Origin of the sequence: Roseomonas fluvialis, from assembly GCF_022846615.1 — a bacterium.
GTDB classification, from domain to species: Bacteria; Pseudomonadota; Alphaproteobacteria; order Acetobacterales; family Acetobacteraceae; genus Neoroseomonas; species Neoroseomonas fluvialis.
This window is the reverse complement of the sequence record NZ_AP025637.1, coordinates 2,950,992-3,007,234: the sequence shown is the minus strand read 5'-3', so window position 1 is coordinate 3,007,234 and position 56,243 is coordinate 2,950,992. Positions and strand designations below refer to the sequence as shown.

Here is a 56,243-nt window from a genome sequence, read left to right as displayed (position 1 = left end):
ACCACGACGTGCAGCGCGCCATCGGCCGGGTCCTGGAAGCGGGGGGAGAGGGTGCGCGCAGCCTCGGGCGAGAGCTTCAGCGCCTGGCCGATGGTCGTGCCGAGCAGCGGTTCCAGTTCGAAGACACCCGAGATCGGCAGCGCGCCCGGCACGACCTGGCGCCCCAGCGGCTTGGCGAAGCGCGAATAATCCTGCCCGAGCAGCGAGGCGGCCAGGTGCCCGCCGGCGGAATGCCCGACCGCGAGCATGGCCTGGTGCGTCTTGGCACAGAGGATGGCGCAGAGCTGCTGCATCTGGTCGATGATCTTGGCCAGCGGCACGGTGGGGCACAGGTCGTAGGAGGGCACCGCCACCGCCACGCCCTGCAGCAGCATGCCGCGCGCGAAATGGCTGACCGCCTTGCGGTCCAGCGCCTGCCAGTAGCCGCCATGGATGAAGACGGCGAGCGGGGCCACGCCGTCCTGCTCGGGCAGGAACAGGTCGAAGCGTTCGCGCGCCGAGACCCCATAGGGCAGGTCGAGCTGGCTTCGCGCCCAGGTTGTGCGGAAGGCCTCGGCATCGCGCGACCACTGTTCGAGGATAGCGGCGGAGCCCGGCACGCGGGCGCGGTTGTCGTATTCGGCTTGCAGGTCCATGGCCGCCCTTTCACATGGCGCAGGCGCCGCGGGCAAGGCAGGATCGGGCGGATGCGCGTCTATCTCGCCGGCCCCGAAGTCTTCCTGCCCGATGCCCTGGAGGTCGCAGCGGCGAAGAAGCGCGTCTGCGCAGCACATGGGCTGGAGGGGGTGTTTCCGCTCGATCCGCCGCCCGCCGCCCCGCCGGCCGAGATGCCGTACTGGATGCGGATCTACCTGGGCAACGAGGCGCATATCCGGTCCTGCCAGGCGCTGATCGCGAACCTGACGCCGTTCCGCGGGCCATCGGCGGATGTGGGTACCGTCTACGAGCTCGGCTTCATGCGGGCGCTGGGGCGGCCGGTGGCGGGGTACAGCACTGCGGCGGCGGACTTCCTGGCCCGCACGCGCGGATTCCTGGGGGCTGCGGCACGTCCGCGCGCCGATGGCGGCTTCGAGGATGCCGAGTCCATGGGCCTCGAGGATTTCGGCTTGGGCGACAACCTGATGATCGATGGCGGCATCGCGGCTGCGGGCGGCGCGTTCGAACGCCACGACGCGGCGGGCGACCGTTGGCGCGACCTTGCGGCCTTCGAACGCTGCTGCGCGCGGATTGCGCGGGGCTGACAACCGGGCGGATCGTGCGCATGCACGATCCGGGAGCGCAAAGCGCGACCGCGCCGAGACCGTCCGTGGCGCTCGGCGCGACAGTGCGTGGCGCGAAGGCAAGGGCCGCGGACGCGGCCCGCCCGCCGTCCGAGGGCGCGCTAATGATCTTCCGAGTCGAGCGCATAGCCGGCCGACCGCACCGTGCGGATCAGGTCGGGTTCGTGGTCGGCGTTGATCGCCTTGCGCAGGCGGCGGATATGCACGTCCACCGTGCGCGGTTCGACGTGGATGTCGCGGCCCCAGACGGCATCGAGCAACTGTTCGCGCGTGAACACGCGCCCGGGGTGCTGCAGGAAGAATTCCATCAGCCGGTATTCGGTGGGCCCCAGGTGGAGCGCACGGCCGGCGCGCGCAACGCGGTGCGCGTCCTGGTCCATCGTCAGGTCGCGATAGGTCAGCGTGCCCTTGGTCGCGACGCCGCCCGACCGGCGCAGCAGGGCGCGGATGCGCGCGAGCAGCGCGTCCATCACGAAGGGCTTGGCGATGTAGTCGTCGGCGCCGGTGTCAAGCGCGCGCACCGCGTCCTGGTCCTCGGTGCGCGCGGTCACCATGATGATGGGCAGGTCGCGCGTGTTGGGGCGGCGGCGCAGTTGGCGGCAGACCTCGATGCCCGACAGCGCAGGCAGCATCCAGTCGAGCAGCACCAGGTCGGGCCGCGCCTCGGCCACGCGCAGCAGCGCTTCCTGGCCATCGGCGGCTTCCTCGACGCGGAAGCCCTGTTTCTCGAGGTTGTAGCGCAGCAGCGTGAGCAGCGGCGCCTCGTCCTCGACCACGAGGATGGTGGGCTTGGCGAGCGTGGCGTAGGCCTCGGCCATCGGGGCGGCTCCTATTCGCCGGCGGGGCGCACCACCGCGAAGGCCGACTGGTCGGCCTTGGGGCGTTCGTCCGGCAGTGTGTCGCCGCGCACGGCGTAGAAGATGCGTTCGGCGATGTTTGTGGTGTGGTCGCCGATGCGCTCCAGGTTCTTGGCGATGAACAGCATGTGGGTGGCCGCGGTGATGTTGCGCGGGTCCTCCATCATGAAGGTCAGCAATTCGCGGAAGATACCGTTGTAGATGGCATCCACCGGTTCGTCGGCCTCCCAGACGCGCTGGGCGGCCTCGGCGTCGTCGTTCACGAAGGCGTCCATCGCGGCCTTGAGGTTTTCCTGCACCATCTGCGCCATGCGCTCGAAGCCGTTGAGGCTGCCGATCGAGGGCAGGGAGGCCAGCACGATGGCGCGCTTGGCGGCGTTGCGCGCGTAGTCGCCGATGCGCTCGATGTCGTTCGATGCCTTCATGGCGGCGATCACCACGCGCAGGTCGGCGGCCATGGGCTGGCGCAGCGCGAGCAGGCGCACGCAGAAGGCCTCGACCTCACGCTCCAGCGCGTCGATCTGCGCGTCGCGGCTGACCACCTCGGCGGCCAGGGCGGTGTCGCGGCGCACCAGGGCACGGGTTGCGTCGGCCACCTGGCGTTCGGCCAGGCCGCCCATGCGGGCGGTCAGGTCGCGCAGCTTGCGCAGGTCCTCGTCGTAGGATCGCACGATGTGTTCGGTGGGCATGGTCGTGTCCTTGCCGGGCTCAGCCGAAGCGGCCGGTGATGTATTCCTGGGTCTTCGGGTGCTTGGGCGCGGTGAACATCTGCGCCGCCGGCGCCACCTCGATCAGTTCGCCGAGGTAGAAGAACGCCACCTGGTCGGCGCAGCGCGCCGCCTGCTGCATGTTGTGCGTGACGATCACGATGGTGAAGTCGCGCTTCAGCTCGTCGATCAGTTCCTCGATCTTCAGCGTGCTGATCGGGTCGAGCGCGCTGGTCGGTTCGTCGAACAGGATGACCTCGGGGCGCACCGCGATGGTGCGCGCGATGCACAGGCGCTGCTGCTGCCCGCCCGAGAGGCCGAGGGCCGAACTGTCCAGCCGGTCCTTCACCTCGTTCCAGATGGCTGCGCGCGTCAGCGCCCATTCCACCCGTTCGTCCATCTGCGCCTTGGACAGCTTTTCGTGCAGGCGAATGCCGAAGGCGATGTTGTCGAAGATGGTCATGGGGAAGGGCGTGGGCTTCTGGAACACCATGCCGATCTTGGCGCGCAGGGCGTTCAGGTCGGCATCGGGGGCGACGATATTCATGCCGTCGATCATCGCCTCGCCGGTTGCGCGCTGGTTCGGATACAGGCTGTACATCCGGTTCAGCACGCGCAGCAGGGTCGACTTCCCGCAGCCCGACGGGCCGATCATGCCGGTGACCTGGCGGTCGGGGATGTTGAAGTCGATCGACTTCAGGGCGCGGTTGTCGCCATAGAAGAAGTCGAGCCCCTTGATGGCGATGCGCGTCGCGTTGAGCTTCGCCTCGGAGCGGGCCTGCACGCCGCCGAAGCCCTGGGTGGCGGCCTCGGCCGTGCCGGTGTCTGTGGTGGTCGACATGGTGTCGTTCCTTCCGCTCACTTGCGGCCGCGCAGCACGGTGCGCGCCAGGATGTTGAGAAGCAGCACGCTCAGCGTGATCAGCAAGGCGCCGGCCCAGGCGAGCGCGATCCAGTCCTCGAAGGGGGAGCCTGCGAAGGCGTAGATCGCCAGTGGCAGGCTGGACATCGGCTTGGTCAGGTCGGTCGACCAGGCGTTGTTGCCCAGCGAGGTGAACAGCAGCGGCGCTGTTTCCCCGGCGACGCGCGCCACCGCCAGCAGGATGCCGGTGATGATGCCCGACATGGCCGACTTCCAGCAGACGAAGACGATCATCTTCCACTTGGGCGAACCGAGGCCGATCACAGCCTCGCGCAGGGTGTTCGGGATCAGCGTCAGCATGTCCTCGGTGGTGCGGACCACGACCGGGATGACGATGATCGCGAGTGCGGCGACACCCGCCCAGCCCGAGAAGCCGCCGAAGGGCAGCACCAGGATCTGGTAGACGAACAGCCCGATCAGGATCGACGGCGCCGAGAGCAGGATGTCCGAGACGAAGCGCACGATGTTGCCGAGCTTCGACTCGCGGGCGTATTCCGCCAGGTAGGTGCCGACCAGCATGCCGATCGGCGTGCCGATCGCGGTGCCGAGCGCGGCCTGGATCAGGCTGCCTACGATGGCGTTGAGCAGCCCGCCTTCGGACCCCGGCGGCGCCATAACATGGGTGAAGACACGCAGGTTCATCGCCTCGAACCCGCGATAGAACAGCGTGGTCAGGATCGAGGCGAGGAAGATCAGCCCGATCGCGGTCGCCAGCACGCACAGGATGCGGATGACCAGGTCGGCGCGCTTGCGACGGCGGCCGAGAGCGAGTGCGACCTCGGGGTCCTTGCGCGGGCCGGGGACCGTGCCGGCGGAGAGCGTCATGCTCATGGGATCAGGCCTTCAGTCGCGAGCGCAGCAGGTAGCGCGAGGTGGCGAGCACGATGAAGCTCAGCACGAACAGGATGAAGCCCAGTGCGAGCAGCGAGGCGAGCTTCAGGCTGCCCGTCTCGCTCTCGCCGAATTCGAGCGCGACCAGCGAGGCGATGGTGTTGCCCGGCCCGAACAGGGACCCGGTGATGCGGTTGGCGTTGCCGATCACGAAGGTGACCGCCATCGTCTCGCCGAGCGCGCGCCCCAGGCCCAGCATTATGCCGCCGACCACCGAGACGCGCGTGTAGGGAATGACCACGCCGCGCATCACTTCCCAGGTGGTGGCCCCGAGGCCGTAGGCGCTTTCCTTGTAGACCGGCGGCACCTGCTCGAACACGTCGCGCATGGTCGCCGCGATGAAGGGCAGGATCATGATCGCGAGGATGAAGGACGCGGTGAAGATGCCGGTGCCGAAGGGCGCGCCCTGGAACAGGAAGCCCACCAGCGGCAATTCGCCCAGCGTGTCGATCAGCGTGGGCTGGATGTAGGTCGCGAAGGCGGGGACGATGACGAAGAAGCCCCACATGCCGTAGATGATCGACGGCACGGCGGCGAGCAGTTCGACCGCGGTTCCGACCGGGCGGCGCAGCCAGACGGGCGCCAGTTCGGTCAGGTAGAAGGCGATCCCGAAGGCGACCGGAACCGCCAGCAGGATGGCCAGCACGGCAGTCACGACGGTGCCGTAGATCGACACGCCGGCGCCAAACACCTCCTGCACCGGGTCCCATTCGGTCGACCAGATGAAGCCGATGCCGAAGGCGCGGAAGGCCGGCAGGCCGGCGATGAACAATTCGACGATGATGGCGCCGAGCAGCAGCAGGACGAAGATGCCCGCGCCCCTGCACGCCCATTCGAAGATGATGTCGCCGAGGTTGCCGGCGCCGCGCGCCGTGCGCGCGGGGGCCGGGGGGGAGGCTGTCGCGGCCTGGCTCACTGTGTCTGCCCGTCAGGAGGAAGAAGAAGGGGCCCGGCGGCGTGCCGGGCCCCTGGGGGTCGCATCAGGCGCCGAACTGGCGGTTCCAGGCGGCGCGCACCGCGTCCTTGGCCGACTGCGGCAGCGGGATGTATTCGAGTTCCTGCGCCAGGCGGTCGCCATCCTTGAAGGCCCAGTCGAAGAAGCGGCGCACATTCGCGCTGCGCGCCGCGTCGGCCGGGTTGGTGGGCAGCAGGATGAAGGTCGGCGCCACGATCGGCCAGGACTGCGGGCCGGCCGTGTTGACCACGTTCGCGGCGAAGCCCGGCACGTTCCAGTCGGCGGCGCCGGCGGCCGCCATGAAGGTCTCGTGCTCCGGCTTCACGAAGTTGCCGTCGCGGTTCTGGATCTGCGTCGTCACCAGGCGGTTCGTGATGGCGTAGGCGTTCTCGACATAGCCGATGGCGCCGCGCACCTGGCGCACCGTGCCGGCCACGCCTTCATTGCCGCGCGCGCCGGTGCCCGCGGGGAAGCGGACCGAGGTGCCGACACCCACGCGGGTCTTGAATTCCTCGCTGACGTCCGAGAGGTAGGACACCCACACGAAGGTCGTGCCCGATCCGTCGGCGCGATAGGCCGGGGCGATCGCCAGGTTCGGCAGCGTCAGGCCGGCATTGATCGCGACGATTCGCGGGTCGTTCCAGCGGGTGATCTTGCCCAGGTAGATGTCGGCCAGGATCGGGCCGGTCAGCTTCAGCTGGTCGTTCTCGACGCCCGGGATGTTCACGATGGCGACCAGCGAGCCCATCACGGTCGGGAACTGCAGCAGGCTGCCTTCCGTGAGCTGCGTCGCGTTCAGCGGCGCGTCCGTCGCGCCGAAATCCACCGTCCGGTTGCGGATCTGGTTGATGCCCGCGCCCGAGCCGACCGACTGGTAGTTGACCTGGACATTGATGGCGCTGCGCGCTGCCTCGGCCCACTTCTGGTAGACGGGGTTGGGGAAGGACGCGCCGGCGCCGGTGATCTGGGCTGCCTGGGCCTGCGCGCCGATGGCGGGCAGGGTCATGGCCGCACCGGCACCGAGTAGAAGGGTCCGCCTGTTCACGTGCGTGTCTCCGTCGTTCTGTTGATCGGGTGTCCGCCCCGGCAGGGACGCCACTGGCGCGCTTCTAGGAGCCCCGGAAGACCTCCCGATTGCAGATTTATGAAGGTTCGATGACGGCCTGAGCGACAAGTCGTTAGGTTGTCGGCGCTCCGCGGCGCTTCCCGCAGGGGTTGTGTGGCGCCGGGACCGCCCGTGCCGGGTTGCGGCACCGGGCAGTCCTCGGCTCCGGCCGCATCGTGGCCCGACCGTCGGGACCCCGCCTACCGGTACCAGCCCGGCCGGCGCTTTTCCCGGAAAGCCGCCAGGCCCTCGCGCCCCTCGGCCGACGCGCGCTGCATCCAGGATTCATGCGCCAGCAGCGACATCTCCCGTGCCGAGAGTTTCAGCCCATTGGCGCCAAGGAAGGACCCCTTCGTCATGGCGATGGCGGATGGCGCGGACAGCATTGTCTGGTCGATGATCTCGGCGAGGCGCGCATCCGCGGCATCCGCCGCCACCACCTCGTGCACGAGGCCGATGCGCAGCGCTTCCTCCGCACCGAATCGTTCGCCGGTCAGGGCGTAGCGGCGCGTGTGGCGCAGGCCCATGGCGTGGACCATGTGCGTGCTGATGGGCGTGGGGGCGACGCCGACGCGCACTTCGGTCAGGCCGAAGATGGCGGCCGGCGTGGCGATCGCGACATCGACGCAGCACACCACGCCGCAGCCGCCCCCGAAGCAGGCGCCATGCACGAGGGCGAAGGTCGGCTTGGGGAATTCGTTGAGCTTCTGCATGGCCGTGGTGGTCGCCATCGATGCCGCATAGGCCTGTTCCGGCGTGTAGGTCGCCGCCCGCGCCAGCCAATCGAGATCGGCCCCCGCCTGGAAGTGCCGGCCGGCGCCACGGATGACCAGCGCACGCACCGCGTCGTCATCATGCAGGCGGTCGAGCCCCGCGATCAGCGCGGCGAGCAGGTCCTCGTCATAGGCATTGCCCTTGTCCGGGCGGTTGAGCGTGGCGGTGGCGATGCCGCGGGCATCGATGGCCAGCAGGACGGGGTCGGACATGGGCGGTACTCCCTTCGAAGGCGCGCATCCTCTGCCGTGTCCGTCCGGGCGCCAAGGTGTCGCGCCCCCCGGGCGCGCTCGATCAACGCTCACGCCTGGGCGCGCCCGGCCAACGCGCGCCGCGGGGCGCGCACGACCAAACCGTTGACGCAGGACGGCCGCACGCCGACGCTTCGGCCCCCGCAGGTCAGGACCCGCCCATGTTCGCCACCCGCCCCACGCTCTCCGGCCCGCGCCATGCGGTCTCGGCCGGCCATTACCTTGCCTCGACCGCCGCCATGGCGGTGCTGGAGGCCGGCGGCAACGCGATTGACGCGGGCTGCGCGGCGGGCATGGCGCTCGGCGTGCTGCTGCCGGACCTGGTGAACGTCGCGGGTGTGGCGCCGATCATGATCCGGCTGGCCGACGGCACGGTCGAGACCATTGCCGGGCTTGGCCACTGGCCGCGCGCGCTGCCGCCCGACGTGTTCATGCGCGAACATGGCGGGAAGATCCCGAATGGGGTGCGCCGCACCGTGGTGCCGGCCGCGCCCGACGCCTGGATCACCGCGCTCGAGCGGCACGGCACCATGGGGTTCGGCGACGTGGCACAATACGCCATCCGCTATGCGGGGGAGGGCTACGCAGTCTATCCGCTGCTCGCCGAGACGGTGGCGGCGCACCGCGACGAATACGCGCGCTGGCCCTCCAACGCCGCCATCTTCCTGCCCGGCGGCAAGCCGCCGGTGGTGGGTACGCGCTTCGTGCAGTCGGACCTGGCACGCACGCTGACCTTCATGGTCGATGCCGAGAAGGCGGCGGCGAAGGGTGGTCGCCTGGCGGGCCTGGCGGCCGCGCATGCCGCCTTTTACCGCGGCGACATCGCGCGCGAGATGGTTCGCTTCATCCAGGCCGAGGGCGGCTTCCTGTCCATGGAGGACCTGGCGGGGTTCCGGTCCCGCCTGGAACCCGCCGTGGCGCGGCGCTGGCGCGGGCATACGCTGCTGACCTGCGGACCTTGGTGCCAGGGGCCGGCCCTGGCGCAGGCGCTGTTGCTGATGGAGCGCGCCGGCTTCGACGACATGGCGCATAATTCGGTCGACTACCTGCACCTGCTGACCGAATGCGTGAAGGCAGCGATGGCCGACCGCGAATACCACTTCGGCGATCCGCTGTTCACGCAGGTGCCGATCGATGCGCTGCTGAGCACGCCGCACCTCGATGCCCGGCTGCGCCAGATCGACCCGCAGCGCGCGCATCCGTCGATGTACGAACCGCTGCTCGGCATGGGCACGCCGGCCGACGGCCCGGTGCGCGCGGACCTGCCGAAGGTCGAGGCGGACACGTCCTATGTCGCGGTGGTGGACCGCTGGGGCAATGCGTTCAGCGCGACGCCGTCCGATGGGTCGTGGAATTCGCCGGTGGTGCCGGGGCTCGGCATCATCCCGTCCAACCGCGGCAGCCAGTCGCGGCCGGACCCGGCGCACCCATCCGGCGTTGCGCCGGGCAAGCGGCCGCGCCTGACGCCCAACCCCGCCATGCTGGTCACGGAAGATGGCGGCGTGATGCCCTTCGGCACGCCGGGCGGCGACGTGCAGATCCAGGCCATGCTTCAGGTGATGCTTAACATCTTCCACTTCGGCATGGAGTTGCAGGAAGCGATCGAGGCGCCGCGCATCGCGTCCTATGCCTTCCCGTCCTCCTTCGCGCCCTTCGATTATTTCCCCGGGCGCGTCGCCGCCGAATCGCGCATCCCGCAGGCGGTGCGGGATGGGCTGACCGCGCGCGGCCACGAGGTGAAGGACTGGCCGGAGGTGACCTGGCTGGCCGGCTGCGTCGAGGCGGTGCTGTCCGACCCCAAGGCCGGGCTGGTGCGCGCCGGCGCCGATCCGCGACGCCCGGCCTACGCCATCGCGGGGTGAGCGACGCGGCGGCGCTTGCCCTGGCGCGTGACGCCACGGCGCGCCAGCAGGCCGGCGACCCGGGCACGGCCGCGGCGCTGTGGCGGCGCGCGATCGGCGCCGGGCTCGACGAACCGGAGGCGTGGAACAACCTCGGCGTCGCGCGCCGCGATGCGCAGGATGACACGGGTGCGGAAGACGCCTTCCGCACCGCGCTGGCGCGCCGGCCGGCCTATGGGCGGGCGGCGCGCAATCTTGCGGCGCTGCTGGCGGCGCGGGGGGACCCGGTGGGCGCCGCGCGCGTGCTCGAAGCCGCTCTTGCCGCGGGCGATGCGGCGCTGCGCATCGACGCCGCGCGCGCCTGGCTGGATGCCGCCCGCCCCGACCTCGCCGTGCCGTTGTTTGCCGCGGCGCAGGCCGCCGCACCGGATGACCCGCTGGTGCGCAGCGCGCTGGGCGAGGCGCTGCTCGGCCTCGGCCGCCCGCATGATGCCGTGCCGCATCTGGCTGAGGTGGCGCGCGTGCTCGCCGGGCGCGCCGATGCGAAGGTCAATCACGGCCTGGCGCTGCTGCAATCCGGCCGCGCGGCGGAGGCGGTGGCGGTGCAGCGCGCCGCCATCACGCAGGACCCCGCCTGCCGCCCGGCCTGGCACAACCTGCTGCTGGCGCTGAACTACCTGCCGGGCGTGAGCGCGGCCGAGGTCGCGGCCGACCATCGCGCCTATGGCGAGGCCTTCCCGCCGCTGCCGCCGCGCCCCTTCGCGAACCCGCGCGACCCCAGGAAGCGGCTGCGCATCGGCATCCTGTCGGGCGACCTACGGGCGCATCCGGTCGGCTTCTTCCTGGAAGCGGCGATCGCCGCGCATGACCGGCGCGATTTCGAATTGCTGGCCTATGCCAACCAGGCTGGCGGGGATGCGACGACCGCGCGCCTGCGCGGCCTGTTCGACGGCTGGCACCGCGTGCAGCACCTGCCGGATGCGGCGGTGGCGGCGCGCATGCGCGCCGATGGCGTCGACATCCTGGTCGAACTCTCGGGCCATACGCACGGCACGCGCCTGAGCGTGCTGGACCATCGCGCCGCCCCGGTGCAGGCAAGCTGGATCGGCTACGCCAACACCACCGGGTCGCGCGCGGTCGACTGGATCATCGCCGATGCCGTGACGGTGCCGCCGGACGAGGAAGCGCTGTATGCCGAGCGCGTGCTGCGCCTGCCCGGCTGCTATCTGTGCATCACGCCGCCGGGCTTCGCCCTGCCGCGCACACCGACACCGATGGTCGCGCGCGGGCACGCCACCTTCGGCTGCTTCAACGCGCCGATGAAATTGAACGATGGCGTCCTGGGCGCCTGGGCGCGCATCCTGGCGGCGGTGCCGGATGCGCGGCTGCTGCTGAAGGCGCGCGCGCTGGAGGATGCCGGCACGGCGGGCGCGATCCGCGCACGCTTCGCCGCGGCGGGCGGCGACCTGGCGCGGCTGGATATCGAGGGCCACAGCGCGCGCCCGGCCTATTTCACGCGCTATGCCGATGTGGATGTGATGCTCGACCCGTTTCCCTTCCCCGGCGGCACCACGACGGCGGAGGCGATCCTGGCGGGCGTGCCGACGCTCACGCTGCGCGGCCGTGGCGGGATGATGAGCCGGAACGGGGAGACGCTGCTGACCGCCGCCGGCCTGGCCGACTGGATCGCGCCGGACGTCGAGGCGTATGTGGCGCAGGCGGTGCGCCGCGTGAACGACCCGCGGGCGCTGGCGGCGGCGCGCGCGGGCATCGATGCCGGCGCGTTGAGCGATGGTGCGGGCATGGCGCGGCGGCTGGAGGCTGCCTGGCGGGCCATGTGGCACGATTGGTGCGCGCGCGACTGACGCCTTGCACGCGCGTCGCCGCGCGCCATGTCTGCGGCCATGGAACGACCCCCCATCCGTCGCCGTGCCATGCTGGGCGCGGGTGCTGCGCTGGCGCCGGGCATTCTGGCCGCGCAGGCCGCGCCCGTGCTGGACCTGCTGCTGGTGCTGGCGATGGACGCCTCGGGCTCCATCGACGCCGATGAATTCCGCCTGCAGCGCGAGGGGCTGGCCGAGGGGGTGACGCATCCGGCGGTGCTCGCAGCCATCGCGTCGAACCCGAACGGGGCGATCGGCGTGGCGATGGTGGAGTGGGGCAGCCCTGGCGGGGCGGCCACGGTGGTGGACTGGGTGGCGGTGCGCGATGGGGCCTCGGCGCGCGCGCTGGCCGAGGCGATCATGGCCGCGCCGCGGTCGCGCCAATCCTACAACGCGATCGGCGATGCCATCGCGCACAGCACCGCATTGATCGCCGCGGCACCCTTCCGCAGCGACGACCTGGTCATCGACGTGGCGGGCGACGGGCCGGACATGCGGTCCTTCACGCCCGCGACCGAGGCGCGCGACGCGGCGGTGGCGCGCGGCATCACGGTGAACGGGCTGGCCATCGAGGTCGCGCCGGTCACGCGCTTCGGCGAGCCGCTGCGCCGGACCTACGAACGCGACGTGATCGGCGGGCCCGGCGCCTTCGTCATCGCCGCCGAGACACGCATGGATTTCGCCCGCGCGATGCGCGCCAAGCTGATCCGGGAGATCGCATGAGGATTGCACGACGTTCGCTGCCCGCGCTGGTGCTGGCCGCGCCGGCGCTGGCCACTACACGGGGCTGGGTCACCACGCTGCGCGCCGGCGGCTTCGTGCTCTACATGCGCCACGCCATCACCGACCGCAGCCAGGTGGATACCGGGCGGCTGGGGGATCGCGCGGGGCAGCGCAACCTCTCGGCGGCGGGCGTGGCGCAGGCGCGCGCCCTGGCGGAGGCCATGGCGCGGCTTGCGATTCCGCTGCGGCCGATCCGCTCGTCCCCCGTGTTCCGCGCGGTGGACACGGCGCAGGCCATGGCGCGCGGCGGGCCGGTGGACGTGACGATGGAACTGGTGGCGGACGACTACACGACCGACGTGCCCGGGGCGATCGCCTCGGCCCGGCGCGCGATGGGCACGTCGCCGCCGGCGGGGTCGAACGCGCTGCTGGTGGGGCATATCCACGTGTTCGGCCCGGCGATCTTCGGGCGGATGCTGGCGCAGGCGGAATTTCCCGAAGGCGCCTTCGGCATGGTCGCGCCCGAAGCGGGCACGCCGCGCTTCGTGCAGGTGATCATGCCCGATGCGGTGATGGCGGCCGCGGCCTAGACGTAGCCTGGCCCCTCGATGGCCGGGTGGGCGGCTAGGAAGCCCTCATCGACCTCGACGCCGATCCCCGGCGTGGCGTTGGGCAGCACCGTGCCGTCGGCGCGGATGGTCCAGGGCGTGCTGCCCAGTTCGTCGCGGAACTTGTTGGCGCGGGAGATGTCGGCCTCGAAGTATCCGCCATTCTCGATCGCGGCGAGGAAGTGGATCGACGCCGCCTGGTTCACGCCGGTCATCGACGAATGCGGATGAATGGGGATCTTGAAGGCGGAGGCCATGGCCGCGATCCGCAGCGCTTCCGTGATGCCGCCGCACTTCGACAGGTCCGGCTGCCAGATGGTGATGACGCCGTCTTCCAGCACGCGCGTGAATTCGTAGCGGGTGAAGTGGTTCTCGCCAGCGGCGAGCGGTGTGGAGCCGTAGCCGCGCGCCTGGGAATAGGAATGGTGGTCGTGCGCGGGGAAGGGTTCCTCGAGCCAGCCGATGTTGAGGCGGTCCATCTCCGGCATCACCTGGCGCACCTGGTCGATGGAATAGCCGATATTGGCGTCGGTCAGGATCACCAGGTCGTGGCCGAAGGCGTCGCGCACCGCCTCCATGCGCGCGACGTCGTCGCGCACCGTGTCGCCCACGCGCAGCTTTATCGCCTTGTAGCCGGCGGCCATGTGCGGTGCGGCCTCGTCGATCAGTTCGGAGGGCGGCTGGTACCCCAGTGCCACGCCGCCGGCATAGGCCGGCACGGCGCGCGAAGCGCCGCCGAGCAGCTTGTAGAGCGGCAGGTTCAGTGCCTTCCCCTTGGCGTCCCACAGCGCCATGTCGAGGCCCGACATCGCCATCGCGCAGCCCGCGCCCATGCCGTGCGAGGCCAGCTGGTATTTGTAGATGCGCGCCGTGATGCCGGTGGTGTCGAAGGCATCCATGCCGAGCACGAGCTGCCGCAAGGTAGTCTCGATCAGCTTCGCGATGGCGGTATGCGCGCGGCCATGATGGCTTTCGCCCCAGCCGACGATGCCATCCTCCGTGGTGACCTTCACCATCACGGCATCGCGCTTCACCGCCTGGCCGATCCCGAGCTTCGGCCCACCGGGAGGGAGCGGGAAGGAGGTGGGGTAGGCGCGGATGTCCACGATCTTCATCTGGTCGTTTCCTCGGGTGTTGGCCGGAGGCTGCCAGCCGGGCATGGGGTTTGCAAACCTCCATGGCGGCGCAAGGATGACGCGCCGCCATCCAGGAGACGCCACCGCCATGAGCAACGACCCAAGCCCCGAGATGATGGCGGCGATCCGCCTGTGGTCCGGCGTGGACTGCCCGAATGCCGCCGCGGCGCGTGGGCTCGAGGACTTCCCCGCGCTGATGGCGGAATTCGAGGCGCTGCGCGGCACGCTGGTCTTCGAGGACGAGCCATCTTCCTTCGAGGCCGCGCTGCGCGCGGAGAAGGAACCTGGCGCATGAGCGACCTCGCGCTGCTGTCGGTCACCGAGGCCGCGGACGCCTTCGCGAAGGGCGAGGCCACCGCGGAAGCCATGGTGCTGGCCTGCCTCGCCCGCATCGATGCGCATGACGGGCAGGTGAATTCGGTCATCCGCCTGGACCGCGAGGCCGCGCTGGATGCCGCCGCCGCGCAGGACCGCGCGCGTGCCGCGGGGGCGACGCCCGGCCCGCTGAGTGGCGTGCCGATGATGCACAAGGACATGTACTACCGGGCCGGGCGCGTGAGCACCTGCGGGTCGAAGATCCGCGCCGACTTCAAGCCGGGCAAGACCGCGACCGTGCTGCAACGGCTCGACGCCGCGGGCGCGATCGACATGGGCACGCTGAACATGGCGGAGTTCGCGCAGAACCCGACCGGACACAACGCGCATTTCGGTGACTGCCACAACCCGTGGAGCCTGCCCTACTGTACGGGCGGATCGTCATCCGGTTCCGGCGCGGGTGTGGCCGCGCGCTTCTTCGCGGCTGCGCTGGGGTCTGATACGGGCGGGTCGATCCGCCTGCCGGCGAGCATCTGCGGCGTCACGGGCATCAAGGGGACGCAGACGCGCGTTTCGCGGTCCGGCGTGATGCCGTTGTCGTTTTCCATGGACAATGTCGGGCCACTGACGCGCACCGCGCGCGATGCGGCGCGGGTGATGACCGTGATCTCCGGCCATGACCCGCTGGATGCAACGAGCGCGCCGGAAGCCGTGCCGGACTACGAGGCCGCGCTGACCGGCGACCTGCGGGGGGTCAGCGTGGCCGTGCCGCGCGAATGGTTCTTCGATGGTGCCGACGATGTGGTGGTGCGCGGCTTCGAGGCGGCGCTGGACGTGCTGCGCGCGCGCGGCGCTTCGGTCACCTACGTCGCGTGCCCGTCGCTGCGCGCGATCGGCACCTATGTCGCGGTGGTCAGCCGCGTGGAGGCGGCGACCATCCACGCCAACTGGATGCGCGAGCACCCGGGCGACTACGCGATCCATCTGTCAGGCCGGATGTACGGCGGCTATGCGATTCCCGGCACGCACTACCTGGAGGCGCTGTCACGGCGCGGGCCGTTGCTGCGGCAGTTCTGCAAGGAAGCCTTCGCCGGCCACCACATCGTCGCGACCCCGACGCTGCGCATGCGCGTGCCGACCCTGGCCGAGACCAGCATCGACGCCAGCCCGGACAACTGGGCGCGGCACATGGCGATCTCGTCCAACACGCGGCCGTTCAACTACCTGGGTATTCCCACGGTCAGCATTCCCTGCGGCTTCGATGATCGCGGGCTGCCGATCGGGCTGCAGCTTTCGGCCAGGCCCTTCGCCGAGGGCCGCGCGCTGGCGGTGGCGGATGCCTACCAGCGGGAGACCGACTGGCACGCGCGGGTGCCGACTATCCCCTGAGCGCCTTGATCTGCGCGGGGTAGCCGGAGGGGTCCACCGCCGCGTCGATCAGCACCGGACCCGCTGCCGCGCAGGCTTCGGCCATCGCGGCGGCGAGCTCCGCCTCGGTATCGGCGCGCAGGCCGATGCCGCCCATCGCGCGCATCGCGCCGGCTAGGTCGGCGCGCGGCCAGCCCAGCGCGCCCGCCGGCAGATCGCGCGCATCCTTCTTGATGTCGATCAGCGACAGCGTCGCGTCGTTGAACGCCACCACCACGAGCTTCACGCCCAGCACCGCGGCGGTCGCCAATTCGCCGAGCCCCATCAGCAGCCCGCCATCGCCGGTGAAGGCCAGCGCGCCGCGCGCGGGATCGTGCAGCGCGGCCGCGATCGCCGCCGGCACCGCGAAGCCCATGGTCGCCAGGCCGTTCGAGATCAGCAGGTCGCCGGGGCGTTCGCACTGCCAGAAGGTGGTGGCGGGGAACATGTGCGCCCCGGCATCGACCGCGACGCGCGGGTCGAAGCCGGCGGCGCGGGCCGCGGCCTGCGTGATCTCGACCACGCGCTGGGGGCCGATGCCCGTGCCGCGCTGCGGGTCGTTGGTCAGCGCGCGCAGCCAGGCGGTGCGCAGCGCGGCGATGTCTTCGGCGCGCCAGTCGGCGCGTGACGCGTCTTCCGCCAGCGACGCCAGCGACGCGCCGATGCGCCCGGTCAGCGCCGCGGCCGCCGTGGCATAAGGCAGGGCGCGCGGGGAGGTCGCGACCTCGATCACCGGCACCGGCCAGCGCCAGGGCTTCGGGATGAATTCGACCGGGTCGGCGCCGACCATGATCACGGCGTCGGCGGCATCGAGCACCGCGCCCTCGGCCGCGCCGCAGGTGAAGATGCCGGCGAAATGCGGGTCGGCGTCGGGCACCACGCCCTTCGCCTTGTAGGTGACCAGCACGGGGCAACCGAGGGCGGCGACCAGGGCGCGCAGGGGTTCCGCGGCGTCCACGGCTTCAAGACCCGCGACGATCACCGGCCGCCGCGCGCCCGCCAGCACGCGCTGCGCGGCGGCGATCGCGTCGGCATCGGGCGCGGGCAGGGCAGGGCGCGGCTGCGCCGGCGCGAGCGCCGCGGGCTGCTTCGCGGCCGCACCTGATACTTCGATCAGCGCCGCCCCGCGCGGGGCCGCCATGACCGCGCCGATCGCCTGCGTTGCCGCATCGCCCGCCGCCATCTGCCCGACCGAAAGCTGCAGCTTTGTCACCGGCGCGAGCATCGCCGCGTGGTCGAAATACTGGTGCGTGGCGAAGGCGCGTTCCGCCGGCGCGAAGCCGTCCGCCAGCAGCACCACCGGCGCGCGGTCGAGTGCGGCATGCGCCATGCCGTTCGCCGCATTGCCCACGCCAGGCCCGCGCGTGCACAGCGCCGCACCTGGCGTGCCCGCGAGTTCCGCCTCGGTCGCGGCCATGATCACGGCGGAGGTCTCGTGTCGCGCGAGCACGAAGTCGATTCCGCGGGCCTTGGCGGCGGCGATCAGGTCGAGGCTCGAACCCCCGCCCGGCACGCCGTAGATGCGCCGTGTGCCGGCGCCGGCGAAGGCGGCGGCGATGGCGTCGGCGGCGGTGGTCGGCTCGGGCATGCGGGGTTCTCCTGGCGGGGCGCGAGACGATAGGGCGGGGTGCGGTGGCTGCCCATACCGGGGCACGCATCGCCCGCTTCCTGGGCAAAGGTCGCGCGGCCCGGGCCGGGGCGCACCATCGCGGGCTTGCGTTCGGCGGTCGTGAACGGCAAGGCTCGGGGACGGAGGACTTCGCGCCGGTGACCATGACCACACCCGCCTTCGACGAAATGACGGCCGATGGCCTCGTTCGCGGACCCTATGCCGAGATCGCGCGCTGGCTGGCCGCGACTCCACGTGCCGCGCTGGAACAGCGCCGGCACGAGGCCGAACTGCTGTTCAAACGCATCGGAATCACCTTTGCCGTCTATGGTGAGGGCGGGGATCCGGAACGGTTGATCCCCTTCGACATCATTCCGCGAATCCTTGCGCGCGCCGAATGGGATGCGCTGTCGCGCGGCCTGGTGCAGCGGGTGCGCGCGCTGAACATGTTCCTGGCGGATGTGTACGGGAAGCAGGAGATCCTGCGCGCCGGGCACATCCCCGCCGCACTGGTGCGCGACAACGAGGCCTTCCGCCCCGAGATGGCCGGCTTCACGCCGCCCGGCGGCGTCTACACGCATATCGCGGGCATCGACGTGGTGCGCACCAGCCCGCACGAGTTCTGGGTGCTCGAGGATAATTGCCGCACGCCATCGGGTGTCTCGTACATGCTGGAGGGGCGCGAGGCGATGCTCCGCCTGTTCCCAGGTATCTGCGCGGCGCACCGCATCGCCCCCGTCGGGCATTATCCCGAGGAACTGCTCGAGACGCTGAAGTCGGTCGCGCCACCCGGCTGCCGCGGCGCGCCGCGCGTGGCGATCCTGACGCCGGGGTCGTACAATTCCGCCTATTACGAACACTGCTTCCTGGCCGACGAGATGGGCGTGGAAGTCGTGGAAGGCCCTGACCTGTTCGTCGAGGATGACGTGGTGTTCATGCGCACCACGGCGGGCCCGCAGCGCGTGGACGTGATCTATCGCCGCATCGACGACGACTACCTCGATCCGCGCGTGTTCCGGCCCGAGAGCGTGCTGGGCGTGCCGGGGCTGATGGCGGCTTACAAGGCGGGCAATGTCGCGCTGGCCAATGCGCCCGGGGCCGGCATCGCCGACGACAAGGCGGTCTATCCCTACGTGCCGGAGATGATCCGCTTCTACCTGGCCGAGGAACCGCTGCTGCAGAACGTGCCGACCTACCTGTGCGAGCGCGAAGACCATCGCGCCTATGTGCTCGACAACCTGCACGAGCTGGTAGTGAAGCTGACCCACGGGTCGGGCGGCTACGGGATGCTGGTCGGGCCGCACAGCACGACCGACCAGCGCATGGAATTCGCAGCGCGCATCAAGGCGCGGCCGGGCGAATACATCGCGCAGCCGACGCTTGCGCTGTCCACCGTGCCGACGCTGGTGGAAAAGGGTATCGCGCCGCGGCATGTCGACCTGCGGCCCTTCATCCTGTCGGGCAAGGAGGTGCGCGTGGTGCCCGGCGGGCTGACCCGTGTCGCGCTGCGCGAGGGATCGCTGGTGGTGAATTCCTCCCAGGGCGGTGGCACCAAGGACACCTGGGTGCTGGAGGACGACCCCGCCGACATCGCGCGCCCGCTGCAGGGGCAGTCGCAGTCGCAGTCGCAATCCCAGTCACAGTCCGGGTCGCAATCACAGTCGCAATCGCAGTCGCAGGGCGGCTCGGGATGCTGAGCCGCACCGCATCCAGCCTGTACTGGCTCGGCCGCTATGTCGAGCGCGCGGGCAACAATGCGCGCGGTCTGCAGGTGGCGCTGCGCATGGCGTCGCTGACCGGCGCGGGGCAGCGCGACACGGCGTGGCACGCGCTGCTGGTGGCCACCGGCTGCGAGCCGGGATTCCGCGACAAGGGCGCGCCGCTCACGCAGGAAAACGTGGTCCGCTACCTCGCCGCCGATCCCGAGAATCCGTCCTCGATCATGTCCTGCATCGAGGCGGCGCGGCGCAACGGGCGTGCCGTGCGCACAGCGCTCACGGTCGACATGTGGGAGGCGGTGAACGAGACCTGGTCACAGGCACGCCGCAGCACCGAGGCAACCTTCGCGCCCGACAACCTGCCGGACTTCCTCGACTGGATGAAGCAGCGAACGGTGCTGTTCAACGGCGCCTATGCCGACACCATGCTGCGCGGCGAGGCCTGGCGCTTCGTGCGGCTGGGCACCATGCTGGAACGCGCCGACAACACCGCGCGCGTGCTCGACACGCACCACCATGCGCTGAGCGACGTGGAGGAGGGTGGCGCACTGGCCTACCTGCACTGGCAGGCGATCCTGCGGTCGGTGTCGGCACTGCGGGCCTATCACCACATCTATCGCGCACGGCTCGATCCGCGGCGGATCGCGGAGATGCTGCTGCTGCGCCACGAACTGCCGCGGTCGATGGTGGCGTGCTACGCGCGCATCGAGGAGACGCTGGACGGGCTGGCGGCCGCGCATGGCGGGCAGCGCGGGGAATGCCACCGCCTGGCGGGCGAGATCCATGCGCGTCTGAAATTCTCGCGCATCGAGGACATCATGGGCGAGGGGTTGCACCAGTTCCTGACGCGCAAGATCGACCGCAGCATCGACCTGGGTGCGGAGATCGGCGCCTTCTACCTCCATTCCTGAGAGGCGCGCATGACGTATTGCGTGGGCCTGTTCCTCGACCAGGGGCTGGTGCTGCTGTCCGACACGCGCACCAATGCGGGCGTCGATCACATCTCCACCTTTTCCAAGATGCAGGTCGAGGAAGTGCCGGGGGACCGCGTGCTGGCGCTGTTGTCCTCGGGCAACCTCGCAATCAGTCAGGCGGTGTGGAACCGGTTGCAGGAAGGGCTATGGCTGGACGGCGAGCAGCAGACGCTGCGAAGCGTGCCCACCATGTTCCGCGCGGCGCAGCTCGTTGGCGCGGCGGTGCGCGCGGTGTTCGACGCGGACGGGCCCGCGCTGCGCGCGCAGGGCGTGGGCTTCGATGTCGCGCTGCTGCTGGGCGGGCAGATCGCGGGGCAGGGGCATCGGCTGTTCATGATCTACGCCGCGGGCAATTTCATCGAGGCCACCGCCGACACGCCCTTCCTGCAGATCGGCGAGCACAAGTACGGCAAGCCCATTCTCGATCGCGCCGTGACGCCGCAGGTCTCGCTGGCCGATGGCGTGAAGCTCGCGCTCATCAGCATGGATGGCACGCTGCGGTCGAACCTGACGGTGGGCATGCCGCTCGACCTGCTGGTGGTGCGCGAAGGCACGCAGCGCGTCGCGCTGCACCGGCGCATCACGGAGGAGGATTCCTATTTCCGCCGGGTGCGCGAGGGCTGGGCGGCGGCGCTGCGCGACGCCTATGCGGCGATGCAGGTGCCCGACTGGGTGTGACACTTGCGCCCCCCTGGCGCGATGCCACAAATGCAGGATCGACCCGGGAGGAACAGGACATGATCGACCGCAGGACGGCCCTGGCGCTGAGCGCCGCATCGCTGCTGGGCGCGCGTGGCGCGGTGGCGCAAGCTTGGCCCGCGCGCCCCATCCGCATCGTCATTCCCTTCGGCCTCGGCGGGTCGGCCGATGTCGCGGGCCGCTTCCTCCAGGAGCCGCTGCAGCAGGCCTTCGGCCAGCCGGTGGTGATCGAGAACCGGCCGGGCGCGGGCGGGACGATCGGCGCCGATGCGGTGGCCAAGGCGCAGCCGGACGGACACACGCTGCTGCTGATGTCCAATACGCACACGGCGAACGAGACGCTGCTGCCCAACCGCCCCTATGTGCTGATGCGGGACCTCTCGGCGGTGGCCTTCATCAATGTCGCGCATCACGTGCTGGTGGTGCATCCGTCGCTGAACGTGAACTCGGTGCCGGAGCTGATCGCCTATGCGAAGGCCAATCCCGGCAAGCTCGACTACGCGTCCTCGGGGCCGGGCACGCCGTATCACGTGGCGGGCGAGATATTCCGCGCCATGGCCGGTATCGAGATCACCCACATCCCGTTCAGGGGATCGAACGAGGCGCGCACCGCGCTGATCGCCGGCCAGGTCCCGATGATGTTCGACGCGATTCCCACCATGACAGAGCAGGCGCGCGGTGGGCGTGTACGCGCGCTGGCCACCACCGGTCCCGCGCGCAGCCCGCTGCTGCCGGATGCGCCGACGGTGGCCGAGGTGCTGCCGGGCTACGAGGCCAGCATCTGGCTTGGCCTGATGGCGCCGGCGGCGACGCCGCTGCCGATCCGCGAACGCATCGCCGCCGAGGTCAACCGCATCATGGGCCTGCCCGCGACGCGCGAGGCGCAGCAGCGTGCCGGCGCCCTGGTCAACCCCATGAGCGTCGAGGCCTTCGACCGTTTCCTGCGCGAGGACATCACCCGCCAGGCCGAGGGCATTCGCATTGCCCGCATCACTGCGAACTGAGGAGCGGGCATGGTTGCCTTCACGCTGAACGGCGCAACGGTGCAGGTGGTGGCGGAGGGCACGCCGCTGCTGCATGTGCTGCGCGGGGAATGTGGCCTGTCCGGCCCGCGCTTCGGCTGCGGGGCCGAGCAGTGCGGCGCCTGCGTGGTGCTGGTGGATGGCGCACCAGCCTATGCCTGCACGATGGGCGTGGAGGCCGTGGCGGGGCGCAGCGTGACGACGGTGGAAGGGCTTGGGTCGGCCGCTGCGCCGCACCCGTTGCAGCGCGCCTTCCTGGCCGAACAGGCTGGGCAATGCGGCTTCTGCCTGTCAGGCATCCTGGTGGCGGCGGCGGCACTGCTCGCGCGCGATCCCGACCCGGATGATGGGGCGATCCGCGACGCGCTCGACCCCCATCTGTGCCGCTGCGGCAGCCACAACCGAATCATTCGCGCGGTGCAGCGCGCGGCGGCGGAGATGCGCGCATGAGTGACCTCGATCGCCGCGCCGCACCGCCGGGGAGGCTGCCGGGGAGCCTGGCGAACAACCCGCGCCTGGATCGATGGCTTGCCTTTGATGCAGCGGGTCATGTCACGGTTACGCCGGGCAAGGTCGAACTGGGGCAGGGAATCCTGACGGCGCTCGCGCAGATCGTGGCGGATGAGCTTGACGTGGCATTGACCCGCGTGCGCGTGACCGCAGCCAGCACGCCGGGCAGCCCGAATGAGGGTGTCACCTCCGGCAGCCTATCGGTGCAGGACAGCGGCATGGCGTTGCGCCACGCGGCCGCGGCCGCGCGCGCGATTCACTTGCAGGTGGCCGCGCAGCGCAGCGGCGTGCCGATGGATGCGCTGCGCGTCGACGACGGCGCGTTCCTGGCGCCGGATGGGCGAACCATCGCGTCGTACTGGTCGCAGGCGGATGCGGCGCTGCTGGCCTGCGATGCGCCGGAGGATGCGCGCGCCAAGCCGCCCGCGGCGCGGCGCGTGGCGGGCACATCGGCCGCGCGTGTCGACCTGCCGGACAAGGTATTCGGCGTGCCGCGCTTCGTGCATGACCTGCGCCTGCCGGGCATGCTGCACGCGCGCGTGGTGCGCCCGCCGGCGCGGCGCGCGCGGCTGATCGCACTGCGCGACGGCGCGCTGCCGGGCGATGCGGTGGTGGCGCGGGACGGGTCGTTCCTCGCGGTGGTCGCGGCGGACGAACATGATGCGGAGCGCGCGGCGGAGCGCTTGGCCGCGCGCTGCGACTGGACGGCGGAGGACACGCTGCCGCCGGAGCACGCACTGGTTGACTGGCTCCGCGCGGCACCCGGCGAGCACGCCGTCATCCTGGAACGCGACGATCCAGCCGCGGCGCCGGCGCGGACGCTGCGCGCGACGTTCCACCGCCCCTATGTCACACATGCGTCGGTCGGCACCTGCTGCGCCGTGGGGCGCTGGGATGGCGCAGTGCTCGAGGTCTGGACCCATTCGCAGGGCGTGTACAATTTGCGCGCCGACCTCGCGAAGGCCTTCGCGATGGGCGAGGATGCCATCCTGGTGCACCACGTCGAAGGCGCGGGCTGCTACGGGCACAATGGCGCGGATGATGTCGCGCTGGATGCGGCGCTGGCGGCGCGCGCGGTGCCGGGGCGGCCGGTCCGACTGCTGTGGTCACGCGCGGAGGAACTCGGGTGGGGACCGATGTCCTCGGCCATGGTGGTGGATGTCGAGGCGTCGCTCGACGCGCAGGGCAACATCGCGTCCTGGCAGGAGGAGGTGATCAGCCACGGCCATTCGTCCCGCCCCGGCCGCGGCGCGCTGCCGACGCTGCTCGCCGTGGAGTACATGGACCCGGCGCGCACCATCCCGAATGCGTTGAACTCGCCGCTGGCCTCGGGCGGCGGGGCGCAGCGGAATGCGGTGCCGGCCTATCGCATCCCGAAGTTGCGCATCGGCGTGAAGCGGCTGGATGCCATGCCGCTGCGGGTCTCCGCGCTGCGGGGGCTGGGCGCGCCGGCGAATGTGTTTGCGATCGAATCCGTGATGGACGAACTCGCGCAGATGGCGGGCGAGGATGCGCTCGATTTCCGCCTGCGGCACCTCGAGGACCCGCGCGGGCGGGAGGTTCTGTCACTGGCGGCCGAGATGTGCGGCTGGCGCGGGCGCACGAAGCGCGAGGGCTTCGGCATCGGCCTGGCCTATGCGTGCTACAAGCACACCGGGGCCTATTGCGCGGTGGCCGCCGAGATCGAGGCTCTGGACCGTGTCATGTGCCGGCGCCTGTGGATCGCCGCCGACGTGGGGGAGGTCATCAACCCCGATGGCGTGGCGAACCAGTACGAGGGCGGCGCCATCCATGGCGTGTCGATGGCGCTGAAGGAAGCGGTGGCCTTCGGCCCGCGCGCCGTGACGTCGGACGACTGGGAGAGCTACCCGATCCTGCGCTTCAGTGAAGTTCCCGCCGTCGAGACGCGCCTGATCCCGCGGCCTGACGAGAAGCCGCTGGGCGCCGGCGAGGCGTCGCTGGCACCCGCCATCGCCGCCATCGCGAATGCCATCCACGATGCGCTCGGCATCCGTCCGCGTTCGATGCCCTTCACGCCGGAGAACCTCGCGGCCTCATGATTCCGCTCACTCTTGCCTGCACGACTTCCGACCGCACCAGGCCGGTGATGGATGGCCGCTTCCGCGTCGCGGGTTGCGACATCACCTTCATCCCGGGCGAACCGGAGGACATCTTTCGCCGCGCGCTGCGCGACAAGGCGTTCGATGTTTCCGAACTCTCGATGGGGAGCCACATCGTCACCACCGCGCGCGGCGATGCGCCCTATGTCGGCGTGCCGGTATTCCTCTCGCGCGCCTTCCGGCATTCGGCGGTGTATGTGCGCACGGACCGCGGCATCCGCAGCGCGGCGGACCTCGCGGGGCGGACCATTGGGCTGCCCGAATACCAGCAGACCGCGGCACTCTGGGTGCGCGGCTTCCTGCGGGAGCAGTATGGGGTGGACACGAAGGGCATCGCCTGGCGCACCGGTGGCGAGCGCATCGCCATCACGCTGCCGGACGGCTTCGACGTGAAGCCTCTGGGGCGCGACCTGGAGGCGGCGCTCGCCGCCGGCGAGATCGACGCGCTGATCGGCCCGCGCCCGCCACGCTGCTTCGTCGACCGCTCCGCGCCGGTGGATCGGCTGTGGCCCGACACCCGCGCGGAGGAACAGGCCTGGTTCAACGCCACCGGATTCTTCCCGATCATGCATTGCTTGGCGGTGCGCCGCGACGTGGTGGAGCGCCACCCCTGGTTGCCGGTGGAATTGTTCCGCGCCTTCACCGCGGCCAAGCGTGCGTCGGTGGACGAACTCCGCCTGGTGAACGTGCTGCGTGTCTCGCTGCCCTGGATCGCGGCGGAGGCCGAGGCGCAGATCGCGGCGATGGGCGGCAACCCCTGGCCCTATGGCGTCGCGCGCAACCGCGACGAGATCGCGGCGATGATCCGCTACGCGGTTGCGGACGGGCTGGCGGCACGGGAGATCGCGCCCGAGGCGCTGTTCCACCCCTCGGTGCTCGACCTGCTCGACGCCTGAGGGGCTTGCCCCGCGCGCCGCCTCGCCGCATGTCTGCGGCAACGCCATCCGGGAGAACGCCCAATGATCCGCATGACCCGCCGCGCCGCGCTCGGCGCTGCCGCCATCCTCGCCGCCCCTGCCGTGCGTGCGCAGGGCGCTGCCATCCGCATCGTCGTGCCCTTCGCGCCGGGTGGGTCCACCGATGCCGTAGCGCGGCTGGTGGCGCCGGGGCTGACGCAGCGCCTCGGCGCGCCCGTCGTGGTGGACAACCGGGCCGGCGCGGCCGGGTCGATCGGCACCGATGCGGTCGCGAAGGCGCGGCCTGACGGGCAGACCTGGCTGTTGACCTTCGACAGCCACGCGACGCTGGCCGCGCTGCTGCCGCAGCTGCCGTTCAACCCCGATCGGGACCTCGATCCCGTCATGCTGATCGGCGGCGCGCCCTATGTGCTGGCCTGCAAGCCGGACAAGCCGTTCCAGTCGATCACCGCGGTGGTGGAAGCTGCCCGGGCGCGGCCCGATGCGGTGTCCTTCGGGTCGACCGGCAATGGCACGATCGGCCACCTGACCATGGTGCTGCTGCAGGGGCGCACCGGCACGCGCATGACGCACCTGCCGTATCGCTCCGGCGGGCTCGCGGTGAACGACACCGTGGCCGGGCATGTCGACATGATGATCGGTTCCGCCGCGGTGGTGCATCCGCATGCGCGGTCGGGCACGCTGCGCACCTTCGCGCAGTTCGGCCCACAGCGCCTGCCTGCCCTGGCCGAGCTGCCCACGGTGGCGCAGGCGGGCATTCCGGGGCTGGAGGCGGAAGCCTGGTGGGGCGTGTTCGCGCCGCACGGCACGCCGCAGGACGCGGTCGCGCGCATGAACGCGGCGTTGAAGGAATCGCTCAGCGAGGAGCGCGTGCGCACCACCATGCAGGAGGTGCAACAGGCGCGGCTGGTGATGTCCTCGCCGGCGGAACTCGGCACCTTCGTGCAGCAGGAGGTCGCGAAGTGGGGCGCGGTGGTGCGGGAGAACAACATCCGCGCTGACTGAGGCGCCGCGCGGCCTGCCGCGGCGCTGGCCGCTCCGCGGCATGGGGATTGCTCGTCTTCGGCGATGCGCGCAGGCTCGCGCGCGCATCGCCCCGGACGGAGACCCCTGCCATGCAGCGACGCTCGCTTTTCGCGGCCACCGGCGCCGGCATTTTCGGCGGCCCCGCGCTGGTCCGTGCGCAAACCGCCAGCACGCTACGCTTCACCCCGCAGCAGGACCTGGTGACGCTCGATCCCGTCACCACCACCGCCTACGTCTCCCGCAACCATGGCTACATGGTGTTCGACACGCTGTACGGCATGGACGCGTCCTACCAGGCAACGCCGCAGATGGTGGACGGTCACACCATCGAGAATGACGGCAAGCTGTGGAACCTGACGCTGCGCGAGGGGCTGCGCTTCCATGATGGCGAACGCGTGCTCGCGCGCGACTGCGTCGCCTCCATCCGCCGCTGGGCGCGGCGCGACCCGTTCGGCGCGACGCTCATGGACGCGACCGAGGAACTCTCCGCGCCCGACGACCGCACCATCCGCTTCCGCCTGAAGCAGCCGTTTCCGCTGCTGCCGATCGCGCTGGGCAAGGCCTCGGTGCCGGTCTGCGCGATGATGCCGGAGCGCCTGGCGAACACCGACCCGTTCCGCCAGGTGACGGAGATGATCGGCTCCGGCCCCTTCCGCTTCAAGGCGGATGAACGCGTGCCCGGTGCGCTGAACGTCTACACCAAGTTCGAGGGCTATGTGCCGCGGCGCGACCAGCCGCTGGCCTGGACCTCGGGGCCCAAGGTCGTGCATTTCGACCGCGTCGAATGGCATGTCATGCCGGATTCCAGCACGGCGACGAACGCGCTGGTGGCCGGTGAGCGCGACTGGCAGGAATACGCCTATCACGACCTGCTGCCGCAGCTGCGCCGCGCGCGCAACGTGACGGTGCGCGTGCTCGATACCTCCGGCTTCGTGGGCATGGTGCGCGTCAATCACCTGCAGCCGCCCTTCGACAATCCGGCGATCCGCCGCGCGCTGTGGGGGGCGATCGACCAGACGGCCTGCATGCAATCGCTGGTCGGCAACGACCGCAGCCTGATGAACGTGCCGCTCGGCTTCTTCGCGCCGGGCACGCCGATGGCGTCGGATGCCGGGCTCGACGTGCTGCGCGGGCCGCGCGACTACGCGAAGGTGCGCGCTGATCTTCGTGCTGCCGGGTATCGCGGCGAGAAGGTGGTCTTCATGATCCCGTCCACCTCGGCGCCCAATGCGGCAATGGGCTCGGTGATGGAGGATCAGTTCCGCCAGGCCGGCATGGATGTCGAGATCTACTCGGTCGAGTTCAACGCCATGCTGCAGCGGCGCAACCGCAAGGGGCCGGTGAGCGATGGCGGCTGGTCTGCCTTCATGACCAACTGGGCCGGCACCGACTGGCTGAATCCAGCCGGGCACATCGCGTTGCGCGGCAATGGCGAGGCCGGCTATGCCGGCTGGGCCACCATGCCGCGCATCGAGGAATTGCGCGACGCCTGGTTTCGCGCCCCGGATGTCGCGGCACAGCAGGCGATCTGCCGCGACATCCAGCTCGAAGCGATGCGCGAGGTGCCCTACTACCCGACCGGGCAGTACCTGCAGCCCACGGCGTATCGGTCGAACATCACCGGTGTGCTGGAGGGCTTCGCGACCTTCTGGAACGTGCGGCGGGCGTAGCGCCCGATCCGTGAAGGCGGGAAGGCGGCGCATGGTGCTGGACGCTCGGGGTGCCTCCGTGCGTCCCGCGCCCGCGCCGCATGGCGCGGATATGCGGCGCCGCCAGGATGAGGTCTGCGCCCGCGTCGCGCATCAGTCGATGGTGATCCGCGCCTCCCGCACCACCGGCCCCCAGACGCGCGCGAAATCCGCGTGGACCTGCTGGTATTCAGCCGACGACACGGTGCGCCCCAGCGGATAGAGCCCCGCCGCGATCAGCCGGCGCTGCGTGTCGGCATCGTCCAGCACCTTCTGCATCGCGGCGTGCATCTCGGCCACGATCGGTGCGGGCATGCCGCGCGGGCCGGAGATGCCGGTCCAGGAGGACACGGTCAGGTCGGGCAGGCCGAGCGCGCGATAGGTTGGCACGCCCGGAAGCGCGGCGAAGGGCTCTGCGGTGGAGACGGCGATCGCCTTGACCTGCCCGGCCTCGATCGCGCCGGTGGTGCCGGCCAGCGGCGTGAGGAAGCAATCCACCTCGCCGGAGATCGTCGCCTGCAGGCCGGGGCCGGTGCCGCGGTAGGGCACGTGCACCCAGGTCCCGCCGGACAGCTTTGCAAGCATCTCGCCCTGCAGGTGCTGCATGCCGCCGGCACCCGAACTGCCGTAGGTGACGCCTGCGGGGCGCGCGCGTGCCGCCTCGACCACCTGCGCGAAGCTGGTGAAGCGGCTGTTGCCGGGCAGCAGCATCACGGTCGGCGTATCGGCGACCATGGCGATGTGGGTGAAGTCGGTGTCGCCGTCATAGGGCTTCGGCACCATGGCCAGCGGCACGATGCCGGTGGGCGAGGTATTGGTGATGGCGATGACGCTGCCATCGGGCGGCGCCTGCACGAGCATGCGCGTGCCGATCGAGCCCGAGGCGCCGGCGCGGTTCTCGATGACGATGGTGCGCCCGAGGCCGGCGGCGAGGCCCGGCTGGATGATGCGCGCCGTGGTGTCCGAGGCACCGCCCGGCGCGAAGGGGACGATCATGCGGATGGTGCCTGGCTGCGCCTGCGCGCGGTGCGGCACGGCGAGGCAGGCGGTGGCGACGGCGAGGAGGCTGCGGCGCTGCATGGCGAAGACGTCCGGCACGGTTGTGCGCCACGCCTTGCAAGCGCGGGGCCAGTCGCCAAGGCCGCGCGCAGGCGCCATGGCCGCGAGCCTCGGCAGCGGGCCCGATGGCACCGTCCGATCGGCACCGGTTCTAGAGGCGGAAGAAGCTCCGCGCCGTGGCGCCCTCGATCGCCGTGGCCTCCGCCGCGGGCAGCCCGGCCGCGGCCAGCATCCCGCGGGGGTCGTCATCGCCCATGTCGAAGGGATAGTCGCTGCCGAGCATGATGCGCCCCGGCCCGACCAGGTCGAACAGCATGCGCAGCAGCCGCGGGTCGAATACCACCGTGTCGTACCACAGCCGCGGCAGGTACGCCGATGGCGGCTGGGCGGTCAGGCGGCGCAGTTCCGGGCGTCGCTTCCAGGCGTGGTCCAGGCGCCCGATCAGGAAGGGCAGGAAGCCGCCGCCATGCACGATCTTCACGCGCAGGCCGGGATGCCGGTCGAGCACGCCGCCCAGCACCAGGTGGTTCGCCGCGATGACTTCTTCGAGCGGATTGCCCACGGTGTTGACCATGAAGAAGGCACCGAGCCGCGCGCCGTCGCTGAACCCCAGCGGGTGCAGCACCACCGGCACGTCGAGCGCGACCAGGCGGCGCCAGAGCGGGTCGAAGGCAGGGTCGGACAGTTCCATCGCGCCAGCGCGCGTGTCGATCTGGAAGCCGCGCAGGCCCTGGGTTTCGACGGCGCGCGCGGCTTCGTCGGGGGCACGGTCGGGCGCGGTCATGGGCAGTGTGCCGAGGCCGCTGAATCGTGCCGGGTCCTGCGCCACCAGCGCCGCGACATGCGCGTTCTGCAGTCGGGAGATCTCGACCAGCAGGTCAGGGTCCGCCCAGTAGTGCTGCTGGCCCGGCGCGGGCAGCACCACCTGGTGGTCGACGCGCATGCGCGCCATGTCCTCGAGGCGTGCGGCGATCTGGTTGAAGCGGCGCCCGAGCTCGGGGAATTGCGCGCGATCGACCTCGGCGCTCTCGGGCGAGATGTCGCGGTTGTAGGGCACCTGCGCGAGTTCGGGGCGCCCCTGCAGGCGCTGGTTCACCGCGGGGGTGAGCGTGTGGGTATGCGCGTCGATGATCATGCGGGTTCGAGGCCCCGGCGTTCGTCGCGGCGGCGCAGAGCCGCGACCAGCGGCAGCGCGAGCGCCACCATCCAGGCCTTCCCGACCACTTGGCCCGCCAGGTAGTCGAGGCTCCCGAAGGCGAGCCAGAGGAAGACAACACTGTCGACCACGAGCCCGACCGCGCCGCTGGCGGCCACCGCCAGCACCAGGCCGCGCTTCTGTAACGGCGTGAATACGATAAGGTCGGCGAATTCGCTGAGCAGGAAGGCGGCCGCCGAGGCCACGACCAGCGCCGGCGGCGCCACGAAGCCCGAGAGCGCGGCCCCGGCCAGCACCGCGCCCGCCGCCCAGCCCACGCCGAGGCGCCGCTGCACCAGGTCCCGCAACACCAGCGCGAGGCCGATCATCAGCACGCCGGAGGGCGCCATCAGCCCCGGTGCGACGGGCACGAGGCAGGGGCCGTTCGGCACGCACAGGGTGCCGGCATTGCCGATGAGCCAATTGGCCGCCGGAATGCAGAGGCCGAAGCCGATCAGGGCGAGCACGCCTTCGAGGCGCGGGGTGAACATCACAGCTTCTCCGAGACGTAGTCCTGCCAACCCTTCGCGCGCAGCTCGCAGGCCGGGCAGGTGCCGCAGCCGTAGCCCCAGGCGTGGCGGTGGGAGCGGTCGCCGAGATAGCAGGTGTGGGTGTGCTCGACCACCGCCTGGACCAGCGCGCTGCCGCCGAGCCGTTCCGCCATCCGCCAGGTGTCGCCCTTGGTCAGCCACATCAGTGGCGTGTGCAGCACGAAGCGGCGTTCCATGCCGAGGTTGAGCGCGACCTGCAGCGCCTTGATGGTGTCGTCGCGGCAGTCCGGGTAGCCGGAATAGTCGGTCTCGCACATGCCGGCGACGATGTGCTTCAGGCCGCGCCGATACGCGAGCGCGGCGGCAAAGGTGAGGAAGACGATGTTGCGGCCGGGGACGAAGGTGGTGGGCAGGCCGTCCGCGCCCATCGCGATTTCGGCCTCGCGCGTCAGCGCGGTGTCGGAGATGGCGCCCAGCGCATCGAGGCGCAGCATGTGGTCGGGGCCGAGGCGCGGGGACGGGATCGCGGCGCGGAAGGCGTCGCGCACGTCGAGTTCCACGCGGTGCCGCTGGCCGTAGTCGAAGCCGAGGGTCTCCACATGCGCGAAGCGGTCGAGCGCCCAGGCGAGGCAGGTGGCGGAATCCTGGCCGCCGGAGAACAACACGAGCGCGGCGTCGTCCCTCATGATGCGGCCTCCAGCCGTTGCGCCGCCCAGCGCGCCGCCTCGGCGACGACAGGGTCGGCATCGTCGCAGCGCGACTGCGCGGTGGCACGCAGCGCAGCCTCGCCCGAATTGCCGATCGCGACCATCACGTTGCGCACGAAGCGGTCGCGCCCTATACGCTTCACCGGGCTGCCCGAGAACATGGCACGGAAGGCGGCATCGTCCAGCGCCGCGAGGTCCGCCAGCAGCGGCGCGCGCAATGCGGCACGCGGCGCGAAGGCCGGTTCGCTGTGTGCGCGCGCGAACTTGTTCCAGGGGCAGACGGCCAGGCAGTCGTCGCAGCCATAGATGCGGTTGCCCATCAGCGGGCGCAGCGCGGGGTCGATCGGGCCGCGATGCTCGATGGTGAGGTAGGAGATGCAGCGCCGCGCATCGAGTTCGTAGGGCGCCGGGAAGGCCGCGGTCGGGCAGGCATCGAGGCAGGCGCGGCAGCTGCCGCAATGGTCGACATCGGGGGCATCGGTGCCGAGATCGAGGGTGGTGAAGACCTCGCCGAGGAACAGCCAGGACCCATGCGTGCGCGACACCAGGTTGGTATGCTTGCCCTGCCAGCCGAGGCCCGCCGCCTGCGCGAGTGGCTTCTCCGCCACCGGCGCGGTGTCCACGAACACCTTGATGCCCGCACCGGGCCAGCGTTCCGCCATCCAGCGGCCGAGTGCCTTCAGGCGCTTCTTCAGCACGTCGTGGTAGTCGCGGTTGCGGGCATAGACGCTGACGGTGGCGCGGTCGTGCTGCGCGAGGGTCTCCAGCGGGTCGGTGTCGGGGCCGTAGTTCAGGCCGAGCACCACGACCGACACCGCCTCGGGCCACAGGGCCTGCGGGTGGGCCCGTTGTTCGGCCCGTGCCTCCATCCAGCCCATCGACCCGTGGCGGCCTTCCGCGAGGAAGTGCATGAGCCGTTCGCGCACTTCGGGGCCGAGATGCGCGCGCGCGAAGCCCACGGCGTCGAAGCCGATGGACAGCGCCTCCGCGCGGATGGCGTCAGCCGCGCCCACGATAGGGCTGGACCTCCTGCGCCGGGATCCAGACGCCCTGTGGCGCCTCGCCCGACTGCCAGAACACGTCGATCGGGATGCCGCCGCGCGGATACCAGTAGCCGCCGATGCGCAGCCAGGCCGGCGATAGAAGTGCGACCAGCCGCTGCGCGATATCGAGCGTGCAGGCCTCGTGGAAGGCGCCGTGGTTGCGGAAGGACGCCAGGTAGTTCTTGAGCGACTTGCTCTCGACGATCCATTCGCCGGGCACGTAGTCGATCACCAGGTGCGCGAAGTCCGGCTGGCCGGTGAGGGGGCACAGCGACGTGAATTCCGGGGCGGTGAAGCGCACGCAGTAGCGCAAGTCCTGGTGCGGCGCGGGCACGCGTTCCAGCACCGCTTCCTCCGGATTGCGCGGCAGCGCGGTGGGCTGGCCGAGCTGCGTCAGGCCGGAATAATCCTCGGTCATGCGGGGGTCTCCTCGGTCCAGGCGGCGGTGATGCGCGCGGCGGTCTGCGTGAAGGTGCCGGCGAGGATCGCCTCGCGCAGCTCGCGCATCAGGTCCTGGTAGTACTGGATGTTGTGCCAGGTCAGCAGCATCGGCCCGAGCATCTCCCCCGCCTTGAACAGATGATGCAGATAGGCGCGCGAATGGCTTCTGCACGCCGGGCAGGCGCAATCGGGGTCGAGCGGGCGGGTGTCCTCGGCGTGTCGCGCGTTGCGGATGTTGATCACGCCGCGGCGGGTATAGGCGCGCCCGGTGCGGCCCGACCGCGTGGGCATGACGCAGTCGAACATGTCGATGCCGCGTGCGACGGCGCCGACGAGGTCTGCCGGCGTGCCGACACCCATCAGGTAGCGCGCGCTGTCGGCGGGCAGCAGGGGACAGGTGGATTCCAGCACCTCGAACATCGCGGCCTGGCCCTCGCCGACCGCGAGGCCACCGACCGCATAGCCCTCGAAGCCGATGCGTGTGAGGGCTTCGACGCTCTCGGCGCGCAGGTCGGGGTAGACGCCACCTTGCACGATGCCGAACAGCCCATGGCCCTCGCGCGGGGTGAACGCCTCCCGCCCGCGCGCCGCCCAGCGCATCGACAGGCGCATCGACGCCGCGGCCTGGTCGTGCGTGGCGGGGAACGGCGTGCATTCGTCGAAGGACATCGTCACGTCCGCGCCGAGCAGGCGCTGGATCTCGATGCTGCGTTCCGGCGTGAGGCGGTGCTTGCTGCCATCCACGTGGCTGCGGAAGGTCACGCCATCCTCGTCCATCTTGCGCAGGCCGGACAGCGACATGACCTGGAAGCCGCCGGAATCCGTCAGGATCGGGCCGTGCCAGTCCATCAGGCGGTGCAGGCCCCCCAGGCGCGCGACACGCTCGGCACCCGGGCGCAGCATCAGGTGATAGGTGTTGCCCAGCACCATGCGCGCGCCGGTGCTGCGCACCGCATCGGCGGTCATGGCCTTCACCGTGCCGGCGGTGCCGACGGGCATGAAGACCGGGGTTGGCACCTCACCATGCGCGGTGTGCAGAACGCCGGCACGCGCGGCGCCGTCGGTCACGGCGCGGGTCCAGTGCAGCGTCATGGCGCGCGCTCCAGGAGCGACGCATCGCCATACGAATAGAAGCGGTAGCGCTGCCCGATGGCGTGGTCGTAGGCAGCCTTCATGCGCCCGGTGCCGGCGAAGGCACACACCAGCATGAACAGCGTGCTGCGCGGCAGGTGGAAGTTGGTCATCAGCAGGTCGGCGCTGCGGAAGCGGTGCCCGGGCAGCAGGAAGATGTCGGTGAGGCCGCGGAAGGGCGCGATACGCCCGGCGTCATCCACCGCGGATTCCAGCAGGCGCAGCGCGGTGGTGCCGATGGCCACGATCCGCCCGCCGGCGGCGCGCGCGGCGTTGATGGTGGCGGCGGCCTGGTTGGTGACCTCGCCCCATTCGGCGTGCAGGCGGTGCGCGCGCGGGTCCTCGGCGCGCATCGGCAGGAAGGTGCCCGCGCCGACATGCAGGGTGACGGTGGCGCGCCCCACGCCGCGCGCGGCGATGGCATCCAGCAGCGCGGGCGTGAAGTGCAGGCTGGCGGTGGGGGCGGCGACCGCGCCGGGCCGTTGCGCGAAGATCGGCTGGTAGTCGGCGGCGTCCTCGGGGCGCGGGCCATCCGGGCGCGCGATGTAGGGCGGCAGCGGGATTTCCCCGGCCTGCTCCAGAGCGGCCGCAAGCGCCGCCTGGTCGGGGCCGAAGTCAAGAACCACCGCACCATCCTGCGGCGCCGCCGTGACGGTCGCGGTGCAGTCTTCCGCACCCTCGATCGCGATCACATCGCCGGCGCGCAGGCGGCGCGCATTGCGCACCAGCGCATGCCACAGGCCGGCGCCTTCGCTGCGATTCAGCATCACCTCGATGCGCGCGGCACCGCGCCTTGCGTGCAGGCGGGCCGGGATCACCCGCGTGTCGTTCACCACCATGACATCGCCGGGGTGCAGAAGCGAAGGCAGGTCGCGCACCCCGGCATCCGTGACGCCATCGGGGCGCACCACCAGCATCCGCGCGGCATCGCGCGGGCGCGCGGGGGCCTGGGCGATCAGGGCCTCGGGCAGGGCGAAATCGAAATCTGCGGTGCGGAGCGGGGCGGACACCGGCGCGCGGTAGCCCGCGCCGCGCCCGCGCGCAACCGCCCCCGGGTCAGTTCGCCCGGCGGCGCATCTGGAAGTCCCGCACGCATTGCCGCCCGGAGTATTGGGCGGTCATGGTGGAACCCGTGGCGCGCCCGACGAAGCTGTTGCCGCCGGTGGTGATGCTGAAGCTGCCATCGGCCGCGATCGGCCCGCTGAAGGTCACGCCGTAGCGGTTGTCGTAGGGGAATTCGATCATCCCGTTGCGGATGGTGAAGCGCCGGTCGGTGGTGTCCGCCCCGCAGGCGGTACCGGCGCCCTGCCGGCGGGTCAGCGTGCCGGTCCCGCTCCAGGTGCCGTCGAAGGCCGTGACGCCCTGCGCCAGCGTGGGCCGGGCCTCAATGGCGCCGAGCGCAAGGGTTGCGAAGGCGAGTGCTGCGAGCCGCATGATGGAGTCTCCATGGACAACCGCCGATGCGAGACTATCAGGGTGGTTGCAGTTGCGGAATCGAATTCGTGTGCCTACTCCCGCGTGTAGCCCAGCGCGGCGTCGCGCTGCGCCACCGTGGCGTCGCGCTCGGCCGGGTCGCCATGGCCGCCGCCGCCGGGCATTTCCACCACCAGCCGGTCGCCCGCCGGCACCACGTGGAAGCCCTTGGGCTTGAGCTCGGTGCCCGAGGCCAGCGAGAGACGTCCGCGCGCGCCGCTCTCGCCACCGGCCCGCCCGCGCGCCGGGTGCTTCACACGTTCGAAGGTGGCGAAGATCCCGAAGGGCTGGTTGTCGCGCCGGGCGACCTCGATCACCTGGCCGAGGCCGCCACGGAAGCGGCCGGCGCCGCCGGAACCCTCGCGCAATTCCTTCTTCCAGAAGACCAGCGGCGTGATGGCCTCGGTCACCTCCACCGGTACGTTGCGCACGCCGGAGGGGAAGGGCGTGGCCGACAACCCATCGAGGTTCGGCCGCGCGCCGGTGCCGCCGGAATGGAAGGACGTGATCATGAAGGCCGGCCCGGTCGGGCCCGTATAGCCAGGCCCCGCGCCGAGCTTCAGGTTCCACAGGTTCGACGTGCCCTCCGCCGGAACGCGCCCGGGGATCGCCTGGTCGAGCGCGCCATAGACCACGTCGGGCAGCATGTGCCCCATGGTCGATCGCGCCGTGACGGGGAAGGGGAAGGGCGCATTGACGATCGAGCCCTCGGGCGCGGTGACGATGACCGCGTCGAGCGTGCCGGCATTGTTCGGGATCTCGGCACCGACCAGGCATTTCACGCCGAAGGCCGTATAGGCTTCGGTGTAGCAGAGCGGGCAGTTGATGCCGAAGGGAACGGCGGCGGATGTGCCGGCGTAGTCCACCGCGATGTGGTCGTCGGCGATGGTGACGGTGGCATGCAGGTCGATCGGGTCGGTCACGCCGTCGATGCGCATGTGGGATTTCCAGGTGCCTTTCGGCAGCTTCGCGATCGCCGCCGCCATGCCAGCGCGGGAGCGCGTGATGATGTAGTCGCCGAGCGCATCGAGGTCCTTGAGGTCGTTCTCCCGCAGCATGGCCGACAGGCGCCGCTCGCCGGTCTCGTTGCAGGCCATCAGGGCGAAGACGTCGCCTTCCACCTGCACCGGTTCGCGCACATTGGCGCGGATGATGCGCATCACCGTCTCGTCCACCACGCCCTGCCGCGCGAGCGGGATGAGCGGGATGAACAGGCCTTCGTGGAAGACCTGCTTGCCCTCGGCCGATTGGCCGACGCCGCCGATGTCGACGATATGCGTGGTGGACGAAAACAGCGCGACCAGCTTGCCGTCGTGAAAGGCGGGGGACGTCACCACAAGGTCGTACAGATGACCGGTGCCCTTCCAAGGATCGTTGGTGATGTAGTGGTCGCCCGGCTTCATGGTGTGGACCGGGAATTCGCGGATGAAATGCACCACCGATCGCGCCATGGAATTCACGTGGCCCGGCGTGCCGGTCACCGCCTGCGCGAGCATCTGCCCCTGCAGGTCGAAGACGCCGGCGGAGATGTCGCCGGCCTCGCGCGCCGAGGTCGAGAACGCCGTGCGCACCAGCGTGCGCGCCTGTTCCTCGACCACGCTGAGCAGGCGGTTCCACATGACCTGGTAGCGGATATCCGCGGTCCCGACGGCCGGCGCCGTCGTGTCGGTGCTGTTCATCGGGCGGTCTCCAGCACGATCTGGTGCAGGGCATTGATGCGCGCCGCCATGCCGCGCGGCACGACGGTGGTGGTGCCATCCTCGACGATCAGCGCCGGGCCAGGCAGCACCATGCCCGGCGCGAGGGCCGCGCGTTCGAAGACCATCGCCGGTTCGGTGGCACCCGTGGCGGGGTCGGTCACGTCGCGGGTGCCGGCCGCGGGCGGGGCGGGGCGCGGCGGCGGGTCCGGCACGCGGCCAGGCAGCGCGCGCGCGGCGGACAGCGCCAGCGCGAAGGTCATGGCTTCCACTTCCAGGCGCGGGATCACGCGGCCGAACAGCGCGGTGTAGGCCGCCTCGAAGCCGGTGCGCAGCGTGGCGGCGTCCTCGGGTGCCAGCGTGCGCGGGGGCAGCGGAACCGCGATCTCGTGCCCCTGGCCGCGGTAGCGCATGAAGCCCGTGCGGGCTTCGGTCAGCGGCGCGTCGGGCGCGCCCAGGCGCACGACCGATTCCGCTTCCGCGCGCATCTCGGCAAACAAGGCGTTCAGCATGGCCGCATCGAAGGCATCGAGGCGCATGTGCCGGCTGCGCACGACCTCATACGCGATGGGCGCGCGCAGGAAGCCATGCGCAGACCCCACCCCCGCGCCGACCGGCACCACCACCCGCGCGATGCCGAGCTTCTGCGCCAGCCGCCCGGCATGCAGCGGTGCCGCGCCACCGAAGGCGATCATGGCGCGCCCGGCGGTATCCTTGCCGTTCTCGACCGCATGCACGCGCGCGGCATTGGCCATCGTCTCGTCCACGATCTCGGCGATGCCGACCGCGCCTTGCGTCGGCGCCATGCCGGCGATGGCGCCACCCACGGCGGCCTCGGCACGCGCGACATCGAGCGTGATGGAACCGCCGGCGAAGCGCGACGGATCGAGCCGCCCCAGCGCGGCATCGGCATCCGTCACCGTGGGCAGCGTCCCGCCCCGCCCGTAGCAGGCCGGCCCGGGCACCGACCCCGCGCTGTCCGGCCCGACCAGGATGCGACCGAGCGCATCGACCCGCGCGATGGAACCGCCGCCGGCGCCGATCTCGACCAGTTCGATCACCGGGATGCGCACCGGCAGCCCGCTGCCCTGGATGAAGCGGTAGGCGCGCGCCACCTCGAAGGAGCGGCTCCGCTGGAAGTCCAGGTCGTCGATCAGCGTCAGCTTCGCCGTGGTGCCGCCCATGTCGAACGCCAGCACGCGGTCGAGCCCGTTCTCCGCCGCCACCGCCTGCGCGAGGATGGCACCGCCGGCCGGGCCGGATTCGACCAGCCGCACCGGGAAGCGCTTCGCCGTCTCGACCGTGGTGACGCCGCCCGAGGACATCATCAGCAGCAGCGGGCAGGCCATGCCGGCGTCGCGCAGGCCCTGTTCCAGCGCGGCCAGGTAGCGACCCATAAGCGGCAGCACATAGGCATTCGCGATGGTGGTGGACGCACGTTCGTATTCGCGGATCTCGGGTGCCACGTCGCAGGAGAGCGTGATGGCGGCGTCGGGCATCTCCTCCGCCAGGATGGCGCCGGCGCGGCGTTCGTGGATGGCATTGGTGAAGGAATGCAGGAAGCAGACGGCCACCGCGACGATGCCGCGCGTGCGCAGCGCCCGTGCCGTGGCGCGCAGCGCGGCCTCGTCCAGCGCCAGCAGCACTGACCCATCGGCCGCGATGCGTTCGGGCACGCCCAGCCGCAGGTCGCGCGGCACCAGCGGTTCGGGCCGCTGCATCGACAGGTCGTATTGTTCGAAGCGGTGCTCGTAGGCGATTTCCACGGAATCGCGGAAGCCCTCGGTGGTCAGCAGCGCGGTGGGCGCGCCCTTTCGTTCGATCAGCGCATTCGTCGCGAGCGTGGTGCCGTGCACGACCAGGCCCACATCGCCCGGCGTGCAGCCGGCGGCGGCGAGAATGGCGCGCGCCCCCTCCAGCACCGCGCGCTCCGGCGCGTCGGGCGTGGTGAGCAGCTTCATCTCATGCGTGCCGCGCGGCGTGGCGAGCACCAGGTCCGTGAAGGTGCCGCCGATGTCGACGGCCAGGCGTGTCTCACCCATCGATGCGTATGTTCCCTTGGCAGACCACGCCATTCCGGCGCGCGGAAGCGGCGCGCAGGACAGCGACAGGGTCGGGCAGTTCCTTGGTGGCCGTGTGCAGGCCGGTCTCGTGGCAGTGGTGGATGGTGGCGCGATTGCGCATGAGCGTCAGCACCGCCGCGTGCAGCCTGCGCAGGATGCCGGGCGGACGATCTGCGCGCGCAGCGTGCAGGGCATGGCGAACAGGGCGGCAGCGAGAGCGCAGCGGCGGGGGTACATCTCGGGTGGCTCCGGGTGGCGACGCAGGATGACCCCGCGCGCGCCGCGGCGGAAGCCCCCGGTGCATTGACACCGCCCGGGTGGGGTCGCAGCGTTGCGTGCTACGACGTCGTGGATCGCACAGGGCGGCATGTGCCTTGCAGGCCAGCCGCTGCGCATGGTCGCGACGCATCAGCGCAACCGTGGCGCAGACCACGGCTGGCCCGAACCAAGGAGACTTCCGATGCATCGTCTGGGTTCCCTCCGCGCCGCGATCGCCGCGGCTCTCGGCCTCGTTGCGCCTGCCGCGCTGGCGCAGGCGCCGAGCCTGCCGGCCGGACCACCGGTGCGCATCGTGGCCGTGACGCAGCCGCTGCCGACCCAGCCGCAATACACGCGGGTGGACCAGGTGATCCTGCGCGACGCAACCGCGCAGCGCAGCAACGGGCGCGTGCAGGTGACGCTCGCCACGCATGCCGAGCGCAACCTGGCGGGCAACGAGATCGTGCGCCTGGTGCGATCGGGCCAGGTGGAGATCGGGGCGGGCACGCTCACCACCCTGTCGGGCGACGTGCCGATCCTGGATGGCGTGGACCTGGCGGGCCTCGCGCCCGACATCGCCGATGCGAAGCGCATGGCGGAGGCGATCATCCCCGCCGCGAACCGTGACCTCGAGCGCTTCGGGACGCGGCTGGTCGCGCTTTATCCCTTCCCGGCGCAGGTGGTGTTCTGCCGCGCGCCCTTCACGACCCTCGCGGATCTGCGCGGGCGGCGGGTGCGCACCTTCGGCAATTCGCTGGTGGACTACTTCACCGCGCTTGGCGCGCAGCCGGTCAGCATCGGCTTCCCGGAAGTCTATTCGGCGCTGGAGCGCGGGGTGGTGGATTGCGCCATCACGGGGTCGGGCTCGGGTGCCGCGGCGCGCTGGCCCGAGGTGACGACGCATATCTCGAACATGCCGGTGTCCTGGGCGGTGGCCGGGTATCTCGTGAACCTGGCGTGGTGGAACCGGCTCGACCCGCAGGTGCGCGCCTTCCTGGAGGCGACCATGAAGGAGGTCTCTGACGCGCAATGGGCGCTGGGTGCCGCGGCCACGCGCGACGGCATCGACTGCAACATCGGCCGCACTGCCGAATGCCGCATCCATACCGTTGCCGCACGGCCGATGACCGAGGTCGTCGCCACTGACGCCGACCGCGCCGAGACCCAGCGCATCTTCCGCGAGGTGGTTCTGCCCGGCTGGGTGCGCCGCTGCGGTGCGCGCTGCGGGGAGATCTACAACGAGGTGATCGCGCCGATCTCCGGCGTGCGCTTCGGCGGGTGAGCGGCGCCGTCACGCCATCCCCCGCGCCGTTGCGTGCCGTGCGCGCGCTGCGGCGCGGCGTGGCGCGCGTGGCATCGGTGATGGCGCATGTGGCGGGCTGGACCTACATCGCCTGCGCGCTGTTCATCACCTTCGACATCGTCGCGCGGGCCTTCCTCGGCTTCTCGTCCCAGGCGACGGTCGAGGTCACGGGCTACATGCTGGCGGGCGGCATCGCCTGGGCGCTGGCGCATACGCTGATCCGGCGCGCGCATATCCGGGTGGACGTATTCGCCAACCGGCTGCCGGTGCGGCTGCGTGCGCCGCTGCATGTGGTCTCGCTGCTGCTGCTGACGGCGCTCGGCGTGCTGATCGCCTGGTCGGCCTGGGAACTGGTGGACGAAAGCGTGCTGTTCAACGCGCACGACAATTCCGCGCTGCGGATCGAACTGGTCTGGCCGCAGGGCATTTGGGCCTTCGGCATATCGGCCTTCGTGGTCTGCTGCGGCGTGCTGCTGCTGGAAGCGGTGCTGGCGCTGGCGGACGGGCAGGGGGCGGCGCTGGACGGGCTGCTTGGGTCGCGCACGCTGGAGGACGAGACGGAGGAAGCGCTGGAGGCCGTGGCCATGGCGCATGAGGGCGATCGGCGATGATCGCCATCGTCTTCCTGCTCGGCCTGCTGGGCGTGACGATCTTCGCCGCGGCTACCACTGGGCAGGCGGTGCCTGTGGCCGAGATCCTGATGCTGGTGGGCGTCTTCGTCGTCTTCTTCGGGTCGGGCGTGTACATCGCGGCGGTGCTGGGCGCGCTCGGGGTGCTGACCGGGCTGATCTTCTCCGACCGGCCGTGGTGGACCTTCCTGGGGCAGACGTTGTGGGGGCCATCCAGCAACTTCGTGCTGGTGGCGGTGCCGCTGTTCCTGCTGATGGGCGAGATCCTGCTGCGGGCGGGATTGTCCGACCGGCTCTACAAGGCGCTGAACGTCTGGCTCAACCGGATGCCCGGCGGGTTGCTGCACACCAACATCGTGTCATGCGCGGTGTTCTCCGCCATCAGCGGATCGTCGGTGGCGACGGCGGCGACCATGGGGTCGGTCGCGCTGCCGTATTTCCAGGACACGAAGTACAGCCAGCGGATGGTGCTGGGGTCGCTCGCCGCCGGCGGGGCGCTCGGCAACCTCATCCCGCCCGGGATCACCTTCATCATCTACGGCCTGATCACCGAGACTTCGGTCGGGGCGTTGTACATCGCCGCCATCATCCCGTCGCTGCTGGTGACCGGGCTGTTCATCCTGGTGATCCTGGCGCACGGGCTGCGCCACCCGATGGAGAAGCCGCCGCGGCTGCCGATCGGGATGAAACTGCGCGCGCTGGTGGACCTCGTGCCCACGCTGCTGCTGATCCTGCTGGTGCTGGGGTCGATCTATGGCGGCTTCGCGACACCGACCGAGGCGGCGGCGCTCGGCGTGGTGGGCGCGGCCTTTTTCGCGGCACTCGAAGGCAAACTGTCCTTCCGGATGCTCAATGCCTCCGCCGAGGCCACGGCGCGCAACACGGCGCTGCTGGGGCTGATCCTGTTCGGCGCCTATCTGCTCAACTACATCCTGACCATCATCAACGTGCCGCAGGCGCTCGCCGCACTCATTGCCGGGCTGCCGATCCCGCCCTGGGGGATCATGCTGTGCATCATCATGCTGTACGTGGCGCTGGGCACCTTCATGGAGGGCTTCTCCATGATCATCACGACGGTGCCGGTGGTGTTTCCGATCGTGGTGGCGCTCGGCTACGACCCGATCTGGTTCGGCGTGATCGTGACCATGCTGGTGGAGATCGCGCAGATCTCCCCGCCCGACGGGACGGTGATGTACGTGCTGCAGGGCATGCGGAAACGCGCCGGGCCGATAACCGACGTGTTCGTCGGCGTGCTGCCGTTCCTTGGCGTCTATCTCCTGGCGGTCGTGCTGCTTATGGTCTTCCCGGGGCTCGCCCTCTGGCTGCCCTCCGTGATGGGCTGACACTTCGAACGGAATTTCGCGCGTGAGCACAGACACCGCCCGCCCTGTCCGCATCGCGGTCGATATCGGGGGCACCTTCACCGACCTGCAGATCCTCGACGCACGCCAGGGCATCGCGCGCGCCTGGAAGACACCGACCACGCCGGAGGACCCCTCGATCGGCCTGCTGCGCGGCGTGTGGGAGGCGGCGGAGCGCTTCGGCTTCGCGCTGTCGGAGGTCGGCCTGCTGCTGCACGGCACCACCATCGCGACGAATGCGGTACTCGAACGCAAACTCGCGCGCGGCGTGCTGCTGACCACGGCTGGATTCGAGGATGTGCTTGAGATCAATCGCCATGTCCGGCGCGACATCTATGGCCTGGCACCGGATCCCTTCCCGGTGCTGGTGCCGCGCGACCGGCGGCTCGGCGTGCCGGAGCGCATGCGCGCGGATGGCAGCACGGAGGTGCCGCTCGACGAGGGCGCAGTTCCTGCGCTGCTCGACCGCATCGCGGCACTGAGCGCCGAATGCGTCGCGGTCTCGTTGCTGCATGCCTACGCGAACCCGGCGCATGAGCAGCGGATCGCAGCATTGCTGCAGGCCGCGCGGCCGGACCTTCCGGTGTCGTTGTCGTCCGACATCTCGCCCGAGATCCGCGAATACGAACGCACATCGACCACGGTGCTGAACGCGCTGCTGGTGCCGGTGGTGAAGGCGTATCTCGATCGGCTCGAGGCGAAGCTCGGCGAGGGCGGCTTCCATCCGCTGGTCTTCCTCGTGCAGTCGAATGGCGGCGTATGCTCGCTGCGCATGGCGGCGGAGCAGCCGGCGCGGCTACTGCTGTCCGGCCCGTCGGGCGGCACGCTCGCGGCGGGGCGGCTGGCGGCGCTGCTGGCGCGGCCGAACCTGGTCGCGGTGGACATGGGCGGCACGTCGTATGACGTCTCGGTGGTGCAGGAGGGACGCGTCTCGGTCATCACCCAGGGCGAGATCGACCGCCTGCCGGTGCGCCTGCCGATGGTCGAGATGCGCACCATCGGCGCCGGCGGTGGGTCCATCGCCGCGGTGGATGCGGGCGGGCGGATGACCGTCGGGCCGCGCAGCGCCGGCGCGCGGCCGGGCCCGGTGGCCTATGGGCGCGGCGGGACGGAACCGACGGTGACGGATGCGAACCTGGCGCTCGGCCGGCTGGATCCGGACTTCTTCCTGGGCGGGATGATGAAACTCGACATGCCCGCGACGCGCGCGGCGCTCGAGGCGCGCGTGGGTGGGCCGCTCGGCCTGGGAGTCGAGCAGGCGGCGGAGGGAATCCTCACGGTCACCAACGCCAATCTGGGGGCGGCGATCCGGCTCTCGCTGTTCGAGAAGGGGCTCGACCCGCGCGACTTCTGCCTGCTGTCCTTCGGCGGCGCGGGCGGGCTGCATGCGACGGAAGTGGCGGGCGAACTCGGCATGACCGAGGTCGCCTTCCCGCGCGAACCGGGCACGCTCTCGGCCTATGGCATCCTGTTCTCGGACCTCACGCAGGACATCGCGCGCTCACGGGTGATGCGCGCAGAGCCAGCCAGCCTGCCGGGCATCACCGAGACCATCGCCACGTTGCGCGCCGAGGCGGATGCGCGCCTGGCGCGGGACGGCATCGCGCCGGAGCGCCGCCGCGTGAGCATCGCGGTGGACATGCGCTACCACGGCCAGGCCTTCGAATTGCTGGTGCCCTGGGGCGAGGTGGCCGTGCCCGATGCCGGCGACCTGGCGGCGCTGGTCGAGGGCTTCCACGCCATGCATCGGCAGCGTTTCTCCTACGCCAATCCCGGCGATCCGGTCGAAATCGTGACGCTGCGTGCCATCGCGACCGGGCTGCTCGACAAGCCCGAACCTGGTGACCCGCCGCCCGCCGCCCGCCCGGCCCGCAAGGGTACGCGCCGCGCGTTCGAATCCGGCGCATGGCGCGACATTCCGGTCTGGGACCGCGAGGCGATGACCGCGACCGACACCATCGAAGGCCCTGCCATCGTCGAGGAAGCCTTTGCCACGCATTGGATCACGCGCGGCTGGACGGCGACGCTGGGCGCTGCGGGCACATTGATGGCGCGGAGGCAGGCAGCATGACGTTCGGCCCCATCGAGATCGAGGTCATCCGCAACGCGCTGACCGCCGCGGCAGCCGAGATGGACATCACCATCTGGCGCACCAGCCGCAGCACCATCGTGCGCGAGCTGCTGGACTACTCCACCGCGGTGTTCGACGCGGAGGGCAACAATGTCGCGCAGTCCGCGCGCATCCCGCAGCACCTGAATTCCATGGGCGCGGCGCTGCGCACGCTGCTCGACCGTTTCGTGGTGGCGGACGAATGGGGGCCGGACGACGTGGTGGCCACCAACGACCCGTATTGCGGCGCGCAGCATCTCAACGACGTACTGGTGTTCAAGCCGGTGATGCATGAGGGCCGGCGCGTCGCCTATGTCGGCGCGCTGTGCCACCACATCGACATGGGCGGGATGGCGCCGGGGTCCTACGCCGCCACCGCGACGGAGGTCTTCCAGGAAGGCCTGCGGATCCCGCCGCTGAAGCTGATCGAGAACGGGCGGCTCAATCGCGCGGTCTGGGAGATGATCGGCCAGAACGTGCGAAAGCCGGCGCTGATGCTGGGTGATTTGCAGTCGCAGCTGGCTTCGCTCGATGTCGGCGCGGCGTCGATCCGCCGGCTAGCGCAGCGCTACGGCGCGGCGGGCATCACCGAGGCCACCGCGCGCATCCTCGACATGAGCGAGGCGGCGATGCGCGCGGCCATCCGCGCCATGCCGGACGGGCGCTACGAATTCGAGGACTTCCTCGACGATGACGGCATCTCGGGCGAGCCGGTCCGGCTGCACGCCGCGGTCACGGTGCAGGGCGACGAAATCGTGGTGGACCTGACCGGCTGCGCCGACCAGCAGCGCGGCCCCATCAACTGTACGCCGGCCATGTCGAACTGCGCGGTCTACTACGCGATCATCGCCGCGACGGATGGCGCCATGCCGGCCAATGCCGGCTGCTACCGGCCGATCCGCATCACCCATCGCGAGGGTTCCGTCACCAACTGCCGCGCGCCGGCCTCGGTTGCGCATCGCGTGGCGGTGTCGCATCGCCTGGCGAATGTGATGTTCGGCTGCCTGCACCGGGCTCTGCCTGACCGCATGCCCGCGGCCTACTATGGCGGGTCCTATGTCGCGACCTTCCAGACCGAGGGTGCGGACGGATCGCGCGAGGTGCTGGTCGAAATCGAGATCGGCGGCACCGGCGCGGCACCTGGCAAGGATGGCGTGAACGCCTGGTCCTTCGGCATGCACAACAACGCCAATATCCCGGTCGAGATGATCGAGAGCCAGATGCCCCTGACCATCACGCGCTACGGCCTGCTGCCAGGGTCGGGTGGGGCAGGCGCGTTCCGCGGTGGGCTCGGGCTGTTCCGGGAATGGCGGGTGGACAGCCCGGCCGGCGTGTTCACCGCGAACATGGATCGCTTCCGCTTCCCGCCCTATGGGCTGGCTGGGGGCGGGCCGGGCAGCCTCGGGCGGCTGGTGCGCATCCGCGATGGCGTCGAGACACCGATCGCACCGAAGTCGGATGGCGTGCGGTTGCGGCAGGGCGACATCGTGCGGCTGGAGACCTCCGGCGGCGGCGGTTTCGGAGATCCGGTGGCACGCAACGCAGCGGCCGCGGCGCGCGACCGCGAACTGGGCTACGTCGCGCCGGACGGCGCGCGGGGCTACATCGCGCCGGATGGCGCGCGGGGCTACATCGCGCCGGATGGCGCGCGGCCGGGCGTCCCGTGACCTTCGACCCGGCCGCGCACCGCATGGTGCCGGCGCAGCGCTGGTTCGAGGACTTCACCCTCGGCGAACGCTTCGTCCTGCCGAGCCGCACCATGACCGAGGCGCTGTTCGCCGCCTTCGCGCTGGCGTCGGGCGACAACCACCCGGTGCACTACGATGTCGAATACTGCCGGGCGCGCGGCATGCCGCACATGCTGGCGCACGGCTTCCAGGTGGCGATCCAGACCGCCGCCGGCGCCGGCATCTTTCCGCACCTGGTCGAGGACTCGCTGAAGGGCTTCCTCGAACAGTCCTCCCGCTTCCTGCACCCGGTCTTCGCCGGCGACACGCTCTATGCCGCGCTGGAGGTCGACGAGATCACGCCGCAACGCACGACCGGCGTGCTCGGCCTGCGCAGCACCGTGCACAACCAGACGGGCGTGCTGGTGATGGACGGGCGCCAGCGCTACCTGCTGCGCCGCCGCCCCTGACTTCACGCCCGGCGTCGCGCGCGCCACACTCGGCGCCACGGAGGACACCGATGGCCCGCATTCCCTACGCCGACACGGCGCATCCCGACCATGTCGAGGCGGCCGCCGCGATCCGCGCCTCGCGCAAGAAGGTCGGCCACCTGCACCGAATGCTGCTGCATGCACCGCCGATCGCGACCGGCTGGATCACCATGTTCGACGCGGTGCGCTGGAACTCCACGCTGTCCGGCCGGCTGCGTGAGATGGTGATCTGCCGCATCGCCGCGATCAACGGCGCGTCCTACGAATGGGCCGCGCATGCGCCAATCGCGCTCGCCGAGGGCATGAGCCAGGCGCAGCTCGACGCACTTCCGGCATGGGACGGCAGCACGCTGTTCGACGCGACCGAGCGCGCCGTCCTCGCCTATTGCGACGCCATGACCCGGCAGGTGCATGTGCCCGACGACGTCGCGCGCGCCGTGCGCGAGCTGTTCCCCGCGCGACAGCTGGTGGAACTGACGGTCACGATCGCGGGCTACAACTGCGTCTCGCGCGTGCTCGAAGCGCTCGAGATCAACGGCGCGGACGTGCTGCCGCCGGACGCATGAGGCCAGCGGCGCGATGCCGCGGCGTGCCGTTCGTCACGCGGGCTGGAGGCGCAGCCGTTGGCCTCGCTCGCGGCAACGCCGCCAGTCTTCTGTTCCTGCGTGCATCTTCACGCGATCAGATGAGATTCACCCGATCGGGATCCGCCCTACTCGGCCGAACGCAGCCCCGCAGCCGCGATCAGGGCGCGGAACTTCTCGCTCTCGTTGCGCGTGAAGGCGGCGAAGTCGGCGCGGTTGCGGTACAGGATCGGCTGCGCCACGCGCGTCATGCCGGCCACCACGTCGGGGTGGTTGATGGCGCGCTGGCAGGCGGCTTCGAGCCGCGCCATCAGCGGCTCCGGCGTGCCCGCCGGCGCATAAAGGCCCGACCAGATCGTGTAGACCAGGTCGTAGCCGGCTTCGCGCATGGTCGGCACGTCGGGGAAGTCGGGATTGCGCCGTTCGGTCAGGAAGGCGATCGGGTGCAGGTCGTATTGCCGGATCAGCAGCGTCTGGTCGGTGAACAGCTGCACCTGGCCCTGCTGGAAGGCCAGCATCACCTCGCCCGATCCGCGATAGGGGATATGGTTCATCTCGAAATTCGCGAGCCGCATGAGCGCGACATTCGAGATGTGCGGGATCGACCCCGCGCCGGTTGACGCGAAGGGGAAACCCTGGCCTTGCGCACGCCCGCGCGCCACCACGTCGGCCACCGTGCGCAGCCCGGAATTCTTCGGCGTCATCATCACCACGGGGCTGTCCGCCACCTGGCAGATGGCCGCCAGGTTCTCCAGCGTGTAGCCCAGCCCGCGCCGGAAATGCGGCTGGATGGCGACGGGCCCGACCGGGGAGAACAGGATGGTCTGCCCATCGGGTCGTGCGCGCGCCGCCTCGGCCGTGCCGATGGTGCCGCCGGCGCCCGCGACATTGCGCACCACCACGGGCTGGCCGAGGGCGGCCGCCATCTCGTTCTGCATCATGCGGGCGACGATGTCGGTCGGGCCACCGGCGGCGAAGTTCACGATCATCTGCACCTGCGCGGTCGCAGGCGCGGCGATGGCCGTCAGCACCGCGGCGAGCGCGGCGGCAATGCGTGTCATGCGCGTCCTCCCGCCCGCTGTTGTGTCGCGCGGGCTGGGGGAACCCTAGGCCGTGGCGGCGGCCGGGCGAAAGCCTATCAGGCGATGCGCGCGGCCGGGGCGGCGAGCACGCCGGCCATCATCGCCAGCGCGGCCAGGCCGCGCAGGTGGTCCGCATCGGCCAGCGGCACGCGCAGCAGCGTGCCGCCATGGCCGCGCAGGTGCAGTTCGGCACCCTTCGGTGATTCCAGCAGCGCGACGGAGCTCAGGTCTTCGGTGGAACGGGGGAGGGGCGCCAGGGCGGTCATTTTTCAGCCTCTGCGACAGGAACACCGCGGTTTGCGGCGAGTCGATACAAAGCGCGGAACTCCTTGCCGCGCAGTTAACGTCGCACCTTGTCGCGACGAATTTTGCACCGCAGCATGGCTTCCCGACGAATGGAGCCCGCCCATGCCCCGGATCGACGCCGATCGCTTCCTGCGCGACCTCAACGAATTGCGGCAGATCGGCGCCTACCGGACCGGCGTGCACCGGCCGACCTATTCGCCCCAGGACATGGAAAGCCGCCGCTGGCTGATGGAACGCCTGGCCGAATGCGGGCTGGAGGCCAGCATCGACGGCATCGGCAACGTGTATGGCCGGCACAAGGGGCCGGGGCCGCATGTGCTGGTGGGCAGCCATATCGAAAGCCAGAACCAGGCGGGATGGCTGGATGGCGCGCTCGGGGTCATGGCGGGCGTAGCACTCGCGCGCGCGGGGTTGCCCGTGGATGTCGCGGCCTTCGCCGATGAGGAAGGGCACTTCGAAGGCGGCTTCCTCGGCAGCCGGTCGATGATCGGCGAACTGGCCGAGGACGAGATCGACCGGTCGAAGTCGCGCAACGACGGCCAGCCGCTGCGCGAGGCGCTGGCCGCAGCGGGGCTCGCCGGCAAGCCGCGCATGCAGCTCGAACCCGGCCGCCACAAGGGTTTCTTCGAGATGCACATCGAACAGGGTACGCAGCTGGAAAGTGCGGGCCTGCGCGTGGGCGTGGTGACCGGCATCGTCGCCATCTGGCAGTGGCTGATCCGCTTCGAGGGCATGCAGGACCACGCCGGCGGCACCACCATGGCCGAACGGCGCGATGCCGGGCTGTCGGCGGTCCGGTTGCTGGCGGCGATCGACGCGGAATTTCCACGCGTGTGCGGCGCGCGGTCCACCTGGACGACCGGGCGGATCTCGCTCGAACCCGGTGCGCCGTCGATCATTCCCGGCAGCGCGGAGGTGCTGTTCCAGTTCCGCGACGTGAGCGTGCCCGTGCTGGAACGCATGGAAGCCACGCTGCGCGCGCTGGTGGCCGAGAGCAACCGGCGCGAGAAATGTCCGGCGACGCTGATCCAGAAGTCGCGCGCAACGCCCGCCATCTGCGACCCGGCGATGATGGAAGCGCTCGATGCCGCGGCGCAGGCGGAAGCGCCCGGCGCCTGGACGCGCATGCCCTCTGGCGCGGGGCACGACGCGCAATACATCGCGAAGCGCATGCCGGTCGCGATGCTGTTCACACCCTCGATCGGCGGCATCAGCCACCACTGGGCGGAGGACACCAAGGAGGAAGACCTCGCGCTGTGCTGCCAGGTGCTGGCCGATGCGGCGGAGCGCTACCTCAAGGTGTGAGGGTCAGCCGCTGCGCAGCCTGGTCGCGTTGAGCAGCGGCAGGTCCTGGTTGCCGAAGCGTTCCAGCGCCGCGCTGGACACGGCCCGCCGCGGCGCGAGCGGGAAGGAATAAAGCCGCTCGCCGCCCAGCAGGAAGGCACGCCCGCCACGCGTGAACAGCCCGGCAATGGCCGTGTCGGCGGTGTCGAGGCCGCCGGTATAGGCGCCGAAGGCCGGCAGTAGCACGCGCCGCCCATCGCTGACGAAGCAGGGGCGCGAGACGCCGCCGGCGCGTGTCGGCGCGGTGGCGCGCGGGTGCAGGTGGCCGGCGATCTCGCCCACCGCGCGCGGCTGCGGGATGTGGCGGAACGTGAGGGGGCCATCGCGCCATTCCTCGACCGCCGCGCCGGGCAGGCCGACTGGCGGCGCGGGGTCGTGGTTGCCGGCGACCCAGGTCACCTCGATGCCGTCCAGGGCGCGGATCAGGGCGGTGCGATCGGCCTCGGCCAGCCGTATGCAGCCCTGCCCGTCATGGAAGGAATCGCCCAGGAAGACCAAGCGCTGCGGGCCGTAGCGGCGCAGCACCGGCAGCAGGCGGGCGATGGTCTCCCGCGTGTCGTAGGGCGGCACCAATTGCCCACGCGCTGCGAAGGCGCTGCCCTTTTCCAGATGCAGGTCGGCCACGCAGACCAGCCGGCGCGCGGGCCAGTGCAGCACGCCGGCGGGGTCGAGCATCAGCCTCTCGCCGGCGATGTGGATGGGGGCGGCGGCCATCAGCCGGTCACCATCTTCGGTGCCGAGCGGCGCCATTTCGACCGGCGCCTGTCGCGCGCGACGGAGGTGCCGCGCACGGGCATGGGGTCGGTGACCTCGGCGAGGGTCTCCGCGAAGTGTTCGGCGCCATCGGTCGCGTCGGCCACCAGCGCGGCGGCCTCGGCCAGCAGCGCGTCCTCGGCGCCGCCGGCGACCCATTCGCGGCCTTCCTCGATCAGCGCCGGCACCGCGAGCGGCGAGACCTGGTCCAGCACGCGATGGCGGATGCGGCCCTTCACGCGCGCGAGCAGGCCGGCGATGCGCGCCACGTCGGTCAGGCCCTGCGCGGCCTCGGCGCGGGTCGCGCGCAGCAGGATGTGGTCGGGCTGGTGGCGGCGCAGCACGTCGTAGATCAGGTCGGAATTCATCGTCATCTGACGGCCCGATTTCTCCGCGCCGGGGTGGTTCTTCTCGAGCAGGCCGGCGATCGTCGCGATGTTGCGGAAGGTCCGCCGCAGCATCGAGGATTCCGCCAGCCATTCCTCCATCTCGTCGCCCAGAATGTCCTCGGCGAACAGCGATTCGACATCGTGCGGCTCGAAGGCGGACCAGATGGCCAGCACATAGTCGGTGCCGACATAGCCGAGCGGCCCGAGGCCCATGCGTTCCATGCGCTTGGTCACCAGCATGCCCAGCGTCTGGTGCGCGAGCCGCCCTTCAAACGTATACGCCACCAGGAACCACTTGCCGCCGCGCGGGAAGGTTTCCACCAGCAGCCCGTCGCGCGGCGGCAATTCGGATTTCAGGCGTTGCAGCCGTAGCCATTCCTTCACCGTTTCGGGCAGATGCCGCCAGCGCCGCGGGTCGGACAGGATCGAGCGCACGCGCGCCGCGAGATGCGTGGTGAGCGGCATGCGCGCCCCGGCGTACACCGGCACGCGCGGTTCGCCATCCCCGCCGCGCGTCACGATCACCGCGGCGGGTTCGATGCGTTCGTATTTCAGCACCTGTCCACCGAACAGGAAGCAGTCGCCGGGCTCCAGGGTGGAGACAAACCATTCCTCCACCTCGCCCACCACGCCGCCGCCGCGCAGGCGGACCTTGAGCAGCGGCGTTTCCACAATCGTGCCAAGGTTCATCCGCAACTGCCGCGCCACCGCGGTGCCGCGGACATGCACCATCCCCTCGGCATCGCGGAACAGCTTGCGGAAGCGGTCATAGGCCTGCAGGGCGTAGCCGCCATCCTCGACGAAGCGCACCACGTCGTCGAAGTCGCGCCGCGTCAGCGCGGCATAGGCGCCGGCGCGCGTCACCTCGGCGTACAGCGCATCCGGGTGGAAGGGCGCGGAGCACGCCATGGCGAGCACATGCTGCGCCAGCACATCCAGCCCGCCGGGGCGCGGCGCTTCGCCATCCAACTCATGCGCGGCCACGGCCTCGGTCGCGGCGACGCATTCCACCACCTCGAAGCGATTGGCCGGCACCAGCACGGCGCGGGAGGGTTCGTCCATGCGGTGATTGGCGCGCCCCACCCGCTGCAACAGGCGGCTCACACCCTTGGGCGCGCCGACCTGGATCACCTGGTCCACATCGCCCCAGTCGATGCCGAGATCGAGGGACGCCGTCGCCACCACCGCGCGCAGGCGGCCTTCGGCCATGGCGGCTTCCACCTTGCGGCGCAGCCCGATCTCCAGGCTGCCGTGGTGCATGCCGATCGGCAGGGCTTCTTCGTTCAACCGCCAAAGCGCGGCGAAGACCAGTTCCGCCTGGGCGCGGGTGTTGACGAAGACGATGGTCAGTTTCGCGTCGGCCACGCGACGGTAGATCTCGGGCGCGGAAGCGAGGCCCATATGCCCGCCCCAGGGCAGGCGCCCTTCCGGCAGTTGCAGGTCGAAGACCGGGGCGGCGCCGCCCTTGGTTTCCACCAGCCGCACGTCGTCGGCCTGCGCGCTCGGCGACAGCCAGGCACGCAGCGCCTGCGGATGCGCGACGGTCGCCGACAGCCCGACACGCCGTGCGCGCGGCGCCAGCGTGGCCAGCCGCGACATGCACAGTGCCAGCTGGTCGCCGCGCTTGGTCCCGGCCAGCGCATGCGCCTCGTCCACGATGATCGCACCCAGCCCGCCGAAGAAGGCCGGCGCATCGGGCAGGGAGAGCAGCAACGTCAGGCTCTCCGGCGTGGTCAGAAGCATCTGCGGGGGGGTTTCGCGCTGGCGGGCGCGTCGGTTGGCGGGGGTGTCGCCGGTGCGGGTCTCGATGCGGATGGGCAGGGCCATGTCGGCCACGGGCGCGGTCAGGTTGCGCGCGATGTCGACTGCCAGTGCCTTGAGCGGCGAGACATACAGCGTGTGCAGCCCTTCGCGTGGTTGGCGCGCCAGGTCGACCAGGGAGGGCAGGAACCCGGCCAGCGTCTTGCCGCCGCCCGTCGGCGCCAGCAACAGCACGTGCTCCCCGCGCGTTGCAGCCTCCAGCAGCGCGAGCTGGTGCGGCCGCGGCGTCCAGCCGCGGGCGGCGAACCAGCCGCCGAAAGGTTCTGGCAATGTTCTCATTCGCGCGCCAATATGGCGGCGGTTCATCGCCCCGGGAAGCCACCCATATGCAACCCGTGAACGCCCCCCATCCCGAGACCTGGCTGAAGGTCACCCCCTCCGGCCTGTGGTGCGAGCCCGGCGGCTTCTTCATCGACCCGACCCGCGCCGTGGACCGCGCCATCATCAGCCACGGCCATTCCGACCATGCACGCCCGGGCCACGCGCATGTGCTGGCCACGCGCGAGACGCTCGCCATCATGACGCAGCGCATGGGCGAGGGCAGGGCGGGTGTCAGCCAACAGGCGCTCGGCTTCGGCGAAGCGATCGGCATGAACGGGGTGCGCGTCTGGCTGCGCCCGGCCGGGCATGTGCTGGGCTCCGCGCAGGTCTGCATGGAATGGCGGGGCAGCCGCGCCGTGGTCTCAGGCGACTATAAGCGCCGCCCCGATCCGACCGCGGCGGCCTTCGAACCCGAACCCTGCGACGTCTTCGTCACCGAAGCCACCTTCGCCCTGCCGGTCTTCCGCCACCCGCCCGCCGCGGCCGAGATCGCGCGCCTGCTGCGATCCGTCGCGCTGTTCCCGGAGCGCACGCATGTAGTGGGCTGTTACTCGCTCGGGAAATGCCAGCGGCTGATCGCGCTGTTGCGCCTGGCCGGCTGGGACGCGCCGATCCATCTGCATGGCGCGCATGTCGCGCTGTGCCGTGTGTACGAGGCGCTCGGCGTGCCGCTGGGCGAATTGCGCGCGGCGACGGTCGCGAAGAAGGACGAGCTGAAGGGCGCGATCGTGCTGGCGCCGCCCTCGGCCATCGCGGATCGCTGGGCGCGGCGGCTGGCGGAGCCCGTCGTGTGCAACGCCTCCGGCTGGATGCGCGTGCGCCAGCGCGCCAAGCAGGGCGGCATCGAATTGCCGCTGGTCATCTCCGACCACGCCGACTGGGATGAACTGCTCGCCACCGCCGACGACGTGCAGGCGCCGGAGATCTGGGTCACGCATGGGCGCGAGGACGCGCTGATCCATGCCCTCGGCCAGCGCGGCATCCGCGGCCGCGCCCTGCACCTGGTCGGCCGCGGCGAGGAAGACGAGGGCGAACCGCCCGCCGAGGCCGCCGCGCCATGAGCCTGCCCGCCTTCGCCGAACTGCTCGAACGCCTGGTCTTCACGCCGGGGCGCAATGCGAAACTGGCGCTGCTGGCGCAGTGGTTCGCGACGCAACCCGACCCCGAGCGCGGCATCGGCCTGGCCGCGCTGACGGACGAACTGGTGTTCTCCGCCGCCAAGCCCGGCGTGATCCGTGAGCTCGGCGCATCGCGCATCGACCCGGAACTCTGGCGCATGTCCTACGACTATGTCGGGGACCTAGCCGAGACGCTGGCCCTGGTCTGGCAGCCGCGCGCGGGCGTGAACGCACCGCCCCCGGCGCTGTCGGACATCGTCCAGGCGCTGCAGGACACGCCCAAGGCCGAGGTGCCGGCGCTGATCGCCGGCTGGCTCGACACACTCGACGCCGGCGGGCGGCTCGCGCTGATCAAGCTGGTCACCGGCGGGTTGCGCGTGGGCGTCTCCGCACGCCTTGCGCGCGTGGCGCTGGCCGAATGGTCCGGCCAGCGCGTCGAGGATATCGAGGAAGTCTGGCACGGTGTCGCCTGGCCCTACGCGCCCCTGTTCCGCTGGCTGGAAGGCCAGGCCGAGCGCCCCGACCCGCGCGACCAGCCGATCTTCCGCCCGCTGATGCTCGCGCACCCGCTGGAGGCACCCGACCTCGCGGCCTTGCACGCGCCGGACTGGCGTGCCGAATGGAAATGGGATGGCATCCGCGTGCAGCTCACCGCCGGTCCCGGCGGGCGGCGCATCTGGTCGCGCGGCGGGGAGGATATCTCCGGCGCTTTCCCCGAAATCTGCGCCGCGATGGATTTCCACGCCGTGCTCGACGGCGAATTGCTGGTGGTGCGGGAGAACGAGGTCGCCCCCTTCGCCGACCTCCAGCAGCGCCTCAACCGCAAGGCGCCGACGGCCAAGATGCAGCGCGACTTCCCCGCCGCCGTGCGCCTGTACGACCTGCTGTTTGACGCCGGCGAGGACCTGCGCCCGCTGCCCTTCGACACCCGCCGCGCACGGCTGGAATCCTGGCACGCGCGCATCTCGCCGCCGCGCATGGACCTCTCGGCGCTGGTGCCCTTCGACAGCCTCGACACGCTGGGCCGCATCCGCGACGGCGCCCGCGCGGCATCGATCGAGGGGCTGATGCTCAAGCGCGCCGACGCGCCCTATGTGGCGGGCCGCACCAAGGGCCTGTGGTGGAAGTGGAAGCGCGACCCGCTCACCGTCGATGCCGTGCTGATGTACGCCCAGCGCGGCCACGGCAAGCGGTCGTCCTTCTATTCCGACTACACCTTCGGCGTCTGGCGCGCGGATGGCGAATTGGTGCCGATCGGCAAGGCGTATTCCGGCTACACGGATGACGAACTCGCCTGGCTCGACAAGTGGATCAGGAACAACACCACCAACCGCTTCGGCCCGGTGCGGGAGGTCGAGCGCGGCATCGTCTTCGAAGTCGCTTTTGACGCCGCGCAGCGCAGCACGCGCCACAAATCCGGTGTGGCCCTTCGCTTCCCGCGCATCGCCCGCATCCGCCGCGACAAGCCG

Annotated in this window: 51 protein-coding genes (2 of these 51 cut by a window edge); 26 read left to right on the top strand and 25 right to left on the bottom strand. The window is 70.8% G+C overall.

Annotated elements, in window-relative coordinates:
• Positions 1-635: the 5' portion of an alpha/beta hydrolase gene (locus MWM08_RS14530; protein ID WP_244407150.1), read on the bottom strand. Its footprint begins 181 nt before the window's first position; only the first 635 of its 816 coding nucleotides appear in the window; the start codon lies at positions 633-635; its stop codon lies off the left edge, out of view.
• A gap of 51 nt (positions 636-686) precedes the next feature.
• On the opposite strand from MWM08_RS14530, the gene MWM08_RS14525 reads away from it, so the two are divergent.
• On the top strand, positions 687-1,241 hold the full coding sequence (locus tag MWM08_RS14525) for a nucleoside 2-deoxyribosyltransferase (RefSeq protein WP_244407149.1): 555 nt from the start codon (positions 687-689) through the stop codon (positions 1,239-1,241).
• A 140-nt stretch (positions 1,242-1,381) separates the two neighbouring features.
• On the opposite strand, the gene phoB is transcribed toward MWM08_RS14525, so the two are convergent.
• The 7 genes from phoB to MWM08_RS14490 form a co-directional block, all read right to left on the bottom strand.
• Complete coding sequence (phoB, locus tag MWM08_RS14520; protein WP_244407148.1) at positions 1,382-2,098, bottom strand: phosphate regulon transcriptional regulator PhoB; 717 nt, start codon at positions 2,096-2,098, stop codon at positions 1,382-1,384.
• Positions 2,099-2,109: 11 nt separating this feature from the next.
• Positions 2,110-2,826 carry a phosphate signaling complex protein PhoU gene (phoU, locus tag MWM08_RS14515; protein ID WP_244407147.1) on the bottom strand — a complete coding sequence of 239 codons (717 nt, stop codon included), beginning with the start codon at positions 2,824-2,826 and terminating at the stop codon, positions 2,110-2,112.
• A 19-nt stretch (positions 2,827-2,845) separates the two neighbouring features.
• The gene (gene pstB, locus MWM08_RS14510; RefSeq protein ID WP_244407146.1) at positions 2,846-3,685 is read right to left on the bottom strand and encodes a phosphate ABC transporter ATP-binding protein PstB; all 840 of its coding nucleotides are present in this window, start codon (positions 3,683-3,685) and stop codon (positions 2,846-2,848) included.
• Positions 3,686-3,702: 17 nt separating this feature from the next.
• The gene (gene pstA, locus MWM08_RS14505) at positions 3,703-4,596 is read right to left on the bottom strand and encodes a phosphate ABC transporter permease PstA (protein WP_244407145.1); all 894 of its coding nucleotides are present in this window, start codon (positions 4,594-4,596) and stop codon (positions 3,703-3,705) included.
• A 4-nt stretch (positions 4,597-4,600) separates the two neighbouring features.
• On the bottom strand, positions 4,601-5,572 hold the full coding sequence (pstC, locus tag MWM08_RS14500) for a phosphate ABC transporter permease subunit PstC (protein ID WP_244407144.1): 972 nt from the start codon (positions 5,570-5,572) through the stop codon (positions 4,601-4,603).
• Positions 5,573-5,636: 64 nt separating this feature from the next.
• A complete protein-coding gene (pstS, locus tag MWM08_RS14495) occupies positions 5,637-6,656 on the bottom strand; it encodes a phosphate ABC transporter substrate-binding protein PstS (protein WP_244407143.1) in 1,020 nt (339 codons plus the stop codon).
• 260 nt (positions 6,657-6,916) lie between these two features.
• Positions 6,917-7,702, bottom strand: a complete 786-nt coding sequence (locus tag MWM08_RS14490; protein ID WP_244407142.1) for an enoyl-CoA hydratase-related protein — start codon at positions 7,700-7,702, stop codon at positions 6,917-6,919.
• Between the two features lie 200 nt (positions 7,703-7,902).
• On the opposite strand from MWM08_RS14490, the gene MWM08_RS14485 reads away from it, so the two are divergent.
• Genes MWM08_RS14485 through MWM08_RS14470 form a run of 4 tightly spaced genes read left to right on the top strand, consistent with a single transcriptional unit; the run spans position 7,903 to position 12,778 of the window.
• On the top strand, positions 7,903-9,603 hold the full coding sequence (locus tag MWM08_RS14485) for a gamma-glutamyltransferase family protein (protein ID WP_244407141.1): 1,701 nt from the start codon (positions 7,903-7,905) through the stop codon (positions 9,601-9,603).
• Positions 9,600-11,447 (top strand): O-linked N-acetylglucosamine transferase, SPINDLY family protein, encoded by a 1,848-nt coding sequence (locus tag MWM08_RS14480; RefSeq protein ID WP_244407140.1) that lies wholly within the window; start codon positions 9,600-9,602, stop codon positions 11,445-11,447. The genes MWM08_RS14485 and MWM08_RS14480 overlap by 4 nt, the downstream gene beginning before the upstream one ends.
• Positions 11,448-11,486: 39 nt before the next feature.
• On the top strand, positions 11,487-12,188 hold the full coding sequence (locus tag MWM08_RS14475) for a DUF1194 domain-containing protein (RefSeq protein ID WP_244407139.1): 702 nt from the start codon (positions 11,487-11,489) through the stop codon (positions 12,186-12,188).
• Entirely contained in the window at positions 12,185-12,778 is a 594-nt protein-coding gene (locus MWM08_RS14470; RefSeq protein WP_244407138.1) for a histidine phosphatase family protein, read from the top strand. The genes MWM08_RS14475 and MWM08_RS14470 overlap by 4 nt, the downstream gene beginning before the upstream one ends.
• Here the strand turns inward: MWM08_RS14470 and MWM08_RS14465 are convergent.
• Positions 12,775-13,911: a mandelate racemase/muconate lactonizing enzyme family protein gene (locus tag MWM08_RS14465; protein WP_244407137.1), complete on the bottom strand. Its 1,137-nt coding sequence runs from the start codon at positions 13,909-13,911 to the stop codon at positions 12,775-12,777. The genes MWM08_RS14470 and MWM08_RS14465 overlap by 4 nt on opposite strands.
• A gap of 109 nt (positions 13,912-14,020) precedes the next feature.
• On the opposite strand from MWM08_RS14465, the gene MWM08_RS14460 reads away from it, so the two are divergent.
• Both MWM08_RS14460 and MWM08_RS14455 read left to right on the top strand, forming a co-directional pair.
• Positions 14,021-14,227, top strand: a complete 207-nt coding sequence (locus tag MWM08_RS14460; protein ID WP_244407136.1) for a hypothetical protein — start codon at positions 14,021-14,023, stop codon at positions 14,225-14,227.
• A complete protein-coding gene (locus tag MWM08_RS14455) occupies positions 14,224-15,636 on the top strand; it encodes an amidase (protein WP_244407135.1) in 1,413 nt (470 codons plus the stop codon). The genes MWM08_RS14460 and MWM08_RS14455 overlap by 4 nt, the downstream gene beginning before the upstream one ends.
• On the opposite strand, the gene MWM08_RS14450 is transcribed toward MWM08_RS14455, so the two are convergent.
• On the bottom strand, positions 15,626-17,242 hold the full coding sequence (locus tag MWM08_RS14450) for a thiamine pyrophosphate-dependent enzyme (RefSeq protein ID WP_244407134.1): 1,617 nt from the start codon (positions 17,240-17,242) through the stop codon (positions 15,626-15,628). The genes MWM08_RS14455 and MWM08_RS14450 overlap by 11 nt on opposite strands.
• 185 nt (positions 17,243-17,427) lie before the next feature.
• On the opposite strand from MWM08_RS14450, the gene MWM08_RS14445 reads away from it, so the two are divergent.
• From MWM08_RS14445 to MWM08_RS14405, 9 genes are all read left to right on the top strand, one after another.
• On the top strand, positions 17,428-18,960 hold the full coding sequence (locus MWM08_RS14445; protein ID WP_244459967.1) for a circularly permuted type 2 ATP-grasp protein: 1,533 nt from the start codon (positions 17,428-17,430) through the stop codon (positions 18,958-18,960).
• Positions 18,954-19,892 carry an alpha-E domain-containing protein gene (locus tag MWM08_RS14440; protein WP_244407133.1) on the top strand — a complete coding sequence of 313 codons (939 nt, stop codon included), beginning with the start codon at positions 18,954-18,956 and terminating at the stop codon, positions 19,890-19,892. Before MWM08_RS14445 ends, MWM08_RS14440 begins: the two co-directional genes overlap by 7 nt.
• 9 nt (positions 19,893-19,901) lie before the next feature.
• On the top strand, positions 19,902-20,633 hold the full coding sequence (locus tag MWM08_RS14435; RefSeq protein WP_244407132.1) for a proteasome-type protease: 732 nt from the start codon (positions 19,902-19,904) through the stop codon (positions 20,631-20,633).
• A gap of 59 nt (positions 20,634-20,692) precedes the next feature.
• Entirely contained in the window at positions 20,693-21,658 is a 966-nt protein-coding gene (locus MWM08_RS14430; RefSeq protein ID WP_244407131.1) for a tripartite tricarboxylate transporter substrate binding protein, read from the top strand.
• A 9-nt stretch (positions 21,659-21,667) separates the two neighbouring features.
• Complete coding sequence (locus MWM08_RS14425; protein ID WP_244407130.1) at positions 21,668-22,126, top strand: (2Fe-2S)-binding protein; 459 nt, start codon at positions 21,668-21,670, stop codon at positions 22,124-22,126.
• Positions 22,123-24,246, top strand: a complete 2,124-nt coding sequence (locus MWM08_RS14420; RefSeq protein WP_244407129.1) for a molybdopterin cofactor-binding domain-containing protein — start codon at positions 22,123-22,125, stop codon at positions 24,244-24,246. The genes MWM08_RS14425 and MWM08_RS14420 overlap by 4 nt, the downstream gene beginning before the upstream one ends.
• A complete protein-coding gene (locus tag MWM08_RS14415) occupies positions 24,243-25,202 on the top strand; it encodes an ABC transporter substrate-binding protein (protein WP_244407128.1) in 960 nt (319 codons plus the stop codon). The genes MWM08_RS14420 and MWM08_RS14415 overlap by 4 nt, the downstream gene beginning before the upstream one ends.
• A 63-nt stretch (positions 25,203-25,265) precedes the next feature.
• Positions 25,266-26,228: a tripartite tricarboxylate transporter substrate binding protein gene (locus MWM08_RS14410; protein WP_244407127.1), complete on the top strand. Its 963-nt coding sequence runs from the start codon at positions 25,266-25,268 to the stop codon at positions 26,226-26,228.
• Between the two features lie 110 nt (positions 26,229-26,338).
• Complete coding sequence (locus MWM08_RS14405) at positions 26,339-27,919, top strand: ABC transporter substrate-binding protein (RefSeq protein WP_244407126.1); 1,581 nt, start codon at positions 26,339-26,341, stop codon at positions 27,917-27,919.
• Between the two features lie 132 nt (positions 27,920-28,051).
• Here the strand turns inward: MWM08_RS14405 and MWM08_RS14400 are convergent, their stop codons facing one another.
• From MWM08_RS14400 to MWM08_RS14350, 11 genes are all read right to left on the bottom strand, one after another.
• Positions 28,052-29,017 (bottom strand): Bug family tripartite tricarboxylate transporter substrate binding protein, encoded by a 966-nt coding sequence (locus MWM08_RS14400; protein ID WP_244407125.1) that lies wholly within the window; start codon positions 29,015-29,017, stop codon positions 28,052-28,054.
• Between the two features lie 130 nt (positions 29,018-29,147).
• Positions 29,148-30,131, bottom strand: a complete 984-nt coding sequence (locus tag MWM08_RS14395; RefSeq protein ID WP_244407124.1) for an amidohydrolase family protein — start codon at positions 30,129-30,131, stop codon at positions 29,148-29,150.
• Entirely contained in the window at positions 30,128-30,682 is a 555-nt protein-coding gene (locus tag MWM08_RS14390) for a VUT family protein (protein WP_244407123.1), read from the bottom strand. The genes MWM08_RS14395 and MWM08_RS14390 overlap by 4 nt, the downstream gene beginning before the upstream one ends.
• Positions 30,682-31,368 (bottom strand): 7-cyano-7-deazaguanine synthase QueC, encoded by a 687-nt coding sequence (gene queC / locus MWM08_RS14385; RefSeq protein WP_244407122.1) that lies wholly within the window; start codon positions 31,366-31,368, stop codon positions 30,682-30,684. The genes MWM08_RS14390 and queC overlap by 1 nt, the downstream gene beginning before the upstream one ends.
• On the bottom strand, positions 31,365-32,402 hold the full coding sequence (queG, locus tag MWM08_RS14380; RefSeq protein WP_244407121.1) for a tRNA epoxyqueuosine(34) reductase QueG: 1,038 nt from the start codon (positions 32,400-32,402) through the stop codon (positions 31,365-31,367). Before queG ends, queC begins: the two co-directional genes overlap by 4 nt.
• Positions 32,389-32,850, bottom strand: a complete 462-nt coding sequence (gene queF / locus MWM08_RS14375) for a preQ(1) synthase (protein WP_244407120.1) — start codon at positions 32,848-32,850, stop codon at positions 32,389-32,391. The genes queG and queF overlap by 14 nt, the downstream gene beginning before the upstream one ends.
• Positions 32,847-33,965: a tRNA guanosine(34) transglycosylase Tgt gene (tgt, locus tag MWM08_RS14370; RefSeq protein WP_244407119.1), complete on the bottom strand. Its 1,119-nt coding sequence runs from the start codon at positions 33,963-33,965 to the stop codon at positions 32,847-32,849. The genes queF and tgt overlap by 4 nt, the downstream gene beginning before the upstream one ends.
• Entirely contained in the window at positions 33,962-35,014 is a 1,053-nt protein-coding gene (gene queA, locus MWM08_RS14365) for a tRNA preQ1(34) S-adenosylmethionine ribosyltransferase-isomerase QueA (RefSeq protein ID WP_244407118.1), read from the bottom strand. The genes tgt and queA overlap by 4 nt, the downstream gene beginning before the upstream one ends.
• Before the next feature lie 46 nt (positions 35,015-35,060).
• Positions 35,061-35,438: a hypothetical protein gene (locus MWM08_RS14360; RefSeq protein ID WP_244407117.1), complete on the bottom strand. Its 378-nt coding sequence runs from the start codon at positions 35,436-35,438 to the stop codon at positions 35,061-35,063.
• A 74-nt stretch (positions 35,439-35,512) separates the two neighbouring features.
• Positions 35,513-37,156, bottom strand: a complete 1,644-nt coding sequence (locus MWM08_RS14355) for a hydantoinase B/oxoprolinase family protein (RefSeq protein WP_244407116.1) — start codon at positions 37,154-37,156, stop codon at positions 35,513-35,515.
• Complete coding sequence (locus MWM08_RS14350; RefSeq protein ID WP_244407115.1) at positions 37,153-39,216, bottom strand: hydantoinase/oxoprolinase family protein; 2,064 nt, start codon at positions 39,214-39,216, stop codon at positions 37,153-37,155. The genes MWM08_RS14355 and MWM08_RS14350 overlap by 4 nt, the downstream gene beginning before the upstream one ends.
• A gap of 481 nt (positions 39,217-39,697) precedes the next feature.
• Here MWM08_RS14350 and MWM08_RS14345 point away from each other — a divergent pair, with 481 nt between their 5' ends.
• From MWM08_RS14345 to MWM08_RS14315, 7 genes are read left to right on the top strand one after another with little or no spacing between them, the layout of a single operon-like run.
• A complete protein-coding gene (locus MWM08_RS14345; RefSeq protein ID WP_244407114.1) occupies positions 39,698-40,777 on the top strand; it encodes a TRAP transporter substrate-binding protein in 1,080 nt (359 codons plus the stop codon).
• A complete protein-coding gene (locus MWM08_RS14340) occupies positions 40,774-41,409 on the top strand; it encodes a TRAP transporter small permease subunit (protein WP_244407113.1) in 636 nt (211 codons plus the stop codon). The genes MWM08_RS14345 and MWM08_RS14340 overlap by 4 nt, the downstream gene beginning before the upstream one ends.
• Complete coding sequence (locus tag MWM08_RS14335) at positions 41,406-42,770, top strand: TRAP transporter large permease (RefSeq protein WP_244407112.1); 1,365 nt, start codon at positions 41,406-41,408, stop codon at positions 42,768-42,770. The genes MWM08_RS14340 and MWM08_RS14335 overlap by 4 nt, the downstream gene beginning before the upstream one ends.
• 22 nt (positions 42,771-42,792) lie before the next feature.
• Entirely contained in the window at positions 42,793-44,859 is a 2,067-nt protein-coding gene (locus MWM08_RS14330; protein ID WP_244407111.1) for a hydantoinase/oxoprolinase family protein, read from the top strand.
• Positions 44,856-46,565 (top strand): hydantoinase B/oxoprolinase family protein, encoded by a 1,710-nt coding sequence (locus MWM08_RS14325; protein ID WP_244407110.1) that lies wholly within the window; start codon positions 44,856-44,858, stop codon positions 46,563-46,565. The genes MWM08_RS14330 and MWM08_RS14325 overlap by 4 nt, the downstream gene beginning before the upstream one ends.
• Positions 46,562-47,035, top strand: a complete 474-nt coding sequence (locus MWM08_RS14320; RefSeq protein ID WP_244407109.1) for a MaoC family dehydratase — start codon at positions 46,562-46,564, stop codon at positions 47,033-47,035. The genes MWM08_RS14325 and MWM08_RS14320 overlap by 4 nt, the downstream gene beginning before the upstream one ends.
• Positions 47,036-47,085: 50 nt before the next feature.
• Positions 47,086-47,622, top strand: coding sequence for a carboxymuconolactone decarboxylase family protein (locus tag MWM08_RS14315; RefSeq protein WP_244407108.1), 537 nt, complete (start codon positions 47,086-47,088; stop codon positions 47,620-47,622).
• A 146-nt stretch (positions 47,623-47,768) separates the two neighbouring features.
• Here MWM08_RS14315 and MWM08_RS14310 read toward each other — a convergent pair whose 3' ends face one another.
• Both MWM08_RS14310 and MWM08_RS14305 read right to left on the bottom strand, forming a co-directional pair.
• Positions 47,769-48,701 (bottom strand): Bug family tripartite tricarboxylate transporter substrate binding protein, encoded by a 933-nt coding sequence (locus tag MWM08_RS14310; protein WP_244407107.1) that lies wholly within the window; start codon positions 48,699-48,701, stop codon positions 47,769-47,771.
• Between the two features lie 77 nt (positions 48,702-48,778).
• Complete coding sequence (locus MWM08_RS14305; protein ID WP_244407106.1) at positions 48,779-48,988, bottom strand: hypothetical protein; 210 nt, start codon at positions 48,986-48,988, stop codon at positions 48,779-48,781.
• A gap of 142 nt (positions 48,989-49,130) precedes the next feature.
• Here MWM08_RS14305 and MWM08_RS14300 point away from each other — a divergent pair, with 142 nt between their 5' ends.
• Positions 49,131-50,333, top strand: coding sequence for a Zn-dependent hydrolase (locus tag MWM08_RS14300; protein WP_244407105.1), 1,203 nt, complete (start codon positions 49,131-49,133; stop codon positions 50,331-50,333).
• Between the two features lie 3 nt (positions 50,334-50,336).
• Here the strand turns inward: MWM08_RS14300 and pdeM are convergent, their stop codons facing one another.
• Positions 50,337-51,086 (bottom strand): ligase-associated DNA damage response endonuclease PdeM, encoded by a 750-nt coding sequence (pdeM, locus tag MWM08_RS14295; protein WP_244407104.1) that lies wholly within the window; start codon positions 51,084-51,086, stop codon positions 50,337-50,339.
• Positions 51,086-53,614 (bottom strand): ligase-associated DNA damage response DEXH box helicase, encoded by a 2,529-nt coding sequence (locus MWM08_RS14290; protein ID WP_244407103.1) that lies wholly within the window; start codon positions 53,612-53,614, stop codon positions 51,086-51,088. The genes pdeM and MWM08_RS14290 overlap by 1 nt, the downstream gene beginning before the upstream one ends.
• 47 nt (positions 53,615-53,661) lie before the next feature.
• On the opposite strand from MWM08_RS14290, the gene MWM08_RS14285 reads away from it, so the two are divergent.
• Both MWM08_RS14285 and MWM08_RS14280 read left to right on the top strand, forming a co-directional pair.
• Positions 53,662-54,717: a ligase-associated DNA damage response exonuclease gene (locus tag MWM08_RS14285; RefSeq protein WP_244407102.1), complete on the top strand. Its 1,056-nt coding sequence runs from the start codon at positions 53,662-53,664 to the stop codon at positions 54,715-54,717.
• Positions 54,714-56,243, top strand: the 5' portion of a protein-coding gene (locus MWM08_RS14280) for a cisplatin damage response ATP-dependent DNA ligase (protein WP_244407101.1). Its footprint extends 78 nt past the window's final position; the window shows 1,530 of its 1,608 coding nt (coding positions 1-1,530); its start codon is at positions 54,714-54,716; the stop codon falls past the right edge of the window. Before MWM08_RS14285 ends, MWM08_RS14280 begins: the two co-directional genes overlap by 4 nt.

Excerpts from the sequence above, each read along its gene's own strand:
- MWM08_RS14360 (WP_244407117.1), bottom strand. The coding sequence starts at position 35,438 with ATGCGGCTCGCAGCACTCGCCTTCGCAACCCTTGCGCTCGGCGCCATT.
- MWM08_RS14445 (WP_244459967.1), top strand. The coding sequence starts at position 17,428 with ATGACCACACCCGCCTTCGACGAAATGACGGCCGATGGCCTCGTTCGC.
- MWM08_RS14335 (WP_244407112.1), top strand. The coding sequence starts at position 41,406 with ATGATCGCCATCGTCTTCCTGCTCGGCCTGCTGGGCGTGACGATCTTC.
- MWM08_RS14410 (WP_244407127.1), top strand. The coding sequence starts at position 25,266 with ATGATCCGCATGACCCGCCGCGCCGCGCTCGGCGCTGCCGCCATCCTC.
- pstA (WP_244407145.1), bottom strand. The coding sequence starts at position 4,596 with ATGAGCATGACGCTCTCCGCCGGCACGGTCCCCGGCCCGCGCAAGGAC.
- MWM08_RS14390 (WP_244407123.1), bottom strand. The coding sequence starts at position 30,682 with ATGTTCACCCCGCGCCTCGAAGGCGTGCTCGCCCTGATCGGCTTCGGC.
- MWM08_RS14420 (WP_244407129.1), top strand. The coding sequence starts at position 22,123 with ATGAGTGACCTCGATCGCCGCGCCGCACCGCCGGGGAGGCTGCCGGGG.
- MWM08_RS14400 (WP_244407125.1), bottom strand. The coding sequence starts at position 29,017 with ATGCAGCGCCGCAGCCTCCTCGCCGTCGCCACCGCCTGCCTCGCCGTG.
- MWM08_RS14490 (WP_244407142.1), bottom strand. The coding sequence starts at position 7,702 with ATGTCCGACCCCGTCCTGCTGGCCATCGATGCCCGCGGCATCGCCACC.
- MWM08_RS14300 (WP_244407105.1), top strand. The coding sequence starts at position 49,131 with ATGCCCCGGATCGACGCCGATCGCTTCCTGCGCGACCTCAACGAATTG.
- MWM08_RS14465 (WP_244407137.1), bottom strand. The coding sequence starts at position 13,911 with ATGAAGATCGTGGACATCCGCGCCTACCCCACCTCCTTCCCGCTCCCT.
- pdeM (WP_244407104.1), bottom strand. The coding sequence starts at position 51,086 with ATGGCCGCCGCCCCCATCCACATCGCCGGCGAGAGGCTGATGCTCGAC.
- MWM08_RS14305 (WP_244407106.1), bottom strand. The coding sequence starts at position 48,988 with ATGACCGCCCTGGCGCCCCTCCCCCGTTCCACCGAAGACCTGAGCTCC.
- phoU (WP_244407147.1), bottom strand. The coding sequence starts at position 2,826 with ATGCCCACCGAACACATCGTGCGATCCTACGACGAGGACCTGCGCAAG.
- MWM08_RS14430 (WP_244407131.1), top strand. The coding sequence starts at position 20,693 with ATGATCGACCGCAGGACGGCCCTGGCGCTGAGCGCCGCATCGCTGCTG.
- MWM08_RS14355 (WP_244407116.1), bottom strand. The coding sequence starts at position 37,156 with ATGAACAGCACCGACACGACGGCGCCGGCCGTCGGGACCGCGGATATC.
- pstB (WP_244407146.1), bottom strand. The coding sequence starts at position 3,685 with ATGTCGACCACCACAGACACCGGCACGGCCGAGGCCGCCACCCAGGGC.
- MWM08_RS14460 (WP_244407136.1), top strand. The coding sequence starts at position 14,021 with ATGAGCAACGACCCAAGCCCCGAGATGATGGCGGCGATCCGCCTGTGG.
- queC (WP_244407122.1), bottom strand. The coding sequence starts at position 31,368 with ATGAGGGACGACGCCGCGCTCGTGTTGTTCTCCGGCGGCCAGGATTCC.
- MWM08_RS14405 (WP_244407126.1), top strand. The coding sequence starts at position 26,339 with ATGCAGCGACGCTCGCTTTTCGCGGCCACCGGCGCCGGCATTTTCGGC.
- MWM08_RS14290 (WP_244407103.1), bottom strand. The coding sequence starts at position 53,614 with ATGAGAACATTGCCAGAACCTTTCGGCGGCTGGTTCGCCGCCCGCGGC.
- tgt (WP_244407119.1), bottom strand. The coding sequence starts at position 33,965 with ATGACGCTGCACTGGACCCGCGCCGTGACCGACGGCGCCGCGCGTGCC.
- MWM08_RS14485 (WP_244407141.1), top strand. The coding sequence starts at position 7,903 with ATGTTCGCCACCCGCCCCACGCTCTCCGGCCCGCGCCATGCGGTCTCG.
- MWM08_RS14325 (WP_244407110.1), top strand. The coding sequence starts at position 44,856 with ATGACGTTCGGCCCCATCGAGATCGAGGTCATCCGCAACGCGCTGACC.
- MWM08_RS14440 (WP_244407133.1), top strand. The coding sequence starts at position 18,954 with ATGCTGAGCCGCACCGCATCCAGCCTGTACTGGCTCGGCCGCTATGTC.
- MWM08_RS14345 (WP_244407114.1), top strand. The coding sequence starts at position 39,698 with ATGCATCGTCTGGGTTCCCTCCGCGCCGCGATCGCCGCGGCTCTCGGC.
- MWM08_RS14450 (WP_244407134.1), bottom strand. The coding sequence starts at position 17,242 with ATGCCCGAGCCGACCACCGCCGCCGACGCCATCGCCGCCGCCTTCGCC.
- MWM08_RS14395 (WP_244407124.1), bottom strand. The coding sequence starts at position 30,131 with ATGATCATCGACGCGCATACCCACACGCTCACCCCCGCGGTGAACCAG.
- MWM08_RS14435 (WP_244407132.1), top strand. The coding sequence starts at position 19,902 with ATGACGTATTGCGTGGGCCTGTTCCTCGACCAGGGGCTGGTGCTGCTG.
- MWM08_RS14310 (WP_244407107.1), bottom strand. The coding sequence starts at position 48,701 with ATGACACGCATTGCCGCCGCGCTCGCCGCGGTGCTGACGGCCATCGCC.
- queF (WP_244407120.1), bottom strand. The coding sequence starts at position 32,850 with ATGACCGAGGATTATTCCGGCCTGACGCAGCTCGGCCAGCCCACCGCG.
- MWM08_RS14475 (WP_244407139.1), top strand. The coding sequence starts at position 11,487 with ATGGAACGACCCCCCATCCGTCGCCGTGCCATGCTGGGCGCGGGTGCT.
- MWM08_RS14350 (WP_244407115.1), bottom strand. The coding sequence starts at position 39,216 with ATGGGTGAGACACGCCTGGCCGTCGACATCGGCGGCACCTTCACGGAC.
- MWM08_RS14470 (WP_244407138.1), top strand. The coding sequence starts at position 12,185 with ATGAGGATTGCACGACGTTCGCTGCCCGCGCTGGTGCTGGCCGCGCCG.
- MWM08_RS14455 (WP_244407135.1), top strand. The coding sequence starts at position 14,224 with ATGAGCGACCTCGCGCTGCTGTCGGTCACCGAGGCCGCGGACGCCTTC.
- MWM08_RS14315 (WP_244407108.1), top strand. The coding sequence starts at position 47,086 with ATGGCCCGCATTCCCTACGCCGACACGGCGCATCCCGACCATGTCGAG.
- MWM08_RS14285 (WP_244407102.1), top strand. The coding sequence starts at position 53,662 with ATGCAACCCGTGAACGCCCCCCATCCCGAGACCTGGCTGAAGGTCACC.
- MWM08_RS14525 (WP_244407149.1), top strand. The coding sequence starts at position 687 with ATGCGCGTCTATCTCGCCGGCCCCGAAGTCTTCCTGCCCGATGCCCTG.
- phoB (WP_244407148.1), bottom strand. The coding sequence starts at position 2,098 with ATGGCCGAGGCCTACGCCACGCTCGCCAAGCCCACCATCCTCGTGGTC.
- MWM08_RS14425 (WP_244407130.1), top strand. The coding sequence starts at position 21,668 with ATGGTTGCCTTCACGCTGAACGGCGCAACGGTGCAGGTGGTGGCGGAG.
- MWM08_RS14415 (WP_244407128.1), top strand. The coding sequence starts at position 24,243 with ATGATTCCGCTCACTCTTGCCTGCACGACTTCCGACCGCACCAGGCCG.